The following is a 57055-nucleotide window of genomic DNA, read 5'->3' on the forward strand; positions in this document are numbered from 1 at the left end:
CTGGTTGGAGCTAAACCTGCTTGAACTCGATAGCTTCCAACATGAAGAGCACTTGGTATTCACTGGCCTCGCCGACGATGGCACACGTCTTGATCAAGAAGCATGTGAACGGCTGTTCAATATTTCAGCTTTGGTGGAGAAGCAAGCGCCTGAACCTCCAGCAGATTTGGCTCCGCTGGCTAAAAGACAGTTGGATGCCACCCTTAGTCGCGTTCTAGAAGAGAACCACGGCTATTTTCAGCGCGAACGTGACAAACTAGAGGCTTGGGCCGAAGACCAAGTTACCTCCAGCGAGGCACAACTGGAAGATACGCGGGCTAAGATCAAAGACGCCAAGCGGCGTTCGCGGATCGCCGAGTCCTTGGAAGAGCAAAAAGCCGCCCAAGAGGTGCTTAAGTCGTTTGAACGACAACAGCGGCGGGATCGACAGTTAATTTTCGATGTGCAAGATGAGATTGAAGAGAAACGCGACGCGCTCATTGATGCTCTGGAGCGACAGATGCATCGTAAAAGCCAGACCCACCGGCTGTTCCGGGTTCGCTGGGAACTGGCGTAAACGCTAACCACCATCGCATGACGTAAGCCGCGAGGGTCGGTATCATCTGTGCAACTTAATATTGAGGGCTGAACAGCATGTTCAGCCCCGTTTGTGCGTAATTTACTGTTGCAAAAGGCTGTTTCAAAACGTCTTGCGCACGTAGCTAATGGGAAAGATCAATGGCTGTAGCAATTGCCGAGACTCACAAGGAACGCTTTATCAAGCTGCTGCATGAGCTGTTCCAGCTTGATAAGCCAGAGTTGGATTTCGGGCTGTACCGCATCATGCATGCCAAAAGCGACCAGCTCTCCCGCTTTATTCGTGAAGACCTAGCGCAAGCGATTGAAGATGCCTTCGCCGAGCAGGGCGAGCAGCAACTGTCAGCCATGAGTAATGACATTGAGCAGAAGCGTAAACAAGCTGAAGAATTAGGTGCTCCAGACCCGGATAGCGCCCCTGCCGTGAAGCAGGCAAGGGCGGCTTACCATGTGGCCAAGCAAGAGCAGAGTGCCTCGGTAGATATCTACGACCATCTCTACCGCTTCTTTTCACGCTACTACGATAAAGGCGATTTTATGAGCCGCCGCCACCATGTGGCGGAGAATGACAGCCGTGCGGCCCCTTACGCCGTGCCCTACGATGGCCGTGAGGTTTATCTCCACTGGGCCAACAAAGATCAGTACTACGTAAAATCTTCCGAAACCTTAGCCAATTTTACCTTCAACCTAAACGAAGCGTTAAAGACGCTGCAAGGCTCCGCGGCCCAAGCAGGGTTGGCATTTGATTCGACAGACGCTGCCCTCAAAGTACACTGCCGCGTGGTGGATGCTACCGAAGGTGAACACAACGATGTAAAAGAGAGCACCGAACGCTTCTTTATCATCCATCACGATGAACCTATTCGCTTGGATGGCGCCGATCTCGTGCTGCAGTTTGAATACCGACCGGATCCCGAAAAGACCGGGAAGAGTGGCACCTGGCAAAAGAGGCGGTTGGTCGAAGCAGAAGAGAGCATCATGGAGGCGCTGCGTGCCACCGATGGTGTCGTCGCCTACCGTGAAAACTTGGCCACCCGTGCGCCCACTGACAAGCAGAAAGAACGCACATTGCTGGGCAAGTACTTGCAGCAGTACACGGCCCGCAACACCATGGATTATTTTATCCACAAAGACCTGGGCGGCTTCCTCTCCCGCGAGCTGGATTTCTATATTAAAAATGAAGTTCTGCGGCTGGATGATATCGACGATGCGGATGTGCTCATCGTTGAGCAACAGCTTAAAAAGATCCAAGTGCTGCGTCAGTTGGCTAAGAAAGTTATTACCTTTCTGGCGCAGCTTGAAAATTTTCAGAAAAAGCTTTGGTTGAAGAAGAAGTTTGTTAAAGATGCTAATTACTGCATTAGTTTAAATCAGCTTGATAAAAATGATGCCCTTCTTGGTTATATTTTAAAGAATAGTGCCCAGAGAAAGCTGTGGTCTGAACTTTACTCAGTAGATCTAAGTGAAATAGATCTCTTGTTAAGTGAAGATGGGCCCTCTGGTATTTTGTCTAAAAATAAATTTAAATTCATGATGGTAGATACTGGAGTTTTTGAAAAGGAAGTTAAAGATGAAATAGTTTCTTGCTATGGCGAAGCTATATCTGGCTTAGATGGAGTGCTAATAAAGTCGGATAATTTTCAAGCGGTTAGACTGGCAAAATATACCTTTGAAAAAGAAGTGTCTGTTTGCTATATAGATCCACCGTATAATACAGGTGATGATGGTTTTGTATATAAAGACAACTATAAGGATTCAAGTTGGTTGTCTATGCTTTACGATAGAGTTTCATCAAGCATTAAGCTTATGGCAGATGATTCGTTTTTTGTCGTAAGTTTTGATGATGTTGAAATACAAAACTTTGGCTTTCTTGCAGACGATATTTTTGGCGCGCACAATAGGCTTGCTAGATTGGTTTGGGATAGAAATAGGAAAAATGATGCAAAGTATTTTTCCGTAGGCCATGAATATATGGCTGTGTACTGCTTAAATAAAGATAATTTAGATAAGTCTGGGAGAAAGCTCAGAGAGTTGAAGGTAGGAGTGGATGAAGCTAAAGCTGAATTTTATAAAATAAAAAAGCGTCATGGGAAATGTATAGAAGATATCCGAAACGAATGGAAGGATTATGTTTCTACTATTAAAGACCCTGAAGTTAAAGGAGTGTTAGCAAAATATCCAAAAACATCCGATAGAGGTCCTTATAGAGACGATGGAAATATAAATTGGCCGGGTGGTAATGGTCCCAGGTATGAGGTCTTGCATCCGGAGACAGGTTTCCCAGTGAAAATCCCCAAAAGTGGTTGGCGATATTCGAAGCCTGAGACCTTTTGGAATAAATACAATCGTGGTGAGATTTTCTTTGGGCGTGACGAAAATACAGTTCCAGGAGTTGTTTATTATCTGTTTGAAAATTCAAAACAGGTGATGGGTAGTGTTTTTTGGAGTTACGCACAAAATACAAATAATGAGTTTGAATCCATAATGGGAGGACGCCCATTCGATAATCCAAAAGATGCTAAAGATATCGGTAGAGTGCTTTCGTATTTTGAAAAGGAGGGATGGGTTCTTGATTATTTTGCAGGCTCAGGAACTACTGGAGTTTCGTCAATAAATAAGAAAAGAGATGGAAGTAGTTTTCTAAGATATTTTTTAGTTGAAATGGGAGGTTATTTTGATCAGGTTTTAAAGCCTAGGCTTATCAGAGCTGCATATTCAAAAAAGTGGAAAAATGGCCGCCCATGTGTTGATGATAGTTTAGAGCTAAACGGTGTGTCCCAAGGGTTTAAGTACCTTAGTCTTGAAAGCTACGACGACACGCTCAACAATTTAGAGCTGGATGAAGACCCTAAACGCGATGCGCTAATGGAAAAGCATCCAGAGCTGCGCCATGACTACACGCTTAAATACCTACTGGATGTGGAAACTCGCGGCTCGGCCAGCCTGCTGAACACCGAGTGGTTCCGCGATCCTGAAAATTACATGCTGAAAGTGAAGCAGCCCGGTAGCGATGAAAGCCGTAAAACCGTGGTGGATCTGGTTGAGACCTTTAATTGGTTAATAGGTCTGCACGTTTCACATTTGGATAAACCACGCACCTACGTGGCCCGCTTTGAACGCGAGACCGACCCCGAGCTGCCGGAAGATCAAAACACGCGCCTGAAGGCTGTAAGCCTGCGAGAAAATGAAGATGGCGCGTACTGGATTCGCCAAGTAGAAGGCCACGTGCGCCGTATTCCGGGCAGTGACGAGGACTTGGCTAAAGTGTTGGTGGTATGGCGCAAGCTAACGGACGATGCGGAAAAAGATGCCGCTGTGCTAGAGGCGCTGCTCGAAAAATATAAGATCGGCACCACGGATAGCGAGTTCGACACCATCTATATCAATGGCCCCCACGGCCTGAATTTGTCGGGCCGTGCCCGTGATCGTGTTCATAGCCTGGAAGAAACCTTCCATGCCCGCATGTGGGAAGGGTGTGATGATGACCTCTAAACCTGCCATGCCAACGTGTTGGATCGTTGCTGGCCCCAATGGGGCTGGCAAGACCACCTTTGCCCTGCATTATTTGCCGCAGGTGGCTAAGTGTGCCCGTTTTATCAACGCTGACTTAATCGCCGCCGGGCTGTCGCCTTTAGCGCCTGAGCGTGAGCTGCTCTCTGCCAGCCGTATTTTTCTCAAGGAAATCGAGGACGCCATTATCGAAGGCGAAGACTTCGCCTTCGAGACAACGCTCTCAGGGCGGGGGTATCTCAGCCTCATAAAACGCCTGATAGGCGAGGGTTGGCGGGTCGAGCTCGTCTATTTGGCGCTGCCTTCGCCCGAGATGTCGCGTCTGCGTGTGGCTGAGCGTGTCTCTCACGGCGGGCACAATATCCCATTGAAAGATATCCAGCGTCGCTTTCCCCGCAGTCTTAACAACCTGTTGGTGCTCTACGCGCCAAGCGTTACCCGTGCACGCTGTTTTATGAACGCGGGAGGAGCCCCAGCGCCGGTTTTTGAGCAAGTGGGTGCGGAGCACCAGGTGCTTGATGAGCGTTACTACACTTTACTCCTAAAGGAGTCTCAGCCATGACTCAGTTGACCCCCGATACTCACGAGATGCTAGAAAGCTTGCGCTCGGCTGTTGCTGAAACGCTCGAGCGTAAACGCCGCCTTGGTCAGTATGCCGTGGTCTGGGAGAACGATAGGCCAGTCCTCATAGGTGATGATGCGCCTACCCAACAGAGTGATGAGCAGAATCGACAGGATCGGGAGTCGCATTAATGGCAGGTAAGCCACGCCAAGCGAAAATCAGAGTACTCAGTGCCAAGAATGACTTTCTCAAAAAACTGGTGCTCAACCAGTGGGTGATGACGCGCTTTGGTATCGACCCGCTTGAGCAGTACCGTGACAAGGGCAGCCAAGTGCGCCCAGTCACGCTGCTGAATAAAAACCTCAAAGAGAGTCAGCCTGGGCTGACCGCGGATCGGCATCATCACTATCTACACGCATTGCTGGGTGGCTATCAGTCCAGCTGGCAATACAGCGAAGAAGATTTAAAGCGCTTTGATGCCAATATCGTCGAACACACCGATGCGCTCAATCAGCAGCGTGAGGTGGAAGTCGAGTGGAAGTATTTCCAGTGGTTAACGCTGCTATTCGTGGAAATTTACCTATTCGAATATTTCCGTGATCGAGAGGCGCTGAAAGAGGGCCTTAACGCCCAGGTAGATAGATTTAACGCTTTTTGGCAAGGGCAGGGGTACCAGACCGGCATTGGCCGGTACCAGGATGAAGACCTTAATAAGCTCTGCCTGCAAAATGCCACTGGTTCCGGTAAAACGCTGCTGATGCACACTAACGTGCGTCAGTTTCGCCACTATGCCCGTCAACACCAACGCATTGGCGACTACGGCCAAATAATCTTGATCACGCCCAATGAACGCCTCAGCGACCAACATTTGCTTGAGTGCCGAGAATCTAGCTTAGAGGCGGAGCGTCTTAGTCAGGACGGAGGAGACCTGTTCAGCGGTGAGCGCAAGTCACTCAGCCGCGTCGCGATTAGTGAGATTACCAAGCTTGGGGCTGAGCAAGGCAAAAAGAAAATGGCCGTCGACAGCTTTGGTGACGGCAATTTGCTGCTGGTTGACGAAGGGCATCGTGGGTTGGGCTCTGCCAGTGAGGAGAAAGGCTGGCTTTCGCATCGTAACAAGCTGGCGGGTCGTGGCTTCACCTTTGAATACTCGGCAACCTTTAAAGAAGCGGTAGTAGCCGCTGGGGATAATGGGGTTGAGGAGTCTTACGCCAAGAATATTCTTTTCGATTATGGGTACCGCTATTTCTATGAAGATGGCTACGGCAAGGATTATCGTATCTTCAATTTGCCCGAGAAGGAAACTCGGCAGCGTTACACCTACCTGACAGCGGCGCTATTGGCTTTTTACCAGCAGCAGCGATATTTCCGCGAAGAGCACCGAGAGCTAAGCCAGTGGAACCTTGCCGCGCCACTCTGGGTGTTCGTGGGTGCCAGCGTGGTAAAAGACGATGGCAGTAAAGAGAGCGCCAAAAATTACAATGAGCGTGCCTCCGATATCGCTCAGGTTCTGGAATTCCTCGCTTGGTTTTTGGGCGAGAAAGAGCAAGCAAAGCAGGCGCTCAGTGCCGTTTACCAAGGTGATGCCGCAAGTGCAGGTCTGATTGATAAGCAGGGCAATGAAATTTTCTCTGGCAGCTTTCCTTGGCTTAAAGAGCAACAGCTAACCGTAGAAGCTCTCTATCGGGATATTCTTACGCTTACTTTTCACGCAGCAGGAGGCGGTACGCTCAATGTTGACCGGATTACCGGTGATTCAGGCGAGCTGCTGCTAAAGGTTGGTGAGGCTGAAAAGCCCTTTGGTCTGATTAATGTGGGCGACGCCTTGGGCTTGGCCGAGCATCTGGAAAGCCACGATATCAAGCACCTACAGGTTCGTAAGTCTGAGTTGGCTAACCCTATTTTTGCTGAGGTTACTCGTGAGAGCTCGCCCGTCAATCTACTGATCGGCTCCAAGAAGTTTGTTGAAGGATGGAATTGCTGGCGGGTTTCCAGCATGGGGCTGATGAATACCGGTAAGAAAGAGGGCTCGCAGATTATTCAGCTCTTCGGCCGTGGGGTACGCCTAAAGGGGCGTGACATGAGCCTGATGCGCTCAAGCCGACTTGATCCGATTCTTGCGCCAAAATATCTCTACTTGCTGGAAACGCTGAATGTGTTTGGCGTTGGTGCCGACTTTATGGCCACCTTCCGTGACTTTCTGGAAGACGAAGGTTTACCGGGAAACGATAACCCGGAAGTGCATACCCTCAAGCTCAATGTTATGGAAGACGTGGGTAAATCATTGAAGATGCTACGGCCTAAAGTGCGTCAGGATACCCGGCAGGCTTATAGCTTTCATCGTGATGGCCCATTGGTGCGTTTTGGGCATCCAGTTATTAGCGGTGACTTTCAAAACCCGCTGGGCCTGACACCGGATATCGTTCTAAAGGAGCGCCGGGTTGAGCTAGATCGATATCCCAGGGTGGATAGCATTCAAGCATCGGGTGTGAAAGAAGTCATGGCTAAGCCTGGCTTGGCGAAGCAACAGGCACGCTATTTCGATGATGACCGGTTGATGTTCGTCGATATGGCCGCGCTGACACGTGACCTGGAGCGTTATCGCCGTGCCCGGGGTTACGCTAACTTGTTAATCGACGCTGAGCGTTTCCCAGAGTTACTGAAAAGCCAGATTTGGTACAGCTTGTTAGTACCCGATGACCAATGGAAACTCCATGCAGATAACTTTCAACGTTATCAGAGTATGGCGTTAGAGCTGCTATCGCTGCTGTTAGATCGTATCTTCAACTTTCACCGCCGTGCTTACTTAGAGCCACGTATGGAGCTGGTAGCACTTGAGGAAGCGAACGGTAATTTGCCGGCCACTAATGAGTATCAGTTAGTGGTGGATGGCAGTGAGTCGGCGCTGATCGACGATATCAAGCAAATGAAGGCGGCGATTGAACAGCAGCAAAAAGCGACCTATCGTTCATCCAAAGCAAACGGTGTTAGCGCCGTACAAATTGGCGCGCATCTCTACAATCCGTTGCTACATCTTGGCAAAGATAGCCGGATCCGTGTTGAGCCGGTTGCTCTCAATGACAGTGAATTCCGTTTTGTGGAAGATCTCAAAGCATGGCTTGAGAGAAACCAGCAGGCCATTGCTGAGCGGGGAGAGCAGGTGTATCTGCTCAGGAACTTGGTAAAGCAGGGTATAGGATTTTTTGAAGCAGGCGGCTTTTACCCTGATTTCATACTTTGGCATGTTAATCAGGATAGGCAGCGTATTGTCTTCGTTGACCCTCACGGTGTACGGCATACTGGGCCCAAAGATGAAAAGATTGAGTTCTCTGAACGCATCAAGGATGTCCAACGGCGGCTGAAGAATGAGCACGTGGAGCTTGAAAGCGTTATCTTGGCGCCGTCCAGTACGACAAGCGCGTGGGTTAACAGTCATTGGGGAATGACGGCAGAAGAGCTACGTGCCAAGCATGTGCTGTTCATGTCTGATTCGGACTATCTGGATAGACTTATGCAAATGGTCACTGCCCCGGCAGTTCCCAGTTAGTTGCGCTGCCCCTGCTCAGTGCCATTCGAGACGCACTGCGTCTCGAAAGAAAAAATTGGCTTGTGTTTGTACTGGCCGATAGCAAAGGACACCCCATGCCCACCCTACGCCACATCACCTTAACCCTACTGCTCGCTGTGCTGAGCATCCTGCCCATCAGCACCCAGGCAAACGAAACAACCTGGCAAGCACTGCAAGAAGGCAGCTTGGTAATTCTAATGCGCCACTCCCTAGCCCCAGGTATTGGCGACCCGCCGGGTTTTGAGCGGGGCCGCTGCGAGACTCAGCGCAACCTTTCTGCGGGTGGCCGTGCTCAGGCGGAAGCCGTTGGTCGTACCTTTCGCGAGCGGAATATTCCCATTGCGGCGGTATATTCGTCGCGTTGGTGCCGGTCGTTGGATACCGCTGAACTGATGGCGCTGGGGCCTGTAGAGCCTACAACCTGGTTAGACTCCTTCTTTCGCGGGCGCGGTGATCAAGCGCAAATCACCCAAACCGCCCAGCAGCAGATCGCCGCATGGAAAGGGCCGGGCAATTTGCTGCTGGTTACCCATCAGGTGAATATCACCGCGTTGGTTGGTAGCGGCGTAGGCTCTGGCGAGATGATTGTGGTGCGTCCCACGGATAATTCGTTTCAAGTAGTGGGGCGGTTAAACGTTAGCGGTGACTAATTCGCTTCTTAACCCTTTAAACAGTTATAAAGTAAAAACAGCAATATGGTTTAGGAGACCTTGATGAAGGCCGTTGTTTTTGAGCAGTTTTCCGCCCCGCCGAGTATCCAGCAGTTGCCCGATCCGACGCCTGAACCTCACGGCGTGGTGGTGAAAGTGATGGCTAACGGGGTGTGCCGTAGCGACTGGCATGGCTGGGTGGGGCATGACGCCGATATTCAACTTCCCCATGTGCCGGGGCATGAGCTGGCAGGCGTAGTCGAAGCCGTTGGTAAAGATGTAACGCAATGGCGCATTGGCGACCGCGTCACGGTGCCGTTCGTGGGTGGCTGTGGCACTTGCCCAGAGTGTCACTCGGGCAACCATCAGGTGTGCGATAGCCAGTTTCAGCCCGGCTTCACTCACTGGGGCTCATTTGCCGAGTATGTGAGTATTCACTATGCCGATGTGAACTTGGTTGCGCTGCCAGAGACACTCGACTTCGCGACGGCGGCCAGCCTGGGCTGTCGGTTTGTCACTTCCTTTCGGGCGGTCGTCGATCAGGGCCAAACATCGGCTGGGCAGTGGGTGGCCATTCACGGCTGCGGTGGGGTTGGGCTTTCTGCTGTAATGATTGCCAACGCCGTCGGTGCTAACGTGGTGGCCATCGATATTTCGGAAGACGCGCTTGATCTGGCTCGCCAACTGGGTGCCACTGCCACCGTGAATGCTGCCAAGGTAGCCAATGTGGTTGAAGCGGTTGCGGAAATAACCCGAGGAGGCGCTCACGTATCCCTGGATGCGCTGGGCCACCCGACGACCTGCTTTAACTCCATCAGCAACCTGCGTAAACGTGGCAAGCATATTCAGGTCGGGTTGATGTTGGCAGAGAACAGTACGCCTGCCATTCCCATGAGCAAGGTCATAGCCAACGAGCTTGAAATACTCGGCAGTCATGGCATGCAGGCCCACCGTTATGACGCCATGCTGGCGATGATCGAGTCAGGAAAGCTGGCGCCTGAAAAGCTGATCGGCAAACGAATCAATCTTGAGCAGTCGATTGATGCGCTGATGAACATGGATAAGTTCGGAGGGGCAGGTGTGACGGTGGTGACCGAGTTTTGAGGAAACCGCTGAGACGTTTAATAACAATTTCCTTCAACGAAACAGGGCAAATTATTCGCTCCTCATCCGCGGCTATAGGTTTTACGCTGGAAAGTATTGATAAGGAGTAAGTTATGCCAGCAAACACTAACCAAACCGTGCGCCGCGTAATCGCCCAGCATCCAGCCAAGCGCGATGATATCGGCGATTTAGTTACCCGGCGCCCGCTGCCGGGGCCGCAGCTTGAACAGCTCGATCCGTTTCTGTTTCTTAATCACCATGGCCCTCAAACCTACCCGGCTAACAATCAGGGTCTACCTTTTGGCCCGCACCCGCACCGGGGCTTTGAAACGGTCACTTTTATTCTGGAAGGTTCACTGGCCCATGCGGACAGCGCCAAGCATCAAAGCGTGATCCATAAAGGTGGGGTTCAGTGGATGACCGCTGGCAGCGGCATTGTGCATGCGGAAATTTCGCCGGAGGAGTTTCTGCGCGTCGGCGGCCCGTTGGAAATTCTGCAGCTGTGGATCAACCTGCCGTCGCGCTTGAAAATGAGCGAGCCGCGCTATGTGGGGCTGCAGCAAGAATCCATTCCCGCTATTAAGTTGCCGGGTGGCGGTGAGCTGAATCTGATCGCTGGTGAGTGGCAGGGTAGCGTTAGCCCTATCAACTCACTGACTGGCGTGTTTATGTCAACGCTCAGGCTGCCTTCTGGTAGCCACGAACAGTTGCCCGCGGCGCCAGGACGGCAGGTGTTTCTCTACGTGGTGGATGGCGATGTCACGGTGGGTGGCGAACCAGTCAAGCCGCACCATCTGATTGAAGTAGATCGTGATGGCGACAGCCTCGATATCGAAGCCAGTAGCGATGCGCGACTGCTTTTTGGCCACGGTGAGGTGATTGACGAGCCCGTCTACTCCCACGGCCCCTTTGTGATGAATACCCGCGAAGAGATCGTTCAGGCGGTCGATGATTACCAGAATGGTAAGTTTGGCGGGCTGGATGCTTAAAGCGGCTCGCCGCGATAGTAGTGCCACAGAAACAGCGAACCCATGCTGCGCCAGGGCGCCCAGTGCTCCACCAACTGGCGGGCCTGCTTGGGTGTGGGGTTGTCGTCCATGCCTTTTAAGCGGCCCAGCGCTACCCGCAGGGCGAGATCATCGGCAGGAAAGATATCTGGGCGTTGCAGCGAGAACATCAGATAGATCTCAGCACTCCAACGGCCAAAGCCGCGTAGCTCGGTAATCGCGGCAATGGCTTCATCATCGCTTAGCTGTTCAAGCCCCTCGGCGCTAAAAGTGCCTGCCAACTCTGCTTCTGCCAGCCCTTTAGCGTACTCGATCTTGCGCCAGGAAAGCCCCGCATCGCGCAGTGCTTGGCCCTCTACCTCCATCACTGCCTTGGCGTGAAGCTCGGGCAGCAGTGTATTTACACGACCCATAATCGCGCGAGCCGCTTCGGTGGATAGCTGCTGGCTAACGATGGTGGAGAAGAACGTCGCAAAGCCTTTATCACGCTCGCGAGGCGAGGGCGCTCCGACTAGAGGTAGGGCGCGGGCGATATCGGGGTCAGCCTTGGCGAGTTCAGCCATGGCGTGTTCGATCGTGTTAAAAGATGGGGTATCAGCTGGCATTATTACTCCTGGTTAAAATGAGTGTTATATTGCTCACTAATTGGGTTTTTATATATTTATGAACATTAAAATGCACATTCCGGTACCTTGGACTACACTATTGAGCATTAAGCTGCTCAGTTATTAACTGCTCAATTAAGGTGTCCCACGTTGCTAACCATCCAGGCATTTCATCATGGCCAGTGGCACGATGCCGCTGAGCTGGTGATTGAGCACCCAGAGCAAGGTCGTCGAGGATCTGCGCGTTTGGGCTATATCACCGATTATGCCCTTGAGTGGCTGGATCGCGATGATGAGCATGCTTGCAGCCTGCTTTTGCCGATTGAACTCATGAATACTCATCAATCGCCACGCTGGTTCGCTTTTTTAGACGATATCATGCCTTCTGGGGCCAGCCGCCGTTACTGGGTTACGCAGTTGGGGATATCGGCGCTTACTGAGGCTGAACAAGATTACGCCCTATTGGCTAAAGGGACGATTGCTCCGGTGGGTAATTTACGTATTAAAGAGGCCCTTCCCGAGCGTCCAGTAGGTAGCACGCTAGAGCATCAACGCTTTGCCTTACGTGATGTTGTGGATCGAGATAGCGATTTTCTTGCTTATGCGCAGCAAATGGGAGCCGCTGGGGGTGGTGCGACCGGAGCTGGCGGTGAAGCGCCTAAGCTACTGCTACGCTGTTCGCCAAACGATCAGGTCTGGATCGATACCTATCAGGATGACCCGGCGAATACCGACCAGCACTATCTGGTGAAATTTCCTCGCGGCCAGCGCACCGAGCTTGATAACAATATCCTTCGCGCCGAATACCATTTCTATCATGAGCTGGCGTCACTCGGCATAGCGACGATCGACACTCAAGGGATGCGGCTACTGGAAGGCGAGCGCTATCCATCGCTGTGGTTGCCCCGCTTTGATGTTGATTACCCCGCTGGAAAGCGAACGCTGTATGGGCTGGAGTCGGTTTATTCCGCGATGAAGCGTCAGCCGGGAAGCTTCTTAAACCATTTTGACGTGATTGAGGCACTGGTTGGCCTGTTGAGCCAGCAATACCGCGTTCGCGAGTTAGGAGGTCATTTTGATACGGCGCGTTTCGTGAGCGAGTGGGTGAAACGTGATCTGCTTAATGTCGCTTTTGCTAATAGCGATAACCATGGCCGCAATACGGCGCTGTTGAAAACGCCTCAGGGAACCTGGCTGGCGCCAGTCTACGATTTTGCGCCCATGAAGGCTGACCCAGAAGGCATTATTCGCACCACCACTTGGGGCGCGCCGTTTGAAGAGGGTCCTGAATTCAGCTGGGTAGCCATTGCGGAGAACTTAAATGCCTATGTGCCAGCCGAGCAGTTGATGGCAGAGCTAAAAGCGCTGGGGAGGCAGTTAGTCGGGCTAAAAGAACGACTTGCTGCGCGGGGAGTGCCGGAAGCGTTGCTAGCATCGAATGCGGTGGGGTTAAATTATCTGGATGCTAAGCTGCGCCGCTGGGGGCTGGTATGAAACGCAAAGAACTCTCTAGCATTGAGCGCGAGGCACTACTTATGGCGCTATTGTCCCAGCTGCTGCGGGAAGAGATCAGCTCAGGGCAGGTGCTGCGTCAACTACGCCGCGAAGTGTTGGGAATGTCGCAGACACAATATGCCGAGCTGGTGGGTATCAGTCGCCGCACCTTGTCTGATCTGGAAGCCGATAAAGCAAGCCCTACACTGGCTCTGCTAAACCAAGTATTCCGCCCCTTGGGTCTGCAAACCGGCTTGGTGCCGCGTAACCGTCATCTGCGTGAGCGGTTGCTTTCAGTGGAACCCCCTAGCGCCTGACCGCCAAACACCGTATCCAAACATTTCCTATTCAGCCAAGCTTAACTATTGAGTTTGCACGCTAACTTTTTAAACGCAGCATGTTTCTACTTTCGTCTAATCCTGCGATCATTTAGCGCTAATCGAGATACCAACAGGGCGGTATCCCAAGGAGTTAAACATGCAGGATTCGACAGCATCGTCGTCTCAAGGGCTGGCGCGCAACCCGCGCTTGGCCGAATTTGTGTTGGCGCTGGGCGGCTTTGGAATCGGCACCAGCGAGTTCGTCATTATGGGCCTGATGAACCGTGTGGCGGGTGATTTAGCGGTAACGGTGCCTCAAGTGGGTTACGCAATAAGCAGCTACGCCTTGGGCGTGGTAGTCGGTGCGCCGCTGATTTCGGCGCTGGCCGCGCGAGTACCTAGGCGGTCGCTGTTGATTATGCTGATGCTGGTATTTGCGGTGGGCAATATTGCTAGTGCCATGGCACCAGGGTTCTGGTCATTCGTAGGGCTGCGTTTTCTGGCTGGCTTACCTCACGGCGCTTATTTTGGCATCGCCGCACTGGTGGCCGCGGGAGCCGTGCCGATAGACCAACGGGCGCGGGCTGTTTCCCGGGTGATGATGGGTTTAACCGTGGCGATTCTGATCGGTGCGCCGCTGGGTACCTGGGCGGGTAACCTGTTGGGCTGGCAGATCGCCTTTGCGGGTGTCGGTGGTATTGCGTTGCTCACCGCCCTGTTGATCCGCTTCTATGTACCGGTGCAGCCCGTCGATACTCTAGCAAGCCCGGTGCGTGAGCTTTCAGCGCTGCTTAAGCAGCGGGTGTTGGTTACCCTGGCGCTTGCCTGCATCGGCTGCGGCGGCATGTTCGCAATTTTTAGCTATGTGATGCCGACATTAACCCAGCAGGCGGGTATGAGCGAAGCGCTGGGGCCGTTGGTGCTGGTCATTTTCGGCCTGGGCTCTATTGCCGGTAACTTAATCGGCGGGCGCATGGCGGATAAAAACCTGATGCGTGCCATACCTACCATTCTGCTCTGGTGTGGCGTGGTACAAGGGTTGTTTTACTTTGCGGCGAATAACGTTTGGACGGGGCTGCTGTTTGTTGGCCTGGTGGGCACCAGTATGGCACTAGCGCCTTCATTACAAACCCGCTTGATGGATGTGGCGGAAGATGCCCAAACCATGGCGGCCTCACTCAACCACGCGGCCTTTAACGGTGCCAATGCCCTAGGGGCGTGGCTTGCTGGCTTGGCAATCAGCGCTGGCTTTAGCTGGTCGAGCACGGGCTTGGTCGGTGCGGGATTGGCACTCTGTGGCTTGGTGATTTTTGCCGCTGGGCGATGGTTGGAAAAGCGCACCTACGGCGCCGTGGCCCAGCGAGCCTAGCGTTGGCTAACGTTGCATTGTGATTGGCCAGCTGCCTAGTTATCGAACAGTGATAATTAACATGGCTAAAAAGTCGAATTCTCTCTACTGTGTAAGAGTAGTAACCCATAAGGAGATGACCATGCACATTCAGGTATTGAATTTGACACGCATATTGACCCTCGGCGCGGTGGTGGCGTTAACCATTGGCTTGGTGGGTTGTGGTACCACTACCGGAGAGCGCGCTACTAGCGGCGCGGGTGTCGGTGCTGCCATTGGCGCGGGTGCCGCAGCCGTAACCGGTGGTAGCGTCGTTCAAGGTGCCGTTATCGGCGGTGGCGTTGGTGCTGCCACCGGTGCCGCCACCGATGCAGATGACATCAATCTCGAATAAGTAATGGTTGATCTCTTAGCGACACAGCCTAAATCCGCGCATGCCCATATGAAAGTGATCCGCATGCGCGGCGTTGTAATCGGGCCCCAATACATTACCGAAGGTATGGCAGGCGCCATCCCGCGCAGCGCGTAAAAACTCACCTACCTCGCCTTCATCATCCCTGTCATTGATCAGCGTAATACGCTGGCCGTTCTCAAACTGAAATCCCACTACATCCAGCGCTTCGGCGGTGGCGTGTTCGCTGCGTCTGCCGGCTTCGCGGCCATAAACGTTACGGCAGGCAAAGCTACCTACGTGGTTAACCTGGCTCACTCGGCTACCCATAATCTCCTCAGCGGCAGGCTGCAACGCGTGGCGTTCATACATCACCCACGCTAGTGCCATGGGGCAGGAGGCCACGAAACTCTGGTTGAACGCGACCCCGCTAGAGTGCATGCGCACGATATTAGAAAGCGGGCAGCTCGCCGTGGGGGCGTAATCGGCCAATGGCGTATAGCGCAGCTCGCCCTCGGGGACGGTATCTAACGCAGCTAAACAGCCTGCGCGGTCGTCTGCCAAGCGGCTTAACTTAAGCTGTGTGACCGGCGTAATGGGGTCGTCAATATGCAGCGGAGCCCATGGCGCCCAGTGGCGGGGAATCTCAATGATGCCTTTTTGCAGGGCTACGCCCAGCGCAATCAGGGCTAAAATAAATAGCGTACTGCGCATGCCTACCTCCCTGTATGTCACCACCAACGCTACAGTCGTCGCGCTGGGTGTGCGATACTGCGCAGCCTTGCTGCTCTGCTGCAGTCGCTTTACTTGCGTTTACTACGTTTTCCGCTACTTATTTTGCTAACTGAAGGGAAAGTACTTCATGTCCCAAGGTACGCTGTTTATCGTTTCTGCCCCCTCAGGTGCTGGCAAGACTAGCTTGGTGCGCGAGCTAATCGAAAGCCTGGATGGGATTCAAGTGTCGGTGTCGCACACTACGCGTGCCAAGCGCGAGGGTGAGGTGAATGGCGTCAATTATCATTTCACCGATGTAGCCGAGTTTGAAGCGATGATCGCGCGGGGTGAGTTCTTCGAGTATGCCAAAGTATTTGATAATTACTACGGTACCTCGCGCCAGGCAGTAGAGGTATTGCTAGCGGCAGGTCAGGACGTCATTCTGGAAATCGACTGGCAGGGCGCTCAGCAGGTACGCACACAAATGCCTGATGCGGTGTCGATTTTTATTTTACCGCCTTCCCGCGAGGAACTGGAGCGACGTCTTGCTAGCCGTGGCACCGATGAGCATGCGGTGATTGCCCGGCGGATGCGCGATGCGGTGAGTGAAATGTCCCATTACCACGAATATGATTACCTCGTCGTTAATGATGACTTCACCACGGCGCTGCAGGAGTTACAGTCACTGGTAATCAGCCGTCGCTTAAGTCGCCCGTTAATGACCGAGCGCCATGCGCCGCTGTTGGCTGCGCTCTTGTCACAGGCGCCTACGGTCGAGTAATCTATACGGTTCTACTACTTTCTATTGCGTTGCACTATTTTTGTCGCACCATTTTTTCACTGGGTCGGCGCCGTTCTCTGCGGTGTCGGCCCGGTTCCGTCATAACAGGAAGGCTCCCATGGCTCGCGTAACCGTTGAAGATTGTCTTGAAAATGTTGAAAACCGTTTCAAGCTGGTGATGATTTCCACCCAGCGTGCTCGTCAGCTGGCGCGCGGCTCCCGCGATGCTCTGCTACCTTGGGAAAATGATAAACCTACGGTGATGGCGCTGCGTGAAATTGCCGCAGGCCTGGTCGATCACACTGTACTGGACGAGCCCGTTGAAGCCGCTGTTCGTCCGCGCCCGGCTATGGCGCCTACTCATATCGACGACTAACGTTTTCAACGAAACCGATAGAGGCGCGGTAGATGTTCACCATTGATGACCTGGCCGATAGACTCGGCGGCTATTTACCCTCGGATGAAATCCAGCAGGTCAAACGCGCCTTTTACTACGCTGAGCAGGCCCACGATGGCCAGCGGCGGCGTTCCGGCGAGCCGTACGTTACCCACCCGCTGGCGGTAGCGAATATTCTTGCCAATATGCACATGGATCATCAAAGCCTGATGGCTGCCATGCTGCATGACGTTATCGAAGACACCGGCGTATCCAAAAAAGCCCTGGAGGCTCAGTTTGGTAAGCCGGTAGCAGAGCTGGTAGACGGGGTATCCAAACTTACCCAAATCACCTTTGAAGACAAAGCCGTCGCCCAGGCGGAAAATTTTCAGAAGATGGTGCTGGCGATGTCGCGGGATATTCGCGTTATCATCGTCAAGCTGGCTGACCGGTTGCATAACATGCGCACCCTGGGCGCCCTACGCCCGGATAAAAAGCGTCGCATTGCCCGTGAAACGCTGGAAATTTACGCGCGAATTGCCGGGCGGCTGGGTATCAATACGATTCGTATCGAGCTTGAGGATCTCTCCTTTCAGGCGATTCACCCCATGCGCTCGGAGCGCATCAAGCGTGCGGTTGCCAAAGCGCGGGGGCACCGGCGCAGTGCCATGCGCGAAATACAGTCCTCCCTGCAAAAAAGCCTGGACGATGACGGGCTTAATGGCACCGTCATTGGACGCCAAAAGCATCTGCTGTCGATCTATAAAAAAATGCGCGACCAGCGTAAGCCCTTTGTCGAAATTATGGATGTGTTTGGCTTTCGCATCATTACCGAAGATGTGGCCAGCTGCTACCGTATTCTAGGCGTGGTGCATAACCTCTATAAGCCGGTACCGGGGCGCTTTAAAGACTACATTGCGATTCCCAAAGCTAACGGTTACCAGAGCCTGCATACCACCTTGTTTGGTTCCCGCGGTATGCCCATTGAGGTGCAGATACGCACCCGTGAAATGGAGGCCATGGCCAATAACGGTATCGCTGCCCACTGGCTTTATAAAGCGGGGCAGACTTCCCATCCGATTGCCGAGGGCAGCCATGCACGTGCTCGCGCCTGGGTTAAGGGCCTGCTGGAAATGCAGCGCCACGCTGGCGACTCGCTGGAGTTTATCGAGCACGTTAAAAACGACCTGTTCCCCGACGATATCTACGTGTTCACACCTAAAGGCGATATTATGGAGCTGCCCCAGGGCGCTACCGTAATCGACTTCGCCTACACCGTGCACACGGATATCGGCAATAACTGTATCGCTTGCCGCATTGATCGCCATTTGGCGCCGCTCTCGACGCGCTTAGAAAGTGGTCAGACGTTGGAAATTATCACCGCCCCCGGTGCGAAGCCCAATATTACCTGGCTAAATTTTGTGACCACCGCAAAGGCGCGTTCGGCAATCCGTCACGCGCTTAAATATCAGCAGCAGACCGAAGCGGTCATGCTGGGACGACGGTTGCTCAATAAAGCCCTGGCGCCATTCGATACCAGCCTGGAAGAACTGGATGAGAGCGCCCTTAAGCGCGCCTTCAAAGAGTTGGATGTCTCTTCTGAGGATGCTCTGTTGGAGTCGCTCGGGATGGGCAACCGCATGACCCACGTGGTGGCACGCCGCCTAGTGGCTGCGGCGCATGGCGAAAGCTATGAGCACCCTGTAGGCGGGGAGGGTAGCAAAGCCGTCATGATCAGCGGCAGCGAAGGCATGGTGATTAACTTTGCGCGCTGCTGCCATCCGCTACCAGGCGACCCCGTGGTGGGCCACCTTTCCACAGGCAAAGGGTTGGTGGTGCATCGCGCTGAGTGTAAAAACGTGGTGGATAAGAACTTCGCCGATAAAAATGACCCTGATAAGCTCTTCGCGCTGGAGTGGTCGGACACCATTGATGAAGATTTCCCGGTCGCGCTGCGTATCGAAATTGAGAGCCGTCGTGGGCTAGTCGCAGAGCTTGCCGGGCTGGTCACCGATGCCGATGCCAATATTGAGCGGATTGGTATTGAAGAGCGCGATGCCCACCTTTCCACCGTCAATCTGACGCTGTCGGTGAAAGGTCGTGTGCATCTGGCACGCATCATTAAACGCATCCGTAACCTTCCCAACGTTGGCAAAATTACCCGACTCGCTAATTAATACTATACATAACAACATGCTGATATAAATCGGCAGCGATCGCTATTTTTCAGTATCAAATAATTAAGTGTTACCCATTACAGGAGCGAAACAACGTATGAGCAATAAGGCCGTTATCAACACCAGCAAAGCCCCCGCGGCTATTGGTCCTTACTCCCAGGCCATTAAAGCGGGCAACACGGTTTATCTCTCTGGCCAGATCCCGCTGGATCCCGCGACCATGGCGATTGTGTCTGAGGATTTCGAAGCTCAGGCACGCCAAGTCTTCACCAATCTACAGGCAGTATGCGAAGAAGCGGCGGGCTCGCTAAGCGATATCGTGAAGCTGAATCTGTACCTGGTGGACTTGGATAACTTTGCGATTGTTAACCAAGTCATGGAGGAGTTCTTCACCGCTCCTTTCCCCGCCCGCGCCGCCGTTGGCGTCAAAGCACTACCCAAAGGCAGCCAGGTGGAAGCGGAAGCGGTGATGGTTATCGGTGACTAGGCTTTGTTTAGCTCTAGAAAGCCGCCCTCTTTGAGTACCTGTGCATAGCCTTCGCGGTAGCTAGGAAAGCGGAACTGATAACCAGTGCTCAATATGCGCTGGTTATCGCAGCGTTTGCTCGTTCGCCGACGTAAAGGGGACTGCATGGTCTCTGTGGCCTCTACTTTTAACTGCTCGGCCAGCCACATCATTACGTTATGCATGGTGACCGGTTCGCAGTCGCTGCCCAGGTAGATATCATCCAGCGTCTCACCGCGCTCCTGATAGCGAATCAGGTGGGCAATAATACCTGTGCAGTCGTCGCGGTGGATGCGATTGGAGTAGACCACAGGAGTGATCGCAGCCACGCGGCCTTCAGCAACCTGATGAATCAGTCGATCGCGGCCAGGGCCGTAAATGCCGGAAAAGCGAATCACCGTGCCCGGCAGGGGGTGATTGATCAGCGCCTGCTCAGCCTCGCACATTAGGGTGCCAGAGAAGCTAGTGGGGTCGGTGGGGCTCTCTTCGTTAACGACCTCGCCCTCCTGCTGGCCATGCACGCTAGTTGAAGAGACGAAAAACACCCTACGTGGAGGCGTTTTGTGCTGCTCCATCACGCTCAGCACGCGCTTTAAACCTTCCGGATAGGCACTTTGATACGCGCTCTCTTCGAAACGGTCAGCGCTGACGGTATAAACCACATAGTCAGCTTGAGGCAGGCTTTTGGCATCGGCCTCTTCAAGGCTATCCAGGTCTAACGCCAGCGGTGTAATGCCGGTGTCTTTTAAGGCTTCCACGTTGCGGCGTAGGCCAATCACTTGGTGCCCTTCCTCAAGCAGCTCGCGCCCAAGGTTGATCCCTAAATCGCCACAGCCGATAATCAGTACGGTTAGCTTCACCGTGCTCACTCCTCTTGATTAATATTCCCTATTAGATGCAAAGTCTCTACCAACGATGACATTGAACCGAGATATTGTCGGTTGAGAAGACCGACGGCAGAGCTTGCTTGTCCTTTTCCGTCTCGCTGACTGTCATGATGCAAGGCCTTGCATACATCACTTTTTTCATACAAGCCCTAGTCACGAGCTGCTACGAGAGGATGCCACTGGCACCGCTATGACTTTAACAGAACTTCGCTACATCGTAACCCTTGCCCAGGAGCGTCACTTTGGCCGTGCGGCGGAACGCTGCCACGTTTCACAGCCCACGCTCTCGGTGGCGGTGAAAAAGCTGGAAGAAGAGCTCGAAACGCCGCTCTTTGAGCGTTCCAAGTCCACCGTCCAAGTTACCCCGCTGGGTGAAAAAATCGTCGCCCAGGCCCAGCGTGTGCTGGAGCAGAGTAGCCTGATTTTTGAGCTCGCCAGTGCGGGTAAAGATCAGTTGGCCAACCCGCTGCGCATTGGGGCGATTTACACCATTGGGCCCTACCTGTTTCCTCATCTAGTGCCTGCCCTGGCGAACGCGGCCCCGCAAATGCCTCTTTATATTGAAGAGGGCATGACCGGTACGCTGCGCGCCAAGCTAAGAAGCGGTGAGCTGGATGTGATTATTGTGGCATTGCCGTTTACTGAAACCGATGTGGTCACCAAGCCAATCTACGACGAAGCCTTTGAAGTTCTCATTCCCGCTAACCACCCATGGGTCGAGCGGGAAGCGATCAATAAAGAGGACTTACTCGAAGAGCGCCTGCTGCTGCTCGGCGAAGGACACTGTTTTCGCGATCAAATTCTGGAAGCCTGCCCGGCGATTACCCAAAAACTCAACAGCCCCAACAATACGCTGATCGCCGAAGGCGGGTCGCTGGAAACCATTCGCCATATGGTGGCCTCTCGATTAGGTATTACGGTGCTGCCGCAGTCTGCGCTGGGCACCGACCAGTATGAAAATGCCATGCTGGCCAGTCGGCCATTTGTGGAGCCAGCGCCGTCGCGCACCGTGGCGATCGCCTGGCGGGCGAGCTTTCCCCGTCCTAAGGCTATTGAGGCGCTGATTCAGGCGATCAGCCACTGCCGCCAACCTACTAAAGCCGTTAAAAGCGCCCTATGAGTGATCTTTCCGCGCCCATCACCGCTCTGAAGGGCGTAGGCGAAGCGCTGGCGCTGAAACTGGGTCGATTGGGTATCGAGCAGGTAAGCGACCTGTTGTTCCACCTGCCGCTGCGCTATCAGGATCGCACGCGGCTTACGCCTATTGGCCTGCTGCGTGCAGGTCAGGAGGCGGTGATAGAGGGCGAAGTGACCGCTTGCGACGTAGTCAAAGGGCGCCGCCGCAGCCTGCTGGTGCGCCTGCGTGATGCTAGCGGTATTTTGAGCCTGCGGTTTTTTCACTTCTCACCGGCCCAGCAGCAACAGATGCGCCCAGGTGCGACCGTGCGCGCCTTTGGCGAAGCGCGGGCTGGGGCGACCGGTTTAGAGATCTACCACCCGGAATACCGGCTCAGTGGCGGTAGTGAGACCCCGGTGGAGGAGTATTTCACGCCTATTTATCCCACCACCGAAGGGTTGAACCAGCCGCGGCTGCGTGCTCTGGCTCAGCAGGCGCTCGGTTTACTGGACAGCGCCCCCGAGGCCTTGCCCGATGTAATACCCGATGCCCTGCTTCAACGCTTTCAGTTGCCAGGCCTACACGCCAGCCTGCACTTGCTGCACCAGCCGCCTCCCGATGTGAATATAGAGCAGTTGACCAGTGGCCAGCACCCGGCCACTCGGCGGCTGGCGCTGGAAGAGCTGCTCGCCCACCAACTAAGCTTGCGCGAAGTTCGCCTGCGTATTCAGGCGGATGGCGCACCGACGCTACCCTCTGGGCGCAGTCTGCAGGCGCGCTTTTTGGCCCAATTACCGTTTGCCTTAACCGGTGCCCAGCGTCGCGTTCTGGAGGAGATCAGCCACGATTTAAGTCGCCCGGCACCGATGCTGCGGCTGATCCAGGGCGATGTCGGCTCGGGAAAAACCGTGGTCGCCGCCATGGCCGCGCTGAGCGCCCTGGCGGGCAACTGCCAGGCGGCGATCATGGCGCCGACTGAAATCCTCGCTGAGCAGCACTACCGCTCGTTTAAAGCCTGGTTTGAGCCGCTGGGGATCGAAGTGGCATGGCTGGCGGGCAAGCTCAAAGGCAAGGCGCGGCTGGATGCTAAAGCGGCGATTGCCGATGGGCGTGCGCGTATGGTGGTGGGCACTCACGCACTGTTTCAGGACGACGTGCACTTCCAGTGCCTGGGATTGGCGATCATTGACGAGCAGCACCGCTTTGGCGTGCATCAGCGCCTGGCGTTACGCGAGAAGGGTGAGGCGGGCGGGCTAACCCCACACCAGTTGATCATGACTGCCACGCCGATTCCGCGCACTTTGGCCATGAGCGCCTACGCGGATCTGGATGTTTCGGTGATCGACGAGCTACCCCCCGGCCGTACACCGGTAAAAACCGTGGTGGTGCCCGACGAACGCCGCCCTGAAGTGGTTGAGCGTATTCGGCTGGCCTGCAGCGAAGGTCGTCAGGCGTATTGGGTGTGCACGTTGATTGATGAATCCGAGGCGTTGCAGTGCCAGGCGGCCGAGGTTACCCGCGATGAGCTAACCATAGCGCTGCCCGAGTTGGCGGTGGGCTTGGTTCACGGGCGCATGAAGTCGAGCGAGAAAGCCGAGGTGATGACCGCCTTCAAAGCGGGGGAGCTGGATTTGCTGGTGGCTACCACGGTGATCGAGGTGGGAGTGGATGTACCCAACGCCAGCCTGATGATTATCGAAAACCCCGAGCGTCTGGGGCTTTCCCAACTGCACCAGCTGCGCGGCCGGGTAGGGCGTGGCAGCACGGAAAGCTTCTGTGTGCTGCTCTACCACCCGCCGCTGTCGAAAAGCTCCCGCCAGCGCTTGGCGGTCATGCGCGAAACCACCGATGGCTTCCGCATCGCCGAGAAAGACTTGGAAATCCGCGGCCCCGGCGAAGTGCTCGGCACCCGCCAAACCGGCCTTGCGCAGATGAAAATTGCCGACCTGGAACGCGATGCCGACCTGCTAGAGCGGGTAACGGCCATGGCCCAAACGCTGCAGGGCAGCCCAGATGTTACCGCTGTCCTGGTGCGCCGCTGGCTTGGCGAGGCGGCAGGGCGCTATGGGCAGGTGTAGTTAGCTTGGTTAGACGCTAGCGGTGCTTGGCGTATGCTCTTCACTTCCCACCAGACGATTCGCAGCTTCACCCAGCGGGGCGAGCTGCTCGGTAATAAGGCGTAGCTGGCTTTGGATAGGGCGGTAGAGCGTGACGGCTTTTTCATCTGCTGATAGCGCACTTTTCTCTTCTAGCTGGGCTAATAACTCGGCAGCTTGATCCGCTAGTGGCTCAATCGACTGGCGCTGGTTTAATCGCTCGGCGATTTGTCCCAGCAGCTCACCAATACGTTTTGCTACCGGCACTAGCGTGGCATCGTCTTCATCGTCTGCCAACTGGTGGCGATGGGCGCCCAGTGCAGAGAGGTGGCTGAGTAGGGTATTGGAGAGCACCAGAAAGCGCAGCCCGTTGTCCGCGTCCAGTTTCCGGTAATGCCCCGGCTCATGGAGCATATTGGTGAGCAGGGTGGAGAGCGCTGCATCGGCGTTATGGGCATTGCGCCGCGCCAGGCGATAGGCCAAGTCATCCTGCTTGCCCTCCTCGTACTGGTGGATAATCTCCTCCAGGTAGCGGCGGTGGTTATTGAGCGCGTTGGCGGCTTCGCGATAAAGCCTGCGACCCTGCCAGTCGGGCAGAATAAAAAACACCGCTAAGCCGGCGATGAGTGAGCCAAGCAGGGTATCGAGCAGCCGCGGTAGGATCAGGTTATAGCCGTCGCCTACCTGGTTGAAGCTGCACAGCACGAGCAGGGTGATAGAGGCAGTAGCGATTACATAGTGTTTTTCGCGGTTAGCGAAGAACGAGACCCCGGCGGCCACGGCTATCATGCTCTGCACCAGCGGGTGCGGAAAGAGGCTGATCGACGCCCACCCTACTGTCAGGCCCAATATCGTGCCCATTATCCGTTGGGACAAAAACCGCCGTGTGGTGGCAAAGTTGGGTCGGCAAACAAACAACGTGGTCAGCAGAATCCAAAAGCCCTGCTCGGGGTCGATCCACTGCATCAGCCCATAGCCGGTCGTGAGGGCAATGGAGAGCCGCACTGCATGGCGAAAAGTGGGGGAGCCGAGAGTAAAGTTTAGGCGCACCCGCTTCCACGCTTCCTGCAGACTCGACGGCGAGCGGTCATACAGCGAACTGTCGCGCCGCTCATCGCTGACGCCGGGGTTGTGGGCGCTGGCGAGCTGGTTTTCCAGGGTGGCCAGGTTCTCTGCCAGCGCGCTCAATGGGTAAAGCAGTGGGAGCCACTCGGGCTTGCCACGGCCGCGCAGGTTCTCAATCGAGGCGTGCAGGTCAGCCAGCGCTTCTTCACTTTGCTGATGATCAAACGGCCTATTGAGTAGCAGCGATTTGGCTAGCTGACGACAGGAGCGCCCCTGTTGATCCAGCAGCCGCTGGCAGCGAAACAGCACATCGTGGTGGAAAAAGGCTTTGCTGAGCGCGCTGTAGGGGTAATGGGTGGAGCTGGCGCGTTCGTGAATATCCTGGGCAATAAAGTAGATACGCAGGTAGCGGTTGAGTTTTTGGTCGCCGCGCTGGCCTTCCAGCCGCCTAAAAATCATCTCTTTGGCTTGATTGAGCGCAGCGACGACTTTGCCGTTCTGGCGCGCCAAGGCCACCCGGCGGGCTTCCACATCGACACCGCGCACCGGTTCAAACAGCGCCGATTTCAGTATCAGAAACTCACCCAGCGCTTTGTACACCCGTGCCATGCTCTGCTTGACCGGTTGGCGCGAAAACAGTGCGCACCACACCACCGAAATTAGCCCATACCACACCGCTCCAGCCAACAGCAGCAGTTGGCGCGCCGCCACGTCTTCATCCACCCCGCCGTGCTGCTCGATGTTGATCATCGAGTAGATCGAGAGTATTAGCGTGCCGGAAGCGATGGTGGCATAACGCTGTCCGATTGCTCCGAGCATAATCAGGCAAAAGGTCGAAAGCCCCAGGCCCACTACAAATAGCCACGGCCAGGGAAATAGCCACTGCACGATAAAGGAAGCTGACGTAAAACACACCAGCGTTACCAGCAGCGCCTGAAGACGGCCTTGCCAGCTGTCGTCAGTTTCAGACAGCGCGCAGGCGATAATGCCGAGAAAAAGCGGAATGACCAGCGCTACATCGCCCATTAAGCCGCTAAATAGCAACGCACCGCTGAACGCTATAAAAACGCGCAGACTGTAGGCGAATTTATCGAGAGTCCAAAGGCGCCGTAGCGGCAAAGATATGGGCATAAAAGCTCTTATAGATGGTTGTTAGACTTTAGTATAAATGCGTAGGCGTTGGATGTCGCTACTCAGCACTCAACGTTTGGGTGTTCTAAAAAATAGCGCACTAAAGCCCTATGATTGAAACAGTAACCTTTCGATACTCGGAGTGACTCTAAAAAAAACAGGGACACTCCTATGGATATCAAACTGCTGCTGGACTGGCGTCTTCACCTTACGGTGATTGTGACGTCGATGTTTGCCGAGTGGGTCGGCATCGTACGCATCCCCCTCGGGCCTGGAACACTGTTGTTATTACCGCTGCTCTATGCCTTTGTGATTGGCGTTCTGTTCAACCCTCATCTTTTTTCGGCAATGGGTAAGGTCATTCCCAAGCCGGTCAGCAATGCGGCTGGCCCGATTATTCTAATCGCCATCCTGCCGTTTATCGCCAAATTCGGTTCCACCATTGGCCCAGCGATCGAGCAGATCATCGCCGCCGGCCCTGCGCTGATTCTCCAGGAATTGGGTAATCTGGGCACCATGCTCATAGCGCTCCCCTTTGCAGTATTAGTCCTCAAAATGGGACGTGAAGCGATCGGTGCCACTTACTCTATCGCCCGTGAGCCCAATATTGCCATTATTTCAGATCGTTACGGGCTGAGAAGTCCTGAAGGTATCGGCATTATGGGCGTTTACGTAGTGGGCACCATGTTCGGTACGCTCTACTTCGCCTTAATGGCGGGCTATATCGCCTCGCTGGATATTCTCGATATTCGTGCTTTGGCCATGGCCTGCGGGGTGGGCAGTGGCAGTATGGTGGCAGCGTGTTCAGCAGCTTTAGCCGAAGCGGTACCCGCATCCAAAGACGAACTACTCGCCTTTGCCGGGGCAAGCAACCTGCTTACCTACGCCACCGGTCTGTATATATCGCTATTTATCGCGCTACCGATCACTGAGTGGATGTACAAGCGCTTAAAAGGCTCGCGCCAGGAGGTTAGCCATGAAAACTCATGAGAGCCCAATCGATCAGTTCGATGCTGAGGCGTTAAAAGAGCTACGTCCCGAAAATCAGCTAGGCAAAACCGCGTTGGTACTGGCGGCAGTGTGTGTGGCGGCGTGGTTTAGCAATATCGTCAACGGTTCACCTTTATTAGATGCGCTGCCCGGCATGTTGATTCTGTATGCCATGGTCATTATCGGCTTGGTGGTTGGGCGGTTTTGCCCTTTTTACCTGCCCAGCGTGGCCTGGGTGTCGCTGGTGAGTATTATCGCGACGCTGCCGTTCTTCCCGGGTAATGGGTGGATCATCGCACGGTTGGCCGAGGTGGATTTCCTGGCAGTGGTCACGCCGGTATTGGCCTACGCAGGGCTGGCGCTTACCGGTCGTGAGTTTGCCATGTTCAAGCAGACTGGCTGGAAGCTGGTGATTGTGGCCCTGCTGGTCTTTACCGGTACCTTTATTGGCTCTGCTGTTGTCGCCCATGTGATGCTTTAAGGATAAGACGATGACTGCTTCAGTAGACTTACCGGATCACGCAGAACTAAAAGCGTGGCGCCATGATTTTCACCAGCACCCGGAAACGGCTTTTGAAGAGCACCGCACCAGCGCACGCATTGCCGAGCTGCTGACTGAGTGGGGCTTTGAGGTAACCACCGGGATTGCCGGAACGGGTGTGGTAGCCGCGTTGGATGGTCAACAAGGTGAAGGTAAAACCATCGGCCTGCGGGCCGATATCGACGCCTTGGATATTCGTGAAGAGACTGCGCTTGCCTACGCGTCGCAAACGCCGGGCAAAATGCACGCTTGTGGCCACGATGGACACACCACCATGCTGTTGGGCGCTGCCTGGGCGTTAAAGCAGCAGCCGGATTTCAAAGGCCGGGTGGTGTTCATCTTTCAACCCGCCGAAGAGAACGCAGGCGGCGGGCGGGTGATGGTTGAAGAGGGCCTGTTTGAGCGCTTTCCCATGGATGCCGTGTACGGCTTGCATAACTGGCCGGGTCTGCCCGTAGGCGTCGCCGCGGTGCACGATACCGACGTCATGGCCGCCTTCGATATCTTTAGCCTGACGCTGACTGGCAAGGGCTGCCATGCGGCGATGCCCCATTTAGGTACTGATACGGTGTTGGCGAGCTGCCAACTGATCAGCCAACTGCAAGGGCTGGTGAGCCGCGAAACGCCGCCAGACAAATCTGCCGTGCTGAGTATTACCAGTATTAACGCGGGGGATACCTTCAATGTGATTCCCGAACAGGTGGCGCTTCGCGGCACGCTGCGCTGTTTTGATATGGCGCTTAAAGAGCACTTGGAGGCACGCTTTAAGCAGGCGATTGCCAGCTTGGCAGAGTTTCACGGCTTAACCGTTGAGCTGGATTACCAGCGCTGCTATCCCGCCACTATCAATACCCCTGAACATGCCCAGCACTGCGCCTCGGTGCTGGAAAGCTTACTCGGCAGCGACAATGTGGTGCGCAACCCGCCGCCCAGTATGGCCTCTGAGGATTTCTCGTTCCTGCTGGCCGAGCGCCCAGGTGCCTATATCTGGATGGGCAATGGCGAGGAGTCTGCTTCGCTGCATAACCCCCGCTATGACTTTAACGACGCTTTGCTGCCGCTGGGCACGCGCTACTGGGTGGAGCTGGTAAGGGCGTTACTCGTCTAAATTCCTGACTTAATACACGTTATTCGCTCTCTGATGCCCTCTGGGTAGGGGAGCGTCTACCCGGAACATAGCGTCTTCATGACGTTTAAAGGAGCTTTACTATGTCTTTAGTCACCACCCCTTTATCGATTACCGTCATTGGTTTGGGGCAGATGGGCGGCAATATGGCGCTCACCCTCAAAGCAGCAGGGTTTGAAGTAACGGGTAGCGATGTATTTGAGCAAGCGCGATCGCGTCTTGCTGCTCAAGGACTAACCGTTGTGGCTCCCGAAGAATTACCCGCTAGCGACGTTTACCTGCTGTCGTTGCCCACCTCTGCCCATGTGCGTGAGGTGATCGAGCAATCGCCAGGCCTGCTTGACCTTGCGCCGAAAGGTAGCGTGATTGTCGATACCTCCACCAGTGACCCCGCCGTGACGCGTGAACTGGCCGAAAAAGTAACCGCAGCGGGCCTTCTATGGTTGGATGCCCCGGTCAGCGGCGGCCCGAAAGGCGCTGCCAGCGGCAAGCTAGGGATGCTGTTAGGAGGCGATGTCGCCACCATTGAGCGGGTATTGCCGATGCTGGAAGCCATGTCGGCCAAGCGTACCCATGTGGGCGGCCCGGGCAGCGGCCATGTGGTCAAGCTTGCCAATAACTACCTGTGTGCCGCGCACTTGTTAACCACCGCCGAAGCCGTTGCTATGGCAGTCAAGGCGGGCGTTGACCCCGCGGCCTGCTTGGCGGGCCTTAACAGTGGCTCGGGGCGCAGCGCGGTCAGCGAGGTGAACTTCCCAGAGTGGGTGTTGAGTGAGCGTTTCGACTCAGGCTTTACCACCGGTTTGATGCGTAAGGATTTACGTTTGGCCCGGGATGCCGCTGAGCAACTGGATATCCCCTCGCCGCTGTTACAAGCCGTGGTCGATGCCTGGCACGCGAACCCCGAACAACCAACCGATAGCGATGACTTTAACCATATCACCACGCCGATATTAGCGCGTGCCAGCCAGGCGGAGGAGCAGTAATGAACGCACTTAGCCAACATGCCCAAGATCACCTTGCCACGCTACTCGAAGGTTTTGGATTAACGGCCACCACGCTGCTGAGCAACTGGGTTGATGGCGGTTTAGTGGCAGGAGAGGGGGACGTGATCACCCTGACCAATCCAGCCACCGGCGAAACGCTGGTGAGCTATCGCGATGCGGGTGCTGGACTGATTGAGCGTGCTACCCAAGCGGCACAGCGAGGCCAACGCGAATGGATGGCGCTAACCGCCAGCGAGCGTGGACGGCGCATGAATGCCGCCATACGCGGCCTGGCGGGCCATGAAGAGGCGCTGGCTCAGCTGGAAAGTGTGGTGGCCGGTAAGCCGATTCGTGACTGCCGGGCTGAAGTAGGCAAAGTACGCGAGATGTTCGAGTACTACGCGGGTTGGTGCGACAAGCAGCATGGCGAAGTGATTCCAGTGCCTACCTCGCATCTTAACTATGTGCGCCATGTACCTTACGGCGTGGTGGGGCAGATTACCCCCTGGAATGCCCCGATGTTCACCTGTGCCTGGCAGTTAGCCCCTGCCATTGCGGCGGGCAATGGTGTGGTGCTAAAGCCTTCCGAACTGACGCCCTTTTCATCGGTGGTGATTGCCAAGCTACTTGAAAGCGGCGGACTTCCTAAAGGGCTGATCAATATCGTCAACGGGCTGGGCAAGTCGACCGGCGCAGCGCTGACCGACCACCCTGCCATCAGCAAACTGGTGTTCGTGGGCTCTCCCCAGAGTGGTCGCATGATTGCTGAAGCGGGCGCGAGGAGGTTGGTGCCCAGCGTGTTAGAGCTGGGGGGCAAATCCGCCAATATTGTGTTTGCCGATGCCAAGCTGGATGAAGCTGTCGCGGGTGCCCAGGCGGCCATTTTTGCCGCCGCCGGCCAGAGCTGTGTGGCGGGCTCGCGGCTGTTGATCGAGCGCCCGGTGTTTGAGCAAGTCACCAGCCGTTTGGCGCGGGCGGCGGAACAGATTTCGGTGGGCCTGCCTAACGATGAAGCGACCCGCATGGGGCCTTTGCAGAATCACCGCCAATTTGAGCAGGTCACACGCATGATCGACGCGGCGGTAGCCGCTGGCGCAACGTTGTTAACGGGCGGTAAACGGCCAGAGGGATTACCTGCCGAGGCTCAGGGCTACTTTATCGCCCCTACCGTGCTGGTCGATGTCACGCCGGATATGGAGATTGCTCAACAAGAAGTGTTCGGTCCGGTGCTGGTGGCCATGGCCTTTGACAATGAAAATCAGGCCATTCAGCTCGCCAACGAGACCCGCTTTGGCTTGGCTGGCGCCGTTTGGAGCCAGGACGTAGCGCGGGCGCATCGCGTAGCCGGTCAGTTGCGAGCTGGCACGGTGTGGATCAATAGCTACAAGGCGATCAGCGTGATGTCACCGTTTGGTGGCTTTGGCGATAGCGGCTTCGGTCGCTCCAGCGGCTTGGATGGCCTGCGCGAATACACGGTGCCGCAAAGCGTCTGGGTGGAAACCGCCCCCGAAGCCAGCGTGGCGTTTGGTTACGGCAGCGGTGTTGGTTGATCGCTTAGCGCCGAGCCTGGAGCGCGAAACGCCTGCATCCAGCGCTGCAGGTGGCGTAGCAGCAGAATACTGGCCTTGGGCTGTTGGCGACCTACCCGCGTGACCATGTGGGCCTGGGAGCGCTGAAAAAGCGGATTATCGACCGGGCGCGCCACTAACGTACCGAGCTCTAAATCGTGGGCGACGGCAAAGGCGGGTAGTAGGGTAATGCCCATGCCGCTACGCACATACTGCGCCAGAATCACCATTGAGTTGGTATTCATCGCCATGCGCGGGGCTATGCGTGATTGCTGGAATGCTTGGTCGACCATTTGACGTACCCCATGAGTGGTGTCCCACATGGCCATGGGCTGGTCGCTAAGCTGGGTAAGCGTGAGCGGTGACGTTTGGCTGGTTAAGGGGTGGTTGGGCGATAGAATAGCCATGAGTGGCTGAGGAGTAGATGACCAGAAACGCAGCTGGGGATGGGTACGCTCATGGAACATCAAGCCGATATGACTGTGATCGCCGACAATGGCGTCAATAATGCCCGAGGTGCCTGCGGTATGGATATCGAGCTGAATGCCCGCATAGCGTTGGGTAAATTCATGCAGTGGGGATGCTACTAGGTCACTGACAAACCCTTCTCCGACGGTAAGCGATATCTTGCCGGTTTCCATGCGTTGGTACGATTCAAGTGACGCAATAAACCCTTCATCAAGGGCGCCGCGGCGCTCGCAGTACTCAAGCAGCATTTCGCCTACCGGAGTAGGCGAAATGCCGTCGCGCTGACGCTCCATAAGCGTCGCTCCCAAGGCTTCTTCCAGCAAAGCAATTTGCCGGCTTACCGCCGAGGGAGCAATATCCAAGCGCGCCGCTGCGCGGCGCACGGAGCCAGACTCAAGGGTAACGCGAAAGTAAACGAGGCGTTGATGAGGTATGTCCATCGATAGCTTTTATACCTCTACCTAGTTCAGCCTAAATTTATTTAATCTAAGCCGTTACCCTATGCCAATCGTAAACCGCTACAAATACTTGAGTAGTTTTTGCAGCTTATTCATATCGGCGGAATCACCCACTAAGCGCACGTCGCCGTTTATCATGCCGTCGAGAAAGGCCTGCTGTGTTGGCTTTTTGAGCACTTTCAAGGCGGTATTCTGATCACGGAAGCGTAGCTCAAGATCTAAGTCCACAGGCAGCCCTTTGCCGGTACTGATACTTTTCGGTGTCATCCGGTAGTGGCGGGCAATACTTAGATCTTCCGTGGCAATCCCCCAGTCCAGGCCGCGCATGCGTTCTAACTGTTCACGAAAGCGCGGCTTGCGGCGCAGGGCACGTTTGAGCAGTACGCCCAGTAGCCACAGCGTCAGCTTGAGCTTCATTAAGAAACGGCGTCCTTAAGTCCTTTGCCTGGCTTAAAGGCAACGTTTTTGCTGGCCGGAATCTGCAGCGGGGCACCGGTTTGCGGATTTTTGCCGGTACGTGCTGCGCGCTCACGTACCGTGAAGGTACCAAAACCAATCAAAGCGACATCTTCGCCCTTAGCAACGCTGTTGGTGATCTCATCCAGAATAACGTTCAGCACTTGGCCAGCTTTATCTTTGGATAGGTCGGCACTTTCAGCGATGGCTGCAGCGAGTTCAGGTTTGCGCATAAGGAATCTCCCCTTTTTAAAAGAAATCAAACATCAAACAAATGCATGTTGTTGGGTGCGTAGCCGATTAGGTTAGCTTCTCTAGCCTAGTCGTGAACGCGACGAAAATCAGCCTAGCAGTGCAGGTGCTGCTCTGGAAAGCTCCACTTTCCTTCTCACGCAGCCGCCTGTCAACGCAAAACCAATCAAACGACCGTCTTTATTTTCAGCCAAGGCACTGATATCACCGCCTTCGCCTTCAATTCGCCAGTGCTCAGGCGTGTTCGTTGGCGGGTAGGCCACCACTGGTAGCAGCGGCGTTTTAACCACTACCGGCCAAGCACCGAAGCTAACCGGAGTGGGCGCGCCTGAAAGGGTTGCCGCCAGCGCCTTAACGCTGGCTTGTAGTGGCTGCACGTACATGGCATTAACACCGTCTACGCAGGCTGCATCGCCTAGGGCGTGGATATTGGGGTGCGATGTACGCAACTGGCGGTCAACGACTATACCGCCAGGTGATACGTTTAAACCAGCCGATTCGGCAAGTGCTGTGCGAGGTACAAGGCCGGTTGCCATCAACACGAGATCAGCGCTGACAGCGTCGCCGTTATCCAGACGTAATACGATATCTTCGCCGCTTTCGGCCGCTATCGAATCAATCGAACGTGCAAGGTGAAGATGGATACCTGCTTCGCTAAAGGCATCGCCTAGGGCGTTCCCTAAGGGCGGTGGCAGCAAGCGAGGAAGTAGGGTTCCTTCTGGGGCAATGAGGCTGACACGATGGCCGCCAGCGTGGAGGTCGTTGGCAAATTCACAGCCGACCAGCCCCGCGCCAACAATCGCCACCCGTGCAGGGCCCTGGCTTAGCGCCGTGTGAAAGCGGCGGTAGTCATCCAGGTCGTTAATGGTAAAGCAGCGTGGGGCTACGCTGGGTTCAATGCTGAAGGGCACCCGTGGTGCAGCGCCAGTGGCCAGTACCAGTGTGTCGTAGCCGAGCACCATGCCGCCTTCGAGCAGAATTGTTTGGTTATCCACATCCAGTGCGGTTACCTGGGTGTGGATAACCATTTGGGCATTTAGCTCTTCGCCCAGGTCAGTAGCGCTGCGCTGGGCTAATTGTTCGGGCACCAGGCCCTTGGCGAAGCCGGTGGAGAGCAACGGCTTGCTGTAATCATCGCCGCTGTCGGCGCTCACCAGCGTGATTGAGCGTTGGTCGCCCAATCGGCGCAACGCCCGGGCAAGGCCAACCCCTGCCATTCCAGTGCCAATAATCACCAGCGCAGAGTGCGAAGAGGTTTTCTGTGTTTGGGTGGCGGGCATGCAGACACCAAAAAAGTTGCTAAATAAGGTTGCGAAAAAAGAAGCGCTAAACCGAGTCGTTAAAAAAGTCGCTGAAACAAAAGCCTTTCAGTGCTCATGTTACACTAGCCAACCCGTTAATTGCCCTGGAGAACTCGGTGACGGCTGCTGCTTTTCGGCAAACTCCTCTATTTTCCCGCTGGCGCCCGATTGATGCGGCGCGCCCGGCGATGAGTGCTTCCTGGTGGCAGTGGGTTGCCTCCACCGACTCGTTAACCGCCCACTTAATGGTCGCAGGTGGCGAGAAGCCGTTTCGAGTACGACTGTTGCGCCAGGGGGTTGGTTGGCCGCGCCAGGATGAGGCTCAGGCGCTGGGCATTGGTGCCAAGCGTTACGCCTGGCTGCGGGAAGTGGCGCTGTGCTTAGATGGAACGCCATGGGTGGTGGCGCGCTCGGTCGCCCCGCTCTCACAGGTAAAGGGCCAACGGCTAGAGTGCCTGGGCGAGCGCTCGCTAGGTAGTTGGCTATTTCGCCAGCCGGGTTTAGTGCGTGGGCCATTGGAAGTAACGACGCATTCCCCCCAGTTTGCTAGCGTCAACGGCATACAGGAAGGCTGTGCCTGGGGAAGGCGCTCTGTTTTTTATCACGGCTGTAAGCACGGCAGTCTGTCGTTATTAGTGCAAGAGTATTTTTTGACGGCGATGGCGGATGATCTTGGCCTGCCTTCGCGCTAGGCTAGCGCCTGCATCTTATTCTTCGTGAGGTAAGCATGGATCGTTCACTGTTGCGGCCGAAGGGATGGGCTCGCGTGGCAGATTTTTTACAGCTGATGCGCTTGAATCGGCCGATAGGCACATGGCTTTTGATGTGGCCGACGCTGTGGGCATTATGGGTGGCTGCGGAAGGTGTACCAGGGCGAAATGTGCTGCTGATTTTTGTGGCCGGCGTTTATGTGATGCGCGCTGCGGGCTGCGTGGTCAATGACTATGCGGATCGCCACTTCGATGGGCATGTGAAACGCACAAAACAACGTCCGCTAGCGACGGGCCGTATCAGCGAAACCGAAGCTCAACTGCTGTTTATCGCCCTGGTGGCCGCTGCGTTTATTCTGGTATTACTGACCAACTGGTTTACGGTGCTGCTCTCGCTGGGCGGGGTGCTGCTGGCGATTATTTATCCGTTTATGAAGCGCTATACCCACTTTCCTCAGGTGGTGCTGGGCGCGGCTTTTTCCTGGGCAATTCCGATGGCTTTTGGCGCCGTGCTCGGCCACGTGCCGCTGGAAGCATGGCTGCTATTCTGCGCTAATGTGTGCTGGACAGTGGCCTACGATACCCAGTACGCCATGGTCGATCGCGACGACGATTTAAAAATTGGCATTAAATCGACGGCCGTGCTGTTTGGAAATGCGGATCGTTTGATTATCGGCTTACTCCAGCTAGCCACCCTGGGGTTGCTGGCTTGGGTAGGCTGGTGGGTTGGTTTAGGTGGTTTCTTCTGGTTAGGGCTAGCGGCAATGGCAGCGACTTTTCTGCATCAGCAGCGCTTAATTCGCGACCAGGAGCGGGATGCCTGCTTCCAGGCGTTTCTCAATAATCACTGGTCGGGACTGCTGATTTTTGCCGGTATCGCGCTAAGTTGGTGGCCTGCGGCTGGCTGATCGAGGCGATTGTCATGTAATTGTCATCAAGTCATGGTGTTATCGTCACTGACATGTCATTGATCTGTTTATCTTTGAACTGTTTTTCTTTGAACTAGTTTCTTTGAACACCGTGAGGCTCTGGTATGACCGCCAAGACCGTTCTGATTGTCGATGATGAGGCGTCGATTCGCGAGATGATCGCGGTAGCGCTGGAAATGGCTGACTATCGCGTGCTCGAAGCGGATAACGCCCAGGATGCCCATGCCATGGTGGTCGACCACCAACCCGATTTACTGCTGCTGGACTGGATGATGCCCGGCACTAGCGGTATTGAGCTGGCGAGACGCCTAAAGCGTGAAGAAACCACCGCTGAAATCCCGATTATTATGCTCACCGCGAAAGGCGAAGAGGATAATAAAATTCAAGGGCTTGAAGCCGGTGCCGATGACTATATCACCAAGCCTTTTTCACCCCGGGAATTGGTGGCACGGCTAAAAGCGGTGCTGCGCCGTGCGACGCCACGTGGCGTTGAAGACCCGATTGAGATTAACGGCCTGCTGCTTGATCCGGTGAGCCACCGGGTAAGTGCCCACGGCAAAGCGCTGGAAATGGGCCCCACCGAGTACCGTTTGCTGCAGTTTTTTATGACTCACCAAGAGCGCGCTTACACACGTAGCCAGCTGCTTGACCAAGTGTGGGGCGGCAATGTTTACGTTGAAGAGCGCACGGTCGATGTGCATATCCGCCGCTTGCGTAAAGCGCTGGGCGACGTGCATCAAAACCTGATCCAAACGGTTCGGGGTACCGGTTACCGTTTCTCTGCACGGGTGTAAATGTGCGTTTATGGAGTCGTGAGCTGTGGCGAATAGCGTGGCTGGCCACGCTGGGCACTTGCTTGGGCTGGCTGTTGGGCTCGGCTGGGCTGGGGCTTGCAGCAGGGCTTGCGGGATGCTTGTTTTACCACTTACGACAGTTACGCGAACTCTATTTGTGGCTCACCCTCCACCCTAACGATGAACCGCCTGCCGCTCGCGGGATGTGGGGCGAGCTATTCGATCGTTTATACCGCTATCAAAAAAGTCAGCGCATCACCCAAAGCCGTCTGCGGGCTACTTTGGCACGTATTCAAGAGTCGTCTGAAGCAATGCGTGATAGCGTGGTCATGCTTGATCGCCACGGTGATTTGGAGTGGTGGAACAGCGCCGCCACCGCCATGCTGGGGCTACAAACCGCCCATGATCGTGGTCAACACATTACCAACCTGCTGCGCGACCCGGGCTTTATCAGCTATTTTAATTCGCGTAACTACAGTGAGCCGTTAACGCTCACCTCACCGATTGATGAACGGCGAATCCTGCAGTATCAAATTACCCTCTACGGTGACGACGAACGCTTAGTGATGGCTCGCGATATCACCCGCTTGCATCGTCTTGAGCAGATGCGGCGCGACTTTGTCGCCAACGTTTCCCATGAGTTACGTACGCCGCTGACCGTTCTCTCCGGCTATTTGGAAACCTACAGTGATATCTCCGACCAGCTTCCGCCGCGCTTGGGACGTAGTATTCAGCAAATGCAGGAACAGACCCAGCGGATGCAGAATCTGGTCAACGATTTATTGCTGCTCTCGCGTTTGGAAATTGACCAGGGCGGCCAAGATCATCATCCACTGTCACTCGAGCCTTTACTGCAAAGCGTTTGTGATGATGCGCTGGCCCTATCGCATCAACGTCATACCATCACCGTCGCCCTTGAGAGCGATGCCCGACTGTTAGGCAGTGAACAGGAGATTCGCAGCGCCGTCTCTAACCTTGCCTTTAATGCGGTTCGCTACACGCCTGCTGGCAGCCAAATCACCCTGCGCTGGAAAGCTAGTGCTACTGGTGGCGGCTATATCGATGTGGAAGATAACGGTGAAGGGATTGATCCCGTTCATATTCCCCGACTAACAGAACGCTTTTACCGTGTTGATAAGGGGCGCAGCACTGCGACTGGCGGCACAGGTTTAGGCTTGGCGATCGTTAAGCACGTGCTGTTGCGCCACGATGCGCAACTACAAATTGAGTCCCTTCCCGGCAAGGGTGCGTTGTTTCGCTGCGCCTTCCCCCCCTCGCGTCTTGTTTAATTTAGCAAGTCATCCCATCGCATAATATTTGTAGCAATGTGCAATATTGGCATGCAAGGTTGGTAAAGCTTTACCCATGTGCCATTTTTACACAGCTTAAAGCGTTGTGTCGTGACTCAGTCGATGCCTTTTTGGCATAACTTATTTTTAATTAAGAGACTGATTTTGTTGTTTTTATTTATATGCTTAAGTTTTTTGGCATGCCTTCTGCAGAGTACAGATTGAAGGAAGATGACCGCAGGAATTGCTGGCTTCTCAGTAAGCCTTTCTTTCTTCATTAAGCGGTACTAAACAGCGATCGGAGGTAGGATATGACGTCCAAGGATTTTCTCAAGAAAGCTGGCATTTTAGGTGTATCTTTTGGTCTGATGGCAAGCCCATTAGCTTTTGCACAAACCGATGAAAATTCGGCGATTGACGAAAACCAAGGTATTACCGCTGACGAGCAACCGATGGATTCCCAAGGTACCGGTAGTTCAACTGGCAGTGATACAACAGACATGACTGACGATTTAACCCATGACGAAGGTGATGGTGCCAGCGACATGGATCCGCAATCAAGCAGTCACTCAGACGATGCTGAGTATGACAAGGATGAGCTTGTAGAAGAAAATGGCGGTAGCTAATTATCAATGACCTTTTAGATATCATTAAAAGCTTTTTCAGAGAATGAATAAGCGATTAACAGGATGTTACAAAAGCAAGAATGCTTTTAAGATTCACGGATGAATCAGTAGGCAATCAGAACACTAGTCAGGGTTAATTCCAAGGTTGGAGCCCCGCACAAGGAGTGGAAGCTAGCGTTAGTTATTACCTATAGCCAATTCTGATATCGGGCCCCGCAATGCGGGGCCTAATTTTTGCTGCCTACTTTTTATCTCGCTTATCCCCCCGCTACTTTCTCCCCTATCTTTTCCGCCGATCTTTCTTTGCGCCTCTCTATCCAATGCCATGTCTTGTTTTTTATGAATTGATGCCGTAGCGCTTTGTTGGCATCGAGCCTTTTATTTTGCTGAGTGTGTCATAAAGGCACAGACAGTTTTGCGCATGTGTCATTAGTGCACATGTAATTAGCGTGCTTTTGTTTTTAGCGGTGTATAATTGTGCACAATGTATTTATTTTAAATTATTGATTTATATAATTATTTTATTTTTATAAGAGAGTTGGCATTACATATGCTATCTAGAGGTAGTGAAGCTAGCCGCAGTGAGATCTGGCCAGAGAGCCCTTCTCACTTCACTTCAGCGGTATCAAACGGTCACCAGGAGTAAATAGTATGTTTAACGATTTTGTTAAAAAAGCAGCCGTCGTAGGTCTCTCTTTTGGTTTGCTGGCAAGCCCGCTTGCCTTTGCCCATATGTCCATCGAAGCAAATCAAGATTTGACCGTTGACGATGAGCCTATTCAAGCTCAATCACATCATACCTCGGGTCAGGCTAAATTTAGCCCCTCTGATTTGATGTATGACGAAGGCGACCGCCCTCGAGTCATCAAGGCAGAGTCGCATCACACTAGCGCTCAAGCGGAGTACACAGCAAAAGATTTGACCCAAGACGTAGGTGATGGAAACGTTTGGTAACAAAAATTTGCAATTCTGAAGAAATATATTACGATTAACATGTGAGCTAAACACGCGAAAGCGTGTCACACCGATACGGATGCATATCGATTCAAGGAATGAATCAAACGACAATCAGAGCGTTGGTCAGGGTTAAATTCCAAGGTTGGAGCAGCCCCGCAAAAGGAAAGGAAGCTAGCGCTAGTCATTGTCAAAGTCTTGTGTCCTTAGACCCTGCTGATGCGGGGTCTGATTTTTTGTGGCATCCAACACCTCTCCCACACTATTCTTGTTTTAGTTTAAGGTACGGCTTTCTAGCGGAGCCTAATTTCATTGCGGCGCTATTTATACACTGCCCATCATCAGCCTGCCGGTGGGTTATGTCTCAGGCATCCGGTCTCACAATCATTTTGATCCTAAAGGGTGAGCTAACTTTTTTGACGCCTAATATGCAACGCAAAGCGTAATAGCCGTTCTAATCATCGATGAACGGAATCCATGGATAATGAGGAGAACATCTTGCTGTTAAAAGAAATGAGCCAAAAAGTCGCCATAGTAGGTATTGCTTTTGGTTTGGTCGCGAGCCCCATGGCGATGGCGCACTCATCTATTGAACTGAACCAAGACCGTACCGCTGGTCAGGATGTCATCAACAAACCTGAGTCGCATGCAGCTTCCAAACCATCTCATGTCTCTGCGGGCGACTTGAACCGTGACGAAGCTGATAGCTTGGACTTTTCGCCTTCCAGTAGCCGTCCTTCTACGGCTGAAAAAGGGCCTACTTCTCGCCAAGAGGGTTACACTCCTGGAGAACTCAACCGGGATGAAGGTGATAGCACCGACTGGTAAATAATAGGATAAGTGTAACTGCTAATGTAAGCGTTACTCGCTAAAAACCCCGCTTCGGTGGGGTTTTTGCTATGTGTTAAAAGCCAACGACATCAGTGGTGATGCCCATCAGCAGCTTCGCTACCGTCTTGGGCGCTCTGTATCCAGACCTCGATGTCTACGTCACCTTGTTCAGCGAAGGTGAGCGTGAGGGGAAACCGCTCACCCTCCTTCAGCGGCTCGGTTAAGCCAATCAGCATTAAGTGAAAGCCGCCACCAGGGCGCATGGCATAAGTCTCCCCTGCCTCGACACGAATCTCGTCCACATGCCGCATCTGCATCATATCGCCGTCCATTTGCATATCGTGCAGCTCAACGTTGCTGCTCGCAGGACTGCTCGCGCCAACCAGAGTGACGGGGCTTGAAACGGCGGTGATATCAAGGTAGGCGGCACCGTTTACCGCACCCGGTGGGGTTGGGGTAGCGAAGGGGTGCGCAATGCGAAGAGTCTCTGTTTTTACGTCGTGGGCTAACGCCATAGATGTCATCGAAATAGACATAGCGCCAATCAAGAGTACGCCACCCAGCCAAGCCATCGGTTTTATCATGCGGTGATTCCTTTGTTGTTGATTGAGCCCAGGATAGACGAACAAAACATAAAGGTAGCAAAGTGACGTAGCCTGGGTAATAGGCGCCTACTGCGGTGTAATGCCACGTGCATCGCCACGTACGTCTCTATAGTGGTCGTCCCACAGCAGTACGGCACCCGCAACGGCGCCGGGAATCAAAAACAGGTTGGCCAGCGGAATCCAGGTAATTAAGGTCACTAACCCCCCAAAGGTGAGGCTTTGCCACCAGCGCTTAGAGAGCCGTTGGCGCATATCGGCAAACGTTACTTTGTTGTTATCCATTGGGTAGTCTAGATAAGTGATTGCCATCACCCAGGCAGAAAACAGTGCCCAGAGTAGCGGAGCAACTATATTGACGCCTGGAATCCAGCTAAGCACAAATAGGCCTGCGGCACGAGGCAGAATATAGGCGAGCTTAACAAACTCGCGTCCCACAGCATCGATGGCTGTTTTGGTCAGGTTTCGGTCATCAATGGGTTCGCGGCCAGTGGCTTGGATTTCAACTTTGGCGGCTAAAAAGCCGTAAAAAGGGGCTGCAATCAAGCTGGTAACCAGCGTGAAGGTAAAAAACACCACCACCAACAGGCTAATCACAAACAGGGGCCAGATAAGCCAGGATAACCAGTCAAGCCAAGCGGGTACCATGCCCATCCAATGGGCGAGCCAGCCATCAAAACGGTTGAGCACAAAGCTGAACATGCTCACGTAGACAATCAGGTTGACCAGAATAGGCAGAAAAACATAGCGGCGCATACCCGGTTGATACACACAGCGTGTACCTCGGCTAAGCGCAGTGACAGCATCCAGCATTTAGGTGAGCTCCTCGTGATTCCAACGTCCAGGCTGCGTGGCAGCCTGGACGTATTGCAGGAGGAAAGCCCCATCAGGTCAAGACTTTTTTGGCACCTGTGGTTCCAGTTCATCGGTGTCGCTATGGCGAATATCCAAACCTTTGACGAGATAGACCACGTACTCAGCAAGGTTATCGGCGTGGTCGCCTACCCGCTCTAGCGCGCGCAGTACCCACATGATGCTGAGTACTGACGTAATAGAGCGTGAGTCTTCCATCATAAAGGTCATTAATGAGCGCATAGCGCTGCTGTACTCGTCATCCACCAGTTCGTCTTCGCGTACGACCTGCATAGCTAGGTCGGTATCAAAGCGGGCAAAGGCGGTGAGCGCATCGCGCAGCATTTTACGTACGTGCTCGCTAATGTGACGCACCTCCACCAGGCCACGAATGGTGCTAGAACTTTCGCTCAGGAGCAGGGCGTTGCGGGCGATTTTACTGGCTTCATCACCAATGCGCTCTAAGTCTGAGGTGGCGCGGATGACGGCCAGCACCAGACGCAAATCGGAAGCAGCAGGCTGGCGGCGCGCCAGTACGCGGGTGCATTCGTCGTCGATTTGCAGCTGCAGGTCGTTGACTTGGCGGTCATTGTCACGCACCTGCTCGGCTAACCGGGTGTCTCCTTCCAGTAGGGCAAAGACAGCGTCCTGCACTTGTTTTTCCACCAGACCGCCCATGGCCATCAGGTGGGTTTTCAGCTCTTCCAGCTCCTGGTTGAACTGGCGAGAGATATGCTGGCTGTGAGAGTCGCTAGTAATATCCATGGAGCACTCCTGACGGTTCAGTTGCTAAGGCCTAGGTGATACGGCCGGTGATGTAGTTTTCAGTGCGTTGCAAACGGGGGTTGGTGAAGACCTGATCGGTAGGGCCGTATTCAACCAGCTCCCCTTGATGCAAAAAGGCGGTGTAATCCGATACGCGCGCCGCTTGTTGCATATTGTGGGTGACCAGGATCAGCGTCAGCTCCGACTTGAGGTTACGGATCAACTCCTCAATTTTGAGGGTTGAAATTGGGTCTAGCGCTGACGCTGGCTCATCAAGCAGCAGCACGTCGGGCTGTACTGCTAAGGTACGGGCGATCACCAGACGCTGCTGCTGGCCACCGGAAAGCTGCCAAGCGGAACGGTGTAGGCGGTCTTTCACTTCATCCCACAGAGCGGCGGAAGTTAACGCCCACTCAATAATGTCGTCCCTTTTGCGCTTGGGCATGCGCTGTTGCAGTCGTAGCCCAAAGGCCACGTTTTCATAGATCGACATGGGGAAGGGGTTGGGCGTTTGAAACACCATCCCGACACGCCGCCGCAGCTCAGTCACATTCATTTGCGGGTCATGAATATCCTGCCCTTCCAGCGTGATTTGGCCGCTGTGGGTGACTGACTCATTAAGATCGTGCAAACGGTTAATTGCCCGTAACAACGTCGACTTACCGCAACCTGACGGGCCGATAAAGGCCGTTACACGATGCCGGGGAACACTGAGGGTTAACTCGCGCAACGCCTCTTTCCCCGCGTAGGCGAGGCTAAAGTGATCGATACTCAGGCAGCTGTGCTCGGACGAAAAGTGCGCCACTGGTGCCTGAGAGGTATTGGCTGAATGTAATGACGCTAGCATTCGTTTCCCCGTTGACGCCTAAGATAATGACGCAGAAATATGGCAGTTAGGTTAAGCACCAGCACAATTAACACTAAAAGTAGCGCTGTGGCGTAAACCAGCGGTATGGCAGCCTGCACATCTTCGCCGTGAAAGGCGGTATCAAATAAATGATAGCCAAGGTGCATGAACTTGCGCTCTAAATGTAGGTAAGGAAACTCACCATCGATGGGCATTTGAGGCGCCAGCTTAGCGACGCCAACCAGCATTAGCGGCGCCACTTCGCCGGCCGCGCGAGCTACTGCTAGAATGATACCTGTCAGCATGGCAGGGGCTGCCATGGGCAGTACAATGCGGGTGAGCATCTCTAAGCGCGTAGCGCCGAGCGCCACGGCGCCTTCCCGCTGCGCCTCGGGAATCCGCGCTAACCCCTCTTCTGTTGCCACAATCACCACCGGTAGGGTCAGCAGTGCCAGGGTGAGCGACGCCCATAACAGGCCGCCGGTGCCAAAGGTGGGCGAAGGTAGGGTATCGCTGAAAAACCACTCATCCAGCGAGCCGCCAATGCCGTAAACAAACACTCCCAAACCAAATACGCCATACACAATCGACGGAACGCCCGCCAGGTTGCGCACACCAATACGTACCAGCCGGGTCAGCCGCCCCTGGTGAGCGATTTCATTGAGATAAATAGCGGCCAGCACCCCAAACGGGGTCACCATCACCGACATTAAAATCACCATCAGCACCGTGCCAAATATCGCGGGCCAGACGCCACCGTCGGTATTGGCGGCCCGTGGCCCCTCACTCAGAAACCGCCAAACTGCATCCCCCCAGGCGAGCGTTTTCTGCCACACGCTCATGGCATTGGGAGCCTGAGCGTTCGCCACGCTGGCCAGCGGTTGGCGCAGGGTTTGGCCGTCCACGGTGGTAAGCAGCAGTTGGCTATCCTGGCGTTGGCTGGCGGGAAGTGCCAATAAAGCGTTTAATCGCTGCCAGGCAGCGTCTCCCTCCCAGCGTTGATCATGCTGCTCAATGGCCACCAAGCGGCCAATAAAGTCACCCCAGGGGCTGCGATCAAGACGAATCAAATCGTCTGGCTGGGCGCGCTCGGCAATTTCATCAATCGCCACCCAGCGCCAGCGAACGCCCTCTATATCCTGGTTGCCGGTAAAGTAGAGGCGTTCATCCCCAGCTCGCTGGGGTAGCGCGACTTCGCGCACAGCTTGACCAGCAAAGGTTTCACCCGAGTCAAGGGTGACCTCTTCCAGCGTAGCGGGCCAAAAGTGCCCTAGCCCGCGTACCAGCAGTAGCGCGAGTAAGGCGCCCAGCATCAGCAGGGAGAGCGCTACGCTGGCTGCGCAAAGCCAGGGCCATACATCATTTACCCGGCTAAAGCGCCGGCGGCGAGAGGCGGTGTGGGTCGCAGAGTTCATCATGTGCCCCCCATCTGGCGGAAGCGGCGGCGTAAACGCTGGCGGACGACCTCGGCAAGGGTGTTGACCAGAAACGTGAAGATAAACAGCACCAGTGCAGCCAAGATCAGCAGATGGTAGGTTTGGCCACCGGGTGACGCTTCAGGCAGCTCAATGGCGATAGCCGCGGCCATGGAGCGCATGCCTTCAAAGGGGCTGGCGCTAAACAGAGCCGTATTACCGCTGGCCATAAGCACTATCATGGTTTCGCCCACCGCCCGGCCCGCACCGATCATTATCGCCGAGAAGATACCTGGGCCCGCTGCCACCAGCGCCACTTTCCATAGCGCCTGCCAGCGGCTGGCCCCCATCGCCTGGGCGCCCTCGATTAAGCTAGCAGGCACATCGGCGAGCGCGTCTTCTGCCAGTGAATATATGCTGGGAATAACGGCAAAGCCCATGGCAATGCCGACAATCAGTGCGTTACGGGTGGCGTAATCCATGCCATAGCGCTGGTCGAGTAGCTGGCGTAAATCACCGCCTAACCACTGCTGCTCCATCCAGGGCGCGAGCCATAGTGCTATCGCCACCATTACAGCGAGCCAGGGAACGAGCCAGAGACCCGCCCAGGAGAGCGGTAAACGGCGGCGTAGGCGTGTTTTGGCCCACTGCCAGAGTAAGCCGGCAAGCGCTGCGCTAAGCGGCAGCCAAATGATCAGCACCAAAGCGCTGGCGAGATGGCGTTCTACCCAAGGTGCCAAAATAAGCCCGGCAATAAAGCCCACCACCACACCGGGGATCGCCTCCATCATTTCGAGCGCGGGCTTGATCCGCGAGCGCAGGCGCGCTGACATAAACAGCGCAGAGTAGATGGCGGCTCCCAAGGCCACGGGAATGGCGAACAGCAGTGCGGCTAGGGCGGCTTTGAGCGTGCCCCACGCCAGGGGAGAGAGCTTAGCCAGCGCTAAGGTATCGCCAATCGCCAGCAGCGGCAGGGTTTCCCACACCAAAAAGACACCGATAGCCAGGATTGCCAACAGCACGCCTATGCCGCCAGCGGTGATTAAACCGGTGGCCATGCGGTCTTGCAGTAGCCTAAGCGGCTGTCGAGAAGAGGTTAACCGAGGTAGGGTCATGTGGATATCATGGCAAAACCGAGGTGATCATAGCGCTGACCAATAGGTAGTGAAAAACCAGAATGTGGTGAAAAACAGTGCATAGACAGAATCCCTACCCTAAGACAATTATGTGTCAGTTAGATGACAGTGGTTTACCACCTCTGTTGTGCACTAAGGACACTGGAGGTTAATGGTACAAAGCCGGATGCGCGCGCAATCTGCTGGCCCTCATCGGACATAATCAACTTGAGCAGTGCCTGCTCGGCGGGGGGTAAGTTCTCCCCCGGCGGTAGGTTCACATAGAGGTAAAGATAGCGCGACAGCGGGTAGTCACCGCTCTGTATAGCCGCTTCATCGGGCGGTATCGCAATGCCATCATCGTTATACAGGCTCAATGCATGCACGGCTGGGGTGAGGTGGTTAAACCCCGCATAGCCCATCGCATTGGCAGATTCGCCAACGGCCGCGACCACCGCCGATGAGCCGGGGTGCTCACTAATGTCGTTACGAAAAAGACCGCCACATAACGCCCGCTGTTGAAATAGCCCATGGGTACCCGAGGCAAGGTTACGCCCATGCAGCGCAATGCTACCAAATGACCAGTCACGGGTTGCCGATAGCTGCTCCCAGCGCCTGATCGGCGTTTCACCACCGCAGGCCAGCGAGGTTGAGAAGATCGCATCAACCTGCTGGCGGGTCAGAGCGCGCAAGGGGTTATGGCGGTGTACGACTACAATCAGTGCGTCACGGGCGACTTTTAATTCCAGCGGTGGATAGCCATAGCGCTCAATAAAGTTATCACGCTCTTCGCTGGTCATCGGACGAGACATCGGACCAAGCCGGGTGGTGCCAGCCATCAGCGCCGTGGGCGCACTGGCTGAACCACTTGCTTGAAACTGCAGCTTTACGTCAGGATAGCGGGTGGTGAGGGTTTCACCCCAGCGCAGCATTAGCCCCGCCATAGTGTCGGAGCCCACCGCGCCCAAGGTGCCGCTAATAACTGTTGGCTGCTGCCCCCAGGTCAGGGGCGTTATCAGCATCAGTATAAACGCCACTCCGCTCAATACGGTGCGACGGACGGCGGAAGTTAACCTCCGATTAATGCAAAGAGTCGTCAAACGAGTATTCAAACGAGCGTCCTCTTATGGTTAACTAAATTCATTCCTTTGTGTTGCGATGCAGCAACACGCATAAACAACGTGCCACTCTGCAACGTTTACAACAATAAACTGACTAAGCGACTAACTCATGACTCTTCTGGAAACCGATTTGGATGACGTACCGGCCCCTCAAGGGCAGCTTACTTTAAAACTACTGGCTTCCCGCCAAGATACCAATTTTTATGGTGATATACCCGGTGGATGGCTGGTCAATCAAATGGACCAGGCGGCTGAGCTGGCGGCCGGTCGTGAAGCGGGTGGTCGCACGGCGACCGTGGCGATTGAAGCCATGGACTTTTTAAGCCCGGTGCGCGTTGGCTCAATGGTCAGCGTTTACACCCAAGTGCAAGAAATTGGTCATAGCTCGATCAAGATTGATGTGGAGGTCTGGGTGCGTCCTCCCCATGGGCAACGCATAGAGGAGCGCCAAAAAGTTACCGAGGCGCGCTTTGTGATGGTTGCGCTGGACGATAATGGGCGCATCCGAGCAGTACATAGCGACTAGCTCACTTCAACTTGAAATAGCAAAAGGGCGCTTAGGGCGCCCTTTTGTCGTGCTTATCGTTTATTTGTCTAGCGGCTCATTAACCGTCGACGTTATCGCGGTTCTTGAGGTAGGCGTATTCACCCACATCGCTGAACGGGCGCAGCAGCTTCTGGAAAGCTGAATAAGACTCGTAAACACGGCGAGACTCTTCGTCGCTGTCGACCTGGCGCTGGATCGCTTCCTGAGACGAGGTGTATAACGCCGCCATTACATCGTCAGGGAAAGTACGCAACTGAACGCCATGTTCATCGACCAGTGTTTCCAGTGCTTGCGCGTTGCGGAAGGCAAATTCGCTGATCATGGCCAGGTTAGACGCCCGCGCCGCTTCGCGGATCACGTCCTGCAGGTCTTCCGGCAGCGAGTTCCAGGCATCCAGGTTGATCGTCCCTTCCAGTACCGCAGAGGGCTCGTTCCACGCCGAGGTGTAGTAGTAGTCAGCCACCTGATGCAGGCCGAATGCCATATCGTTATACGGCCCCACCCAGTCAGCGGCATCCAGTGCGCCGGTTTGCAGCGAGGTGAAAATTTCTGAACCTGGCATAGTAACCGTACTGACACCGATGCTGTTCATCGCTTCGCCTGCCAGGCCTGGCAGGCGAAGTTTCAGCCCCTGCATGTCGTCGAGTGAGTTGATCTCTTTCTTGAACCAGCCCGCCATCTGCGTGCCGGTATTGCCCACGGCAAACGGCTTCAGGTTGTGATTGGCGTAGATCTCATCCCAAAGCTCCTGACCGCCGCCGTGGTACAACCAGGCATTCATTTCGGTAGTCGTCATACCGAAGGGTACAGCGGTAAAGAACTGCGAGGCAGCGACTTTGCCGCGCCAGTAGTAAGAGGCAGAGTGGCCCATTTCAGCGGTACCAGCTGCTACCGCATCGAAGACTTCCAGGGCTGGTACCAGTTCACCCGCGCCGTGGACGCGGATCTGCATGCGGCCGTTGGAAAGCTGTTCTACCCGGCGGGCGAAATCATTCGCACCAGTACCCAGGGCAGGGAAGTTTTTCGGCCACGAGGTGACCATGTCCCAGGTGAAGGTTTCTTGAGCGCGAGCACTTGAGGTGGTTACGAAGGGGGCGGCAACGGCCCCGGCGACGCCAAGGCTGGCAGTTTTGAGGAAGTGACGGCGTTGCATGGTGAGCAAAACTCCGGAGATTATAGGATTTTTTTGTCAGCGCGCACAAAGGCGCAATGTCCGTTCGCCAGTATGCGCTAAGCGGGTTTTAATCGGCAAGCCATTGCACTCAACGCCACGCGCGTAGCGGCTTAAAGCGGCGTTAGCTTAGCAAAACCAAGCACTAGCCATTTGACCCCTTCGCCTTCAAAGCTGACCTGAACCCGGGCGCGAGCCCCTTCGCCTTCCGCGTTAAGAATAATCCCTTCACCGAACACCGGGTGCTCAACGCCTTGACCGACATGTAAGGCGGGTATATCACCGCTGCTCTCGACACTTTGCTGGGCAAAGGAGGTGCGCGATGCGGTGACCGGGCGGGAAATATGCCCGCGCAGGCGAACTTCTTCGAGTAGGTGCGGCGGTAGCTCGCGCAAAAAGCGTGATGGACGTGGAAACACTTCTTTGCCGTGCAGGCGGCGGGTTTCGGCGTGTGTGAGGTAGAGCTTCTGCATAGCGCGTGTGACGCCGACGTAACAGAGCCGGCGCTCCTCTTCGAGCCTACCCGGCTCTTCCAGGGACATCTTGTGTGGAAACAGCCCCTCCTCGACACCGGCAATAAATACTACGGGGAACTCCAGACCTTTGGCGGAGTGCAGCGTCATCAGCTGTACGCTGTCCTCAAACTCTTCGGCTTCGTGGTCGCCTGCGTTAAGAGCGGCCTCTGAGAGAAATGCTTCCAGTGCCGCCATGCCTTCGCCCGCTTCAGGCGCTTCAAAGACATCGCCTTGGGTAAAGGCACGGGCAGCGGTAACCAACTCTTCCAGGTTCTCGACCCGCGCTTGGCCTTTCTCGCCGCGCTCACTTTTGTGATGCTCTATCAGGCCCGTGTGTATCGTGACGTGATCGATAATTTCATGCAGCGCCATGCCAGAGGCATCGTTATCGAGCTGCTCGATCAGGTTGGCGAAGGTTTGCACGGCATTGGCCGCGCGGCCTTTCAAGGTGCCGTCGTTAATCGCATCGTGGAGCGCTTGCCAGAGAGGGATACTTTGTTCCCGAGCGCGCAGGCGGACAATCTCGACCGTGCGCGTGCCGATGCCGCGGGTGGGTACGTTAATCACCCGCTCCAGCGAGGCATCGTCGTCGCGGTTGAGCATCAGGCGAAGGTAGGCCAGGGCATTCTTGATTTCCAGGCGCTCGTAGAAGCGGTGGCCGCCGTAAATACGGTAGGGCATGCCTTGGCGAATCAGCGTCTCTTCCAGCAGCCGCGACTGAGCGTTTGAGCGGTAGAGAATCGCGATATCGCGGCGGTTAAAGCCTTCGTCGACCTTCTCCTTGATGGTATCGACGATATAGCGGGCTTCTTCCAGGTCGTTAAACCCAGCGTAAATTGAGATCGGCTCGCCTTCGATGCCGTCAGTCCACAGGTTTTTACCCATCCGCTCGCTGTTGTGGCTGATCAGCGTATTGGCGGCTTCCAGGATGGCGCTGGTGGAGCGATAGTTCTGTTCAAGCCGTACGGTGTGGGTTTGCGGAAACTCTTGCTCAAAGCGGCTGATATTCTCCACCTTGGCACCGCGCCAGCCGTAGATCGACTGGTCGTCATCACCCACCGCCGTCATCGGCGTCTTCATGCCGGTGAGCAGTTTTAGCCAAGCGTATTGCAGGGTATTGGTATCTTGGAACTCATCTACCAGTACATGACCAAAGCGCTCCTGGTAGTGGTTTAACAGCGCCGGGTTGTCGCGTAGTAGCTCCAGGCTTCGCAGCAGCAGTTCACCGAAATCGACCAGGCCGCCGCGCTCGCAGGTAAGTTGGTAGCGCTCGTAGAGCTCGACCATCTGGCCCATGTAGGCATCGCCATCCACATTGACTTGGTGTGGGCGCAGTCCCTCCTCTTTGCAGCCGGAGATAAAGTGCTGCACTTGGCGGGGTGGGAAGCGTTCGTCGTCGATCGAGTAATCTTTCAACAGCCGTTTGACCAGGCGTAGCTGATCGTCAGAATCGATAATCTGAAAGTGTTGCGGTAGCTTGGCGTCCTGCCAGTGGGTGCGCAGCAGGCGGTGGGCGATGGAGTGAAAGGTGCCCACCCATACATGGCGCATCGAGATGCTCAGCAGTGCCTCAAGGCGGGTGCGCATCTCTTTGGCGGCTTTATTGGTAAAGGTCACTGCCAGCAGGGCATAAGGGGACAGCCCTTCGGCCTGCATCAGCCAGGCGATGCGATGCACCAGCACGCGGGTTTTACCGGAGCCTGCGCCTGCGAGCACCAACAGATTACCTTGAGGGGCGCTCACTGCTTCGCGCTGGGCGGAGTTGAGCTGATCGAGAATCGCCGTGACGTCGTCCATAGTAGCCGCTGCCGGATCAAAAAATAGGCGGCTAGTCTAGCACAGCCAGCGAACTGGCTGTGTATACAGGTGTAGTGATTGCAGTTATTCGCAACTGCTACCTTTAAAAACTTTCTAACAGCGCCCTCGCGTAAGCCTGTCCTCGGCACCGAGGCTTATAGTTATGGCAGCGCTAAGAAGCTAATTATTCTTCTGGGAAACGCAGCGTATTCAGGCTCTTTTTAACTGCTTTGAGCTGTTCGGCGAGTTTCGGCCCGCGGGTTTTGGCCACACCCACGGCGAGTACATCGATCAGCACCAGATGGGCAATGCGCGAGCTAAGCGGGGTGTAGATTTCGGTGTCTTCATGGACATCGATATACAGCGGCAGGCTGACCTCTTCGGCGAGTGGCGAGCCGCTGGGGCACAGGCCAATGACTGTTGCACCCGCCTCGCGAGCCAGGCGTACGCTGGCGACTAGCGCTTTGGTACGGCCGGTTTGTGAAATTGCCACCACCACATCGCCATCGTTCAAGGTCACTGCCGACATATTCTGCATATGCGGGTCGGCGTAGGCAGAAGTGGAGATCTGCAGGCGAAAAAACTTGTGCTGGGCATCAAAGGCCACTGCACCGGAAGCCCCAAAGCCATAGAACTCGACCCGGTTGGCCATCGCCAGGGCGTTTACCGCACGGCCCAGGGCATCGTTATCCAGCCGGTCACGAACCGAGAGCAGTGTACCTACGGTCGAGTCGAAGATGCTGTGGGAAAATTCAGCGACCGAGTCGCTGTCGTTCATGGAGAATTGCGCGAACTGACTGCCGCTGGCCAGCATTTGCGCCAGCTGTAGCTTGAAATCCTGAAAGCCATTGCACCCCAGCGCACGACAAAAGCGCACCACGGTAGGTTCGCTAACGGTGGCTTCGGTGGCCAGATCCACAATGCGCATGTGGATGACCTCTTCGGGGTTGCGCAGTACAAACCGCGCCACTTTTTGCTCGGAGCGTCGAAAGTGCTCCATGCGGCGTCTCATTTCATCGAACAGGGCGCGACTCACGTTCAGCTCCTTGGGTGCTCAACCAACAGGTAGTTAACAGTACGCCAATATACAGTCGTTTTAAACGACCGTTTCTGCCTATCTGCTCACTGTGATGCTTCGTATTGCTTCAATGCGATAAGAACAGTATGCCTCAATGAGCCCATAGGGCCACAAACTATTAGGCAGCGATCCAACAGCGTTTAAGGTCGTTAGTCAGTTTTTTTAAGATTGGTCATCATTTTGTCAAGTAGGTTATAGTAATAATTGAAGTGCCGCACTGCATCATCACAGTCGTCACGGATGCAGGTGGACGAAGGCATATTCATCTGGAGGAACGTCGATTATGAGAAACGTCGAACGAATCACCTCGGTTAAAAGCGAATTGCTCGACATCTTTATGAGTATGGAAGTCGATGAGCATGCCCAGCGCCAGCGCAGCGCTGCCCAACGCAGCTTAAGAGCGCGGCGGGGTATTGAGCTTCATCGTGAGTTTCAAAAGTTATCGCGGGATATCGCCCCCTTGCCTGATGAAGATCGGCAAGAGAGCGAATTGCACTAAGTTTTAGGGTGCCAAGAGGTTAGGGGCGCAACTATTATCTGCGCAGAACCACGCTGCCCTGCCGGTTAGCAGGGCCTTGGCGGCTCAGCTTAGATTAGCCCTGTTACGAACACGGCAATAACGCCAGCGGGCGCTACATAGCGCGCGATGATGTTCCATACGCTCTTGCCGGTCGCTGAAAGACCCAGTTCGTCTTCCACACTGCTGCGCTCCAGGCACCAAGCGGTGAATAGGATCGCACCCAGCCCCGTCAGCGGCAGCATTATTTTGCTGGTCAGCGTATCCAGCAGGTCAAACACGCCCAGTCCAAACAGCAGCGGTTCGCTCCACACGTTAAATGACAGCAGCGCTGCAATACCCAGTAACCAAGCACCCACACCGGCCACAACGGTAGCCATGACGCGGCCTAGCGGCGTGCGCTCTTCAATGAATTCCACCACGGGCTCAAGCAGTGAAATGGCCGATGTTAATGCCGCAAACGTCAGCAGCAGAAAGAACATCAAACCTAAAAGTAAACCACCATCAATATTGCCAAAGGCCAGTGGTAGGGTAACGAAAATCAGCCCTGGGCCCGAAGCGACATCCAGATTATTAGCAAACACGATCGGGAATATAGCTAAACCCGCGCCTAAAGCGATGACGGTATCCATGATGATGACCGTGCGGGCGGTTTGCAGCAGATCGATCTCTTTGTCCAAATAAGAGCCGTAAGCCATCATGATGCCCATACCCAGTGAGAGGGTGAAGAAGGCGTGGCCCAAGGCGGCTAGCACGGTTTCTGCTGTGAGCTTGCTCCAGTCCGGGTTGAACATATACGTCAACGCCTCGCCAAAGTGGCCGGTTGTCATGCCATAACCGATCAGCACGACCAGCAGTAGTGCGAGGACTGGCATCAGAATGCGTACAGCGCCTTCAAGGCCTTTGGTAACGCCGCGGGCGACAATCCCAATGACCAGCAGCATAAACACGGAGTGGCCCAGCAGCAGCAACCCAGGGTTACTCAACATGCCATTAAATAGCGCGCCAATGCCATCGGCATCTTGACCGCTAAAAGCACCGCTCACCGAGTTGACGGTGTAGTAGAGCGACCAGCCGCCAATCACGCTGTAAAACGATAAAATCAAGAAGGCCCCGACAATGCCGCTAATGCCCACGATGGCCCAGGCTTTGGGCTTTTTCGCCGTGCGCGCCAGTTCTGACATGGTGCTGGCGGGGTTCTTCTGGCCGCGCCGTCCCAATAGCCACTCAGAGACAAGAATGGGCAAGCCGATCAGCGCGATACAGAGCAAATACACAAATACGAAAGCAGCGCCGCCGCTTTCACCCACCATATACGGAAATTTCCAGATATTCCCTAGACCCACCGCCGAACCAGCGGCGGCCAGCACAAAGGTCATTCGCGATGACCACTGCGCATGCGCAAGCTTCGCCATACATCACCCATTAAGTCGATTGTTGTGTAAATCACTGCGTGTTGAACACGCTAGTTTTCGGAAAATTGCGCCATTGCCAGCGTACTTTTCCGAAAGTAAGCGCAATTTATCTGATCGACCGCAAGCATGCCAGTTAGCTGGCCTAAAAAGGTGGGTTAAAACAGTTGGCTTTGCTTTTCACCCGCGAAGGGGCCAAGAGCGGGTAATGGCGTCACTTCTCCTAGCGCGTTATAGAGTAAACGGGCCATGTGGGGAGACTCGCGGTTATCCGCAGTATGCACAAATAAGAAAGGGGTTTTCCCCTGACTTATCCACAGCTTTAGGCGGGCTTTCCAGGCGGTGAAGTAGTCGCTATTAATCGTTTTGTCAATATGGCCAATAAAGCGAATGACAGGAAAATTTGCCGTGGAAAGCACGTGTAGCGGGAGTTTCGGCTTTTCTTGCTGGGCATGGGTCAAGCCCAAATGGTCATTTGCCGGGGTTGAAAAGAGCGGGCGCACGTCGAGCATCACGCGGTTGGCCGAATAAGTTATCAACAGGCGGTTAAGGGCAATTTCGGCGGCCCCTTTGTGGAAAAACTCAGGATGGCGAACCTCGACCGCGCAAGGCAAATGGGCAGGCCAAGCGGCAAGTAGCTCTTCAAGCTGTGGAAGCTCTTGGGGGCCGAAATCCCGTGGTAGTTGCACCATGGTGGGGCCAAGGCGGTCGTGCAGAGGTTCTAGCGCCGCTAAAAATGCCCAGGCCTCCTCTAACCGGGTTAGCCGTTGATCGTGGGTGACGCTGGCAGGCAATTTAAAACAAAAGCGAAAGTGGGGTGGTGTCTGGCGCGCCCAGGCAGCAATGGTGTCCGGCTTTGGGGTACCGCTATAAAAGGTAGTGTTGCCCTCAACGCTGGAAAACACCGCCGCGTAATCGCTTAGCAGCTCAGTTTTGGCATGGCGTGGATAAAGGTTGCCCAGCCAGTCTTGATTGGCCCACATAGGCAAGCCTAGATAAAGAGGAAGCGTCATGGGTGCCAGCCTACATCGACAAGATCAAGCGCTAATGTAACAGGTTAAGAGCCTTGCCCGTTAAGCGCGAATGGCGGCTCTAAAACGTCTATAGATGCGGTGCCAGTATGCCGTGGGTGAGCAGAGGCTGGCGCACTGGCGGGTTAGCAGCTAATAGTGGTGCGGATAAGACGCGCTTTTGACTGCAGCAGCGGCAAGTACTCTTTGAGCAGGGTGTCTAAATCGATTCGTGCCGCGTTGGTACTAATGTTAATAGCCCCTAACAGTTTGCCATTCGCATCAAACGCCGGTACCGCCAGCGAGCGTAAGCCTGAATCCAGCTCTTGATCGGCAATGGCGTAGCCTTGCTGGCGGGCCTTGTGAATACACTTTTTTAGTTCGCTTTTAGAGGTAAAGGTTTTATCCGTATGGCGCTGTAGGGTTATTCGCTCTAAGTAGGCATCCAACTCAGCCTCTGACAGCTGGGCTAGCAGAACGCGCCCCATTGAGGTGTATGCGGCCGGTAAACGGGTTCCTATGGACAGAGTAATGGCCATCAAGCGGTGACGCGCCGCTGAGCGCGCAACATAAATGACATCGTCGCCATCAAGTACACCCAATGAGGATGACTCACCGCATTCGTTGGTGATCTCCTCCAAATACTGCTGAATAGCGCTGCGATAATTATTGGCGGACAAAAACGAGTAACCCAGTTGCAGTACTCGCGGCGCTAGCTCAAAGTAGCGCTGCTGTTTGCGCACATAGCCGAGTGCATGCAGGGTGAGCAGAAAGCGTCGGGCCTTGGCCCGGTTCATGCCTGTGCGTGCGGCCACTTCGCTAAGCGTCATCCTTGGGTGGCCCTCATCAAATGCTAAAATCACTTCCAGGCCACTCGCCAGCGCTGTCACGAAGTCGCGGTCATCGGGGGTTAACATTTCATCCTGAAGCTGCTCTTCCATTGGTGTCCACTCATCGGAATAGGCGTAAATTTTAAAGATCAATATAGCATATTGTTCGAATGGCGAACATGTATGCGCGACTTTGGTTGGCGAATATATTCGCCGTGTACGGCGCTATAAACGGTTGAGCGCTTGAACCAATGTGCGTAGATCTTTAATCGTGATGACATCGGCTGGGAAAGGAGATTGAGCAGGATTCGCTGCAACACCGACAAAAAGCGTTCCGTTTGAGCGTGCGGCGCGATAGTCATTATACGAATCGCCAATCATAACGGTGGCTTTCACTGCTAGTTGGTGTCGGGTGAGTAAGTTGCGTAAGCCCGTGGCTTTGTCCGGGGGCGCTCCCACCACCTCTTTAAAGTAAGGCGCCAACTGGCGCTGCTCCACAATGGCCTTGAGTTCCTGTTCGGGGGTGGCAGAGAGCAAATATAGCCACTGGTGGTGGTGCCAATCGCTTAAAAATTCTAGCGCTCCGGGAATGGGCGGTGCGGTCAGTAAGTGTTCTTCGACACTGGCTTTAAATTGCTCACAAAGCGCCTGAATACGTGCGTCACTGGCTCGCTTGCCCAGGATGTGTTCTTCAATATGGCGAAACTTGACCTCTCTAGGCTGACCACCGCGTCTGCTAAGGTAGGCCACGATGGCGCGGTACTGAGCTTCCGGCGCTTGACAGTATACGTCAGCAAACGCCTGGCGTTTTAGGGTTGCTGAATCGAGAACAACGCCATCGAAGTCAAACACCAATGCATAAGAAGGAATCGTATCGTCATCACTCACGGAACTACTCCGCTGGCTAGGTTCCAGGCAAAAAACGGCACTATACCTAGGCGACAAGTGCCGTTACACGAACATTAGCTACGTTTGAAGCGTGAATATAACCAACTTTTTAGGGGAGTATTGCCTAGTAAAACCAGCACAATCACTGAGGTAAGCACTAATGAAAGTGGGTTGATTACCAGCGCGAGTAGGAAATCCGTACTGCTGTCACCGACCGATGACATAGCCTGTCGGTAAGATTCATCCAGCAGCGGGCCAAGAATGACACCGAGAATAATCGGGCCCATCTGAAAGCCAAACATCTTCAGCC

55 protein-coding genes (2 of these 55 running past the window's edge) are annotated in these 57055 nt (G+C 54.7%); 32 read left to right on the forward strand and 23 right to left on the reverse strand.

Annotated elements, in window-relative coordinates; all coding sequences use genetic code 11:
- The 8 genes from ACW17M_RS00540 to ACW17M_RS00575 all read left to right on the forward strand — a co-directional run.
- Positions 1–556 carry the final stretch of an SNF2-related protein gene (locus tag ACW17M_RS00540; protein ID WP_457546722.1) on the forward strand. The gene continues 2324 nt to the left of window position 1, outside the view, so the window shows 556 of its 2880 coding nt (coding positions 2325–2880); its start codon lies off the left edge, out of view; it ends in the stop codon at positions 554–556.
- Positions 557–717: 161 nt separating this feature from the next.
- Positions 718–4068 (forward strand): site-specific DNA-methyltransferase, encoded by a 3351-nt coding sequence (locus ACW17M_RS00545; protein WP_457546723.1) that lies wholly within the window; start codon positions 718–720, stop codon positions 4066–4068.
- Positions 4055–4648, forward strand: a complete 594-nt coding sequence (locus ACW17M_RS00550) for a hypothetical protein (RefSeq protein ID WP_457546724.1) — start codon at positions 4055–4057, stop codon at positions 4646–4648. Before ACW17M_RS00545 ends, ACW17M_RS00550 begins: the two co-directional genes overlap by 14 nt.
- Positions 4645–4839, forward strand: a complete 195-nt coding sequence (locus ACW17M_RS00555; RefSeq protein ID WP_179914907.1) for a hypothetical protein — start codon at positions 4645–4647, stop codon at positions 4837–4839. Before ACW17M_RS00550 ends, ACW17M_RS00555 begins: the two co-directional genes overlap by 4 nt.
- Complete coding sequence (locus ACW17M_RS00560) at positions 4839–8195, forward strand: DEAD/DEAH box helicase family protein (RefSeq protein WP_457546725.1); 3357 nt, start codon at positions 4839–4841, stop codon at positions 8193–8195. Before ACW17M_RS00555 ends, ACW17M_RS00560 begins: the two co-directional genes overlap by 1 nt.
- A 95-nt stretch (positions 8196–8290) precedes the next feature.
- A complete protein-coding gene (locus ACW17M_RS00565; RefSeq protein WP_457546726.1) occupies positions 8291–8866 on the forward strand; it encodes a histidine phosphatase family protein in 576 nt (191 codons plus the stop codon).
- A 63-nt stretch (positions 8867–8929) separates the two neighbouring features.
- Positions 8930–9970: a zinc-dependent alcohol dehydrogenase family protein gene (locus ACW17M_RS00570; protein WP_457546727.1), complete on the forward strand. Its 1041-nt coding sequence runs from the start codon at positions 8930–8932 to the stop codon at positions 9968–9970.
- A 113-nt stretch (positions 9971–10083) separates the two neighbouring features.
- Positions 10084–10959 carry a pirin family protein gene (locus ACW17M_RS00575; RefSeq protein ID WP_457546728.1) on the forward strand — a complete coding sequence of 292 codons (876 nt, stop codon included), beginning with the start codon at positions 10084–10086 and terminating at the stop codon, positions 10957–10959.
- Here ACW17M_RS00575 and ACW17M_RS00580 read toward each other — a convergent pair.
- The gene (locus ACW17M_RS00580) at positions 10956–11582 is read right to left on the reverse strand and encodes a DNA-3-methyladenine glycosylase family protein (protein ID WP_457546729.1); all 627 of its coding nucleotides are present in this window, start codon (positions 11580–11582) and stop codon (positions 10956–10958) included. The genes ACW17M_RS00575 and ACW17M_RS00580 overlap by 4 nt on opposite strands.
- 150 nt (positions 11583–11732) lie before the next feature.
- On the opposite strand from ACW17M_RS00580, the gene ACW17M_RS00585 reads away from it, so the two are divergent.
- The 4 genes from ACW17M_RS00585 to ACW17M_RS00600 all read left to right on the forward strand — a co-directional run bounded on the left by ACW17M_RS00585 (position 11733) and on the right by ACW17M_RS00600 (position 15138).
- Positions 11733–13076 carry a type II toxin-antitoxin system HipA family toxin gene (locus ACW17M_RS00585; protein ID WP_457546730.1) on the forward strand — a complete coding sequence of 448 codons (1344 nt, stop codon included), beginning with the start codon at positions 11733–11735 and terminating at the stop codon, positions 13074–13076.
- Complete coding sequence (locus tag ACW17M_RS00590; RefSeq protein WP_159177813.1) at positions 13073–13393, forward strand: helix-turn-helix transcriptional regulator; 321 nt, start codon at positions 13073–13075, stop codon at positions 13391–13393. Before ACW17M_RS00585 ends, ACW17M_RS00590 begins: the two co-directional genes overlap by 4 nt.
- A 160-nt stretch (positions 13394–13553) precedes the next feature.
- Positions 13554–14765 carry an MFS transporter gene (locus ACW17M_RS00595; RefSeq protein ID WP_022521089.1) on the forward strand — a complete coding sequence of 404 codons (1212 nt, stop codon included), beginning with the start codon at positions 13554–13556 and terminating at the stop codon, positions 14763–14765.
- Positions 14766–14886: 121 nt separating this feature from the next.
- A complete protein-coding gene (locus tag ACW17M_RS00600; RefSeq protein ID WP_022521090.1) occupies positions 14887–15138 on the forward strand; it encodes a hypothetical protein in 252 nt (83 codons plus the stop codon).
- 15 nt (positions 15139–15153) lie between these two features.
- Here ACW17M_RS00600 and ACW17M_RS00605 read toward each other — a convergent pair whose 3' ends face one another.
- Complete coding sequence (locus ACW17M_RS00605) at positions 15154–15849, reverse strand: extensin-like domain-containing protein (protein WP_457546731.1); 696 nt, start codon at positions 15847–15849, stop codon at positions 15154–15156.
- A gap of 148 nt (positions 15850–15997) precedes the next feature.
- Here ACW17M_RS00605 and gmk point away from each other — a divergent pair, with 148 nt between their 5' ends.
- From gmk to ACW17M_RS00625, 4 genes are all read left to right on the forward strand, one after another.
- Positions 15998–16630: a guanylate kinase gene (gmk, locus tag ACW17M_RS00610; protein ID WP_009286310.1), complete on the forward strand. Its 633-nt coding sequence runs from the start codon at positions 15998–16000 to the stop codon at positions 16628–16630.
- Between the two features lie 118 nt (positions 16631–16748).
- A complete protein-coding gene (gene rpoZ / locus ACW17M_RS00615; protein ID WP_007112267.1) occupies positions 16749–17006 on the forward strand; it encodes a DNA-directed RNA polymerase subunit omega in 258 nt (85 codons plus the stop codon).
- Positions 17007–17038: 32 nt separating this feature from the next.
- A complete protein-coding gene (locus tag ACW17M_RS00620) occupies positions 17039–19183 on the forward strand; it encodes a RelA/SpoT family protein (protein ID WP_041157433.1) in 2145 nt (714 codons plus the stop codon).
- Positions 19184–19280: 97 nt separating this feature from the next.
- Entirely contained in the window at positions 19281–19670 is a 390-nt protein-coding gene (locus tag ACW17M_RS00625; RefSeq protein ID WP_022521094.1) for a RidA family protein, read from the forward strand.
- On the opposite strand, the gene ACW17M_RS00630 is transcribed toward ACW17M_RS00625, so the two are convergent.
- A complete protein-coding gene (locus ACW17M_RS00630) occupies positions 19667–20548 on the reverse strand; it encodes an SDR family oxidoreductase (protein WP_022521095.1) in 882 nt (293 codons plus the stop codon). The genes ACW17M_RS00625 and ACW17M_RS00630 overlap by 4 nt on opposite strands.
- Before the next feature lie 217 nt (positions 20549–20765).
- On the opposite strand from ACW17M_RS00630, the gene ACW17M_RS00635 reads away from it, so the two are divergent.
- Both ACW17M_RS00635 and recG read left to right on the forward strand, forming a co-directional pair.
- Positions 20766–21695 (forward strand): hydrogen peroxide-inducible genes activator, encoded by a 930-nt coding sequence (locus ACW17M_RS00635; RefSeq protein WP_022521096.1) that lies wholly within the window; start codon positions 20766–20768, stop codon positions 21693–21695.
- The gene (gene recG / locus ACW17M_RS00640; RefSeq protein ID WP_027958725.1) at positions 21692–23770 is read left to right on the forward strand and encodes an ATP-dependent DNA helicase RecG; all 2079 of its coding nucleotides are present in this window, start codon (positions 21692–21694) and stop codon (positions 23768–23770) included. Before ACW17M_RS00635 ends, recG begins: the two co-directional genes overlap by 4 nt.
- Positions 23771–23779: 9 nt before the next feature.
- Here the strand turns inward: recG and yccS are convergent, their stop codons facing one another.
- Positions 23780–25984 carry a YccS family putative transporter gene (gene yccS / locus ACW17M_RS00645; protein WP_342584568.1) on the reverse strand — a complete coding sequence of 735 codons (2205 nt, stop codon included), beginning with the start codon at positions 25982–25984 and terminating at the stop codon, positions 23780–23782.
- Between the two features lie 171 nt (positions 25985–26155).
- Between yccS and ACW17M_RS00650 the strand changes: the two genes are divergently transcribed.
- The 5 genes from ACW17M_RS00650 to ACW17M_RS00670 all read left to right on the forward strand — a co-directional run bounded on the left by ACW17M_RS00650 (position 26156) and on the right by ACW17M_RS00670 (position 31177).
- The gene (locus ACW17M_RS00650; protein ID WP_027958724.1) at positions 26156–26974 is read left to right on the forward strand and encodes a DUF3100 domain-containing protein; all 819 of its coding nucleotides are present in this window, start codon (positions 26156–26158) and stop codon (positions 26972–26974) included.
- Positions 26961–27455 carry an ABC transporter ATP-binding protein gene (locus ACW17M_RS00655; RefSeq protein ID WP_041157428.1) on the forward strand — a complete coding sequence of 165 codons (495 nt, stop codon included), beginning with the start codon at positions 26961–26963 and terminating at the stop codon, positions 27453–27455. The genes ACW17M_RS00650 and ACW17M_RS00655 overlap by 14 nt, the downstream gene beginning before the upstream one ends.
- Positions 27456–27465: 10 nt before the next feature.
- Positions 27466–28623, forward strand: a complete 1158-nt coding sequence (locus tag ACW17M_RS00660; RefSeq protein WP_041157427.1) for a M20 aminoacylase family protein — start codon at positions 27466–27468, stop codon at positions 28621–28623.
- Between the two features lie 101 nt (positions 28624–28724).
- Entirely contained in the window at positions 28725–29627 is a 903-nt protein-coding gene (locus ACW17M_RS00665) for an NAD(P)-dependent oxidoreductase (protein ID WP_009286303.1), read from the forward strand.
- The gene (locus tag ACW17M_RS00670; protein WP_342584567.1) at positions 29627–31177 is read left to right on the forward strand and encodes an aldehyde dehydrogenase family protein; all 1551 of its coding nucleotides are present in this window, start codon (positions 29627–29629) and stop codon (positions 31175–31177) included. The genes ACW17M_RS00665 and ACW17M_RS00670 overlap by 1 nt, the downstream gene beginning before the upstream one ends.
- On the opposite strand, the gene ACW17M_RS00675 is transcribed toward ACW17M_RS00670, so the two are convergent.
- From ACW17M_RS00675 to ACW17M_RS00690, 4 genes are all read right to left on the reverse strand, one after another.
- The gene (locus ACW17M_RS00675) at positions 31156–32103 is read right to left on the reverse strand and encodes a LysR family transcriptional regulator (RefSeq protein ID WP_457546732.1); all 948 of its coding nucleotides are present in this window, start codon (positions 32101–32103) and stop codon (positions 31156–31158) included. The genes ACW17M_RS00670 and ACW17M_RS00675 overlap by 22 nt on opposite strands.
- A 78-nt stretch (positions 32104–32181) precedes the next feature.
- Positions 32182–32538 (reverse strand): hypothetical protein, encoded by a 357-nt coding sequence (locus ACW17M_RS00680; RefSeq protein WP_022521104.1) that lies wholly within the window; start codon positions 32536–32538, stop codon positions 32182–32184.
- The gene (locus ACW17M_RS00685) at positions 32538–32810 is read right to left on the reverse strand and encodes an HU family DNA-binding protein (protein WP_007112276.1); all 273 of its coding nucleotides are present in this window, start codon (positions 32808–32810) and stop codon (positions 32538–32540) included. The genes ACW17M_RS00680 and ACW17M_RS00685 overlap by 1 nt, the downstream gene beginning before the upstream one ends.
- 108 nt (positions 32811–32918) lie before the next feature.
- Positions 32919–34109, reverse strand: a complete 1191-nt coding sequence (locus tag ACW17M_RS00690; RefSeq protein WP_190374243.1) for an NAD(P)/FAD-dependent oxidoreductase — start codon at positions 34107–34109, stop codon at positions 32919–32921.
- Between the two features lie 137 nt (positions 34110–34246).
- Here ACW17M_RS00690 and ACW17M_RS00695 point away from each other — a divergent pair, with 137 nt between their 5' ends.
- From ACW17M_RS00695 to ACW17M_RS00725, 7 genes are all read left to right on the forward strand, one after another.
- Positions 34247–34822, forward strand: a complete 576-nt coding sequence (locus ACW17M_RS00695) for a chorismate--pyruvate lyase family protein (protein WP_167522527.1) — start codon at positions 34247–34249, stop codon at positions 34820–34822.
- A 35-nt stretch (positions 34823–34857) separates the two neighbouring features.
- Positions 34858–35748: a 4-hydroxybenzoate octaprenyltransferase gene (ubiA, locus tag ACW17M_RS00700; protein ID WP_009286298.1), complete on the forward strand. Its 891-nt coding sequence runs from the start codon at positions 34858–34860 to the stop codon at positions 35746–35748.
- A gap of 125 nt (positions 35749–35873) precedes the next feature.
- Positions 35874–36563, forward strand: a complete 690-nt coding sequence (phoB, locus tag ACW17M_RS00705; protein ID WP_009286297.1) for a phosphate regulon transcriptional regulator PhoB — start codon at positions 35874–35876, stop codon at positions 36561–36563.
- A gap of 2 nt (positions 36564–36565) precedes the next feature.
- A complete protein-coding gene (gene phoR, locus ACW17M_RS00710) occupies positions 36566–37852 on the forward strand; it encodes a phosphate regulon sensor histidine kinase PhoR (RefSeq protein WP_009286296.1) in 1287 nt (428 codons plus the stop codon).
- Between the two features lie 311 nt (positions 37853–38163).
- A complete protein-coding gene (locus ACW17M_RS00715) occupies positions 38164–38478 on the forward strand; it encodes a hypothetical protein (protein ID WP_022521110.1) in 315 nt (104 codons plus the stop codon).
- A gap of 651 nt (positions 38479–39129) precedes the next feature.
- Complete coding sequence (locus tag ACW17M_RS00720) at positions 39130–39432, forward strand: hypothetical protein (RefSeq protein WP_022521111.1); 303 nt, start codon at positions 39130–39132, stop codon at positions 39430–39432.
- A 498-nt stretch (positions 39433–39930) separates the two neighbouring features.
- The gene (locus ACW17M_RS00725) at positions 39931–40260 is read left to right on the forward strand and encodes a hypothetical protein (RefSeq protein ID WP_161463614.1); all 330 of its coding nucleotides are present in this window, start codon (positions 39931–39933) and stop codon (positions 40258–40260) included.
- 92 nt (positions 40261–40352) lie between these two features.
- On the opposite strand, the gene ACW17M_RS00730 is transcribed toward ACW17M_RS00725, so the two are convergent.
- The 7 genes from ACW17M_RS00730 to ACW17M_RS00760 form a co-directional block, all read right to left on the reverse strand.
- Positions 40353–40847 (reverse strand): copper chaperone PCu(A)C, encoded by a 495-nt coding sequence (locus ACW17M_RS00730; protein WP_223828053.1) that lies wholly within the window; start codon positions 40845–40847, stop codon positions 40353–40355.
- Positions 40848–40934: 87 nt separating this feature from the next.
- Positions 40935–41678, reverse strand: a complete 744-nt coding sequence (gene cysZ / locus ACW17M_RS00735) for a sulfate transporter CysZ (RefSeq protein WP_190374244.1) — start codon at positions 41676–41678, stop codon at positions 40935–40937.
- A gap of 78 nt (positions 41679–41756) precedes the next feature.
- Positions 41757–42482: a phosphate signaling complex protein PhoU gene (gene phoU, locus ACW17M_RS00740; RefSeq protein ID WP_009286294.1), complete on the reverse strand. Its 726-nt coding sequence runs from the start codon at positions 42480–42482 to the stop codon at positions 41757–41759.
- Positions 42483–42513: 31 nt separating this feature from the next.
- Positions 42514–43329 carry a phosphate ABC transporter ATP-binding protein PstB gene (pstB, locus tag ACW17M_RS00745; protein WP_009286293.1) on the reverse strand — a complete coding sequence of 272 codons (816 nt, stop codon included), beginning with the start codon at positions 43327–43329 and terminating at the stop codon, positions 42514–42516.
- Positions 43323–44747, reverse strand: a complete 1425-nt coding sequence (gene pstA / locus ACW17M_RS00750; RefSeq protein ID WP_141440245.1) for a phosphate ABC transporter permease PstA — start codon at positions 44745–44747, stop codon at positions 43323–43325. The genes pstB and pstA overlap by 7 nt, the downstream gene beginning before the upstream one ends.
- Positions 44744–45859, reverse strand: a complete 1116-nt coding sequence (locus ACW17M_RS00755) for an ABC transporter permease subunit (protein WP_009286291.1) — start codon at positions 45857–45859, stop codon at positions 44744–44746. The genes pstA and ACW17M_RS00755 overlap by 4 nt, the downstream gene beginning before the upstream one ends.
- Before the next feature lie 134 nt (positions 45860–45993).
- Positions 45994–46881 (reverse strand): PstS family phosphate ABC transporter substrate-binding protein, encoded by an 888-nt coding sequence (locus ACW17M_RS00760; protein WP_230804270.1) that lies wholly within the window; start codon positions 46879–46881, stop codon positions 45994–45996.
- 208 nt (positions 46882–47089) lie between these two features.
- On the opposite strand from ACW17M_RS00760, the gene ACW17M_RS00765 reads away from it, so the two are divergent.
- Positions 47090–47506, forward strand: coding sequence for an acyl-CoA thioesterase (locus ACW17M_RS00765; RefSeq protein WP_022521117.1), 417 nt, complete (start codon positions 47090–47092; stop codon positions 47504–47506).
- Positions 47507–47585: 79 nt separating this feature from the next.
- Here the strand turns inward: ACW17M_RS00765 and ACW17M_RS00770 are convergent, their stop codons facing one another.
- The 3 genes from ACW17M_RS00770 to hexR all read right to left on the reverse strand — a co-directional run bounded on the left by ACW17M_RS00770 (position 47586) and on the right by hexR (position 52046).
- Positions 47586–48680: a TRAP transporter substrate-binding protein gene (locus tag ACW17M_RS00770; protein WP_400670016.1), complete on the reverse strand. Its 1095-nt coding sequence runs from the start codon at positions 48678–48680 to the stop codon at positions 47586–47588.
- Between the two features lie 131 nt (positions 48681–48811).
- The gene (gene uvrD, locus ACW17M_RS00775) at positions 48812–51010 is read right to left on the reverse strand and encodes a DNA helicase II (protein ID WP_009286288.1); all 2199 of its coding nucleotides are present in this window, start codon (positions 51008–51010) and stop codon (positions 48812–48814) included.
- Positions 51011–51194: 184 nt separating this feature from the next.
- On the reverse strand, positions 51195–52046 hold the full coding sequence (hexR, locus tag ACW17M_RS00780) for a transcriptional regulator HexR (protein ID WP_009286287.1): 852 nt from the start codon (positions 52044–52046) through the stop codon (positions 51195–51197).
- A gap of 325 nt (positions 52047–52371) precedes the next feature.
- Here hexR and ACW17M_RS00785 point away from each other — a divergent pair, with 325 nt between their 5' ends.
- On the forward strand, positions 52372–52587 hold the full coding sequence (locus ACW17M_RS00785; protein ID WP_022521120.1) for a PA3496 family putative envelope integrity protein: 216 nt from the start codon (positions 52372–52374) through the stop codon (positions 52585–52587).
- Positions 52588–52676: 89 nt separating this feature from the next.
- Here ACW17M_RS00785 and ACW17M_RS00790 read toward each other — a convergent pair whose 3' ends face one another.
- The 5 genes from ACW17M_RS00790 to ACW17M_RS00810 form a co-directional block, all read right to left on the reverse strand.
- The gene (locus ACW17M_RS00790; RefSeq protein ID WP_041157420.1) at positions 52677–54020 is read right to left on the reverse strand and encodes a sodium-dependent transporter; all 1344 of its coding nucleotides are present in this window, start codon (positions 54018–54020) and stop codon (positions 52677–52679) included.
- Positions 54021–54175: 155 nt separating this feature from the next.
- Positions 54176–55030 carry a DUF72 domain-containing protein gene (locus ACW17M_RS00795; protein ID WP_457546733.1) on the reverse strand — a complete coding sequence of 285 codons (855 nt, stop codon included), beginning with the start codon at positions 55028–55030 and terminating at the stop codon, positions 54176–54178.
- Positions 55031–55173: 143 nt separating this feature from the next.
- The gene (locus tag ACW17M_RS00800) at positions 55174–55968 is read right to left on the reverse strand and encodes an IclR family transcriptional regulator domain-containing protein (RefSeq protein WP_022521123.1); all 795 of its coding nucleotides are present in this window, start codon (positions 55966–55968) and stop codon (positions 55174–55176) included.
- 114 nt (positions 55969–56082) lie between these two features.
- A complete protein-coding gene (locus ACW17M_RS00805; protein WP_457546734.1) occupies positions 56083–56745 on the reverse strand; it encodes an HAD family hydrolase in 663 nt (220 codons plus the stop codon).
- Positions 56746–56819: 74 nt separating this feature from the next.
- Positions 56820–57055, reverse strand: partial view of a tripartite tricarboxylate transporter permease gene (locus ACW17M_RS00810; protein WP_022521125.1) — the end only. The gene runs 1267 nt beyond the window's last position; the window shows 236 of its 1503 coding nt (coding positions 1268–1503); the start codon falls outside the window, past its right edge; it ends in the stop codon at positions 56820–56822.

This window comes from Vreelandella sp. 2A-K22 (assembly GCF_054065485.1).

Excerpts from the sequence above, each read along its gene's own strand:
- ACW17M_RS00690 (WP_190374243.1), bottom strand. The coding sequence starts at position 34,109 with ATGCCCGCCACCCAAACACAGAAAACCTCTTCGCACTCTGCGCTGGTG.
- pstB (WP_009286293.1), bottom strand. The coding sequence starts at position 43,329 with ATGCTAGCGTCATTACATTCAGCCAATACCTCTCAGGCACCAGTGGCG.
- ACW17M_RS00800 (WP_022521123.1), bottom strand. The coding sequence starts at position 55,968 with ATGGAAGAGCAGCTTCAGGATGAAATGTTAACCCCCGATGACCGCGAC.
- ACW17M_RS00650 (WP_027958724.1), top strand. The coding sequence starts at position 26,156 with ATGGATATCAAACTGCTGCTGGACTGGCGTCTTCACCTTACGGTGATT.
- ACW17M_RS00575 (WP_457546728.1), top strand. The coding sequence starts at position 10,084 with ATGCCAGCAAACACTAACCAAACCGTGCGCCGCGTAATCGCCCAGCAT.
- ACW17M_RS00570 (WP_457546727.1), top strand. The coding sequence starts at position 8,930 with ATGAAGGCCGTTGTTTTTGAGCAGTTTTCCGCCCCGCCGAGTATCCAG.
- ACW17M_RS00715 (WP_022521110.1), top strand. The coding sequence starts at position 38,164 with ATGACGTCCAAGGATTTTCTCAAGAAAGCTGGCATTTTAGGTGTATCT.
- ACW17M_RS00655 (WP_041157428.1), top strand. The coding sequence starts at position 26,961 with ATGAAAACTCATGAGAGCCCAATCGATCAGTTCGATGCTGAGGCGTTA.
- ACW17M_RS00625 (WP_022521094.1), top strand. The coding sequence starts at position 19,281 with ATGAGCAATAAGGCCGTTATCAACACCAGCAAAGCCCCCGCGGCTATT.
- ACW17M_RS00635 (WP_022521096.1), top strand. The coding sequence starts at position 20,766 with ATGACTTTAACAGAACTTCGCTACATCGTAACCCTTGCCCAGGAGCGT.
- ACW17M_RS00590 (WP_159177813.1), top strand. The coding sequence starts at position 13,073 with ATGAAACGCAAAGAACTCTCTAGCATTGAGCGCGAGGCACTACTTATG.
- ACW17M_RS00785 (WP_022521120.1), top strand. The coding sequence starts at position 52,372 with ATGAGAAACGTCGAACGAATCACCTCGGTTAAAAGCGAATTGCTCGAC.
- ACW17M_RS00565 (WP_457546726.1), top strand. The coding sequence starts at position 8,291 with ATGCCCACCCTACGCCACATCACCTTAACCCTACTGCTCGCTGTGCTG.
- ACW17M_RS00765 (WP_022521117.1), top strand. The coding sequence starts at position 47,090 with ATGACTCTTCTGGAAACCGATTTGGATGACGTACCGGCCCCTCAAGGG.
- gmk (WP_009286310.1), top strand. The coding sequence starts at position 15,998 with ATGTCCCAAGGTACGCTGTTTATCGTTTCTGCCCCCTCAGGTGCTGGC.
- rpoZ (WP_007112267.1), top strand. The coding sequence starts at position 16,749 with ATGGCTCGCGTAACCGTTGAAGATTGTCTTGAAAATGTTGAAAACCGT.
- yccS (WP_342584568.1), bottom strand. The coding sequence starts at position 25,984 with ATGCCCATATCTTTGCCGCTACGGCGCCTTTGGACTCTCGATAAATTC.
- phoB (WP_009286297.1), top strand. The coding sequence starts at position 35,874 with ATGACCGCCAAGACCGTTCTGATTGTCGATGATGAGGCGTCGATTCGC.
- ACW17M_RS00790 (WP_041157420.1), bottom strand. The coding sequence starts at position 54,020 with ATGGCGAAGCTTGCGCATGCGCAGTGGTCATCGCGAATGACCTTTGTG.
- uvrD (WP_009286288.1), bottom strand. The coding sequence starts at position 51,010 with ATGGACGACGTCACGGCGATTCTCGATCAGCTCAACTCCGCCCAGCGC.
- ACW17M_RS00665 (WP_009286303.1), top strand. The coding sequence starts at position 28,725 with ATGTCTTTAGTCACCACCCCTTTATCGATTACCGTCATTGGTTTGGGG.
- ACW17M_RS00720 (WP_022521111.1), top strand. The coding sequence starts at position 39,130 with ATGTTTAACGATTTTGTTAAAAAAGCAGCCGTCGTAGGTCTCTCTTTT.
- recG (WP_027958725.1), top strand. The coding sequence starts at position 21,692 with ATGAGTGATCTTTCCGCGCCCATCACCGCTCTGAAGGGCGTAGGCGAA.
- ACW17M_RS00680 (WP_022521104.1), bottom strand. The coding sequence starts at position 32,538 with ATGAAGCTCAAGCTGACGCTGTGGCTACTGGGCGTACTGCTCAAACGT.
- ACW17M_RS00555 (WP_179914907.1), top strand. The coding sequence starts at position 4,645 with ATGACTCAGTTGACCCCCGATACTCACGAGATGCTAGAAAGCTTGCGC.
- ACW17M_RS00755 (WP_009286291.1), bottom strand. The coding sequence starts at position 45,859 with ATGACCCTACCTCGGTTAACCTCTTCTCGACAGCCGCTTAGGCTACTG.
- ACW17M_RS00605 (WP_457546731.1), bottom strand. The coding sequence starts at position 15,849 with ATGCGCAGTACGCTATTTATTTTAGCCCTGATTGCGCTGGGCGTAGCC.
- ACW17M_RS00550 (WP_457546724.1), top strand. The coding sequence starts at position 4,055 with ATGATGACCTCTAAACCTGCCATGCCAACGTGTTGGATCGTTGCTGGC.
- ACW17M_RS00770 (WP_400670016.1), bottom strand. The coding sequence starts at position 48,680 with ATGCAACGCCGTCACTTCCTCAAAACTGCCAGCCTTGGCGTCGCCGGG.
- ACW17M_RS00760 (WP_230804270.1), bottom strand. The coding sequence starts at position 46,881 with ATGCTGATAACGCCCCTGACCTGGGGGCAGCAGCCAACAGTTATTAGC.
- ACW17M_RS00795 (WP_457546733.1), bottom strand. The coding sequence starts at position 55,030 with ATGACGCTTCCTCTTTATCTAGGCTTGCCTATGTGGGCCAATCAAGAC.
- ACW17M_RS00675 (WP_457546732.1), bottom strand. The coding sequence starts at position 32,103 with ATGGACATACCTCATCAACGCCTCGTTTACTTTCGCGTTACCCTTGAG.
- ACW17M_RS00660 (WP_041157427.1), top strand. The coding sequence starts at position 27,466 with ATGACTGCTTCAGTAGACTTACCGGATCACGCAGAACTAAAAGCGTGG.
- ACW17M_RS00685 (WP_007112276.1), bottom strand. The coding sequence starts at position 32,810 with ATGCGCAAACCTGAACTCGCTGCAGCCATCGCTGAAAGTGCCGACCTA.
- ACW17M_RS00670 (WP_342584567.1), top strand. The coding sequence starts at position 29,627 with ATGAACGCACTTAGCCAACATGCCCAAGATCACCTTGCCACGCTACTC.
- ACW17M_RS00730 (WP_223828053.1), bottom strand. The coding sequence starts at position 40,847 with ATGATAAAACCGATGGCTTGGCTGGGTGGCGTACTCTTGATTGGCGCT.
- ACW17M_RS00560 (WP_457546725.1), top strand. The coding sequence starts at position 4,839 with ATGGCAGGTAAGCCACGCCAAGCGAAAATCAGAGTACTCAGTGCCAAG.
- ACW17M_RS00595 (WP_022521089.1), top strand. The coding sequence starts at position 13,554 with ATGCAGGATTCGACAGCATCGTCGTCTCAAGGGCTGGCGCGCAACCCG.
- ACW17M_RS00580 (WP_457546729.1), bottom strand. The coding sequence starts at position 11,582 with ATGCCAGCTGATACCCCATCTTTTAACACGATCGAACACGCCATGGCT.
- pstA (WP_141440245.1), bottom strand. The coding sequence starts at position 44,747 with ATGATGAACTCTGCGACCCACACCGCCTCTCGCCGCCGGCGCTTTAGC.
- phoU (WP_009286294.1), bottom strand. The coding sequence starts at position 42,482 with ATGGATATTACTAGCGACTCTCACAGCCAGCATATCTCTCGCCAGTTC.
- ubiA (WP_009286298.1), top strand. The coding sequence starts at position 34,858 with ATGGATCGTTCACTGTTGCGGCCGAAGGGATGGGCTCGCGTGGCAGAT.
- ACW17M_RS00545 (WP_457546723.1), top strand. The coding sequence starts at position 718 with ATGGCTGTAGCAATTGCCGAGACTCACAAGGAACGCTTTATCAAGCTG.
- ACW17M_RS00600 (WP_022521090.1), top strand. The coding sequence starts at position 14,887 with ATGCACATTCAGGTATTGAATTTGACACGCATATTGACCCTCGGCGCG.
- cysZ (WP_190374244.1), bottom strand. The coding sequence starts at position 41,678 with ATGCTGGATGCTGTCACTGCGCTTAGCCGAGGTACACGCTGTGTGTAT.
- ACW17M_RS00620 (WP_041157433.1), top strand. The coding sequence starts at position 17,039 with ATGTTCACCATTGATGACCTGGCCGATAGACTCGGCGGCTATTTACCC.